Origin of the sequence: Pseudomonas folii, assembly GCF_014357575.1 — a bacterium.
GTDB classification, from domain to species: Bacteria; Pseudomonadota; Gammaproteobacteria; order Pseudomonadales; family Pseudomonadaceae; genus Aquipseudomonas; species Aquipseudomonas folii.
This window is the reverse complement of record NZ_JACONW010000019.1, coordinates 1-54,504: the sequence shown is the minus strand read 5'-3', so window position 1 is coordinate 54,504 and position 54,504 is coordinate 1. Positions and strand designations below refer to the sequence as shown.

The 54,504-nt window shown below is 57.9% G+C and carries 53 protein-coding genes and 1 other RNA gene; 43 read left to right on the top strand and 11 right to left on the bottom strand.

Annotated elements, in window-relative coordinates; translation table 11 throughout:
• Nucleotides 1–17 precede the first annotated feature (17 nt).
• Together H8S59_RS06770 and H8S59_RS06765 are read right to left on the bottom strand one after the other, a co-directional pair.
• Nucleotides 18–938, bottom strand: a complete 921-nt coding sequence (locus H8S59_RS06770; protein WP_176469898.1) for a GlxA family transcriptional regulator — start codon at nt 936–938, stop codon at nt 18–20.
• A gap of 334 nt (nt 939–1,272) precedes the next feature.
• Entirely contained in the window at nt 1,273–2,310 is a 1,038-nt protein-coding gene (locus H8S59_RS06765) for an NADP(H)-dependent aldo-keto reductase (RefSeq protein ID WP_095096390.1), read from the bottom strand.
• Between the two features lie 255 nt (nt 2,311–2,565).
• On the opposite strand from H8S59_RS06765, the gene rplM reads away from it, so the two are divergent.
• The 7 genes from rplM (at nt 2,566) to H8S59_RS06730 (ending at nt 7,513) form a co-directional block, all read left to right on the top strand.
• Nucleotides 2,566–2,994: a 50S ribosomal protein L13 gene (gene rplM, locus H8S59_RS06760; protein ID WP_027900224.1), complete on the top strand. Its 429-nt coding sequence runs from the start codon at nt 2,566–2,568 to the stop codon at nt 2,992–2,994.
• A gap of 14 nt (nt 2,995–3,008) precedes the next feature.
• Entirely contained in the window at nt 3,009–3,401 is a 393-nt protein-coding gene (gene rpsI, locus H8S59_RS06755) for a 30S ribosomal protein S9 (RefSeq protein WP_002555064.1), read from the top strand.
• A gap of 251 nt (nt 3,402–3,652) precedes the next feature.
• Nucleotides 3,653–4,246 carry a ubiquinol-cytochrome c reductase iron-sulfur subunit gene (petA, locus tag H8S59_RS06750; protein ID WP_095096387.1) on the top strand — a complete coding sequence of 198 codons (594 nt, stop codon included), beginning with the start codon at nt 3,653–3,655 and terminating at the stop codon, nt 4,244–4,246.
• Nucleotides 4,246–5,457, top strand: a complete 1,212-nt coding sequence (locus tag H8S59_RS06745) for a cytochrome b (RefSeq protein ID WP_187520902.1) — start codon at nt 4,246–4,248, stop codon at nt 5,455–5,457. The genes petA and H8S59_RS06745 overlap by 1 nt, the downstream gene beginning before the upstream one ends.
• Nucleotides 5,457–6,239 carry a cytochrome c1 gene (locus H8S59_RS06740; protein WP_187520901.1) on the top strand — a complete coding sequence of 261 codons (783 nt, stop codon included), beginning with the start codon at nt 5,457–5,459 and terminating at the stop codon, nt 6,237–6,239. Before H8S59_RS06745 ends, H8S59_RS06740 begins: the two co-directional genes overlap by 1 nt.
• Before the next feature lie 225 nt (nt 6,240–6,464).
• Nucleotides 6,465–7,082 carry a glutathione S-transferase N-terminal domain-containing protein gene (locus H8S59_RS06735; protein WP_095096378.1) on the top strand — a complete coding sequence of 206 codons (618 nt, stop codon included), beginning with the start codon at nt 6,465–6,467 and terminating at the stop codon, nt 7,080–7,082.
• Between the two features lie 17 nt (nt 7,083–7,099).
• Complete coding sequence (locus H8S59_RS06730) at nt 7,100–7,513, top strand: ClpXP protease specificity-enhancing factor (protein WP_095096375.1); 414 nt, start codon at nt 7,100–7,102, stop codon at nt 7,511–7,513.
• Nucleotides 7,514–7,580: 67 nt separating this feature from the next.
• Here H8S59_RS06730 and H8S59_RS06725 read toward each other — a convergent pair whose 3' ends face one another.
• The 4 genes from H8S59_RS06725 to H8S59_RS06710 all read right to left on the bottom strand — a co-directional run bounded on the left by H8S59_RS06725 (nt 7,581) and on the right by H8S59_RS06710 (nt 11,113).
• Nucleotides 7,581–8,159 (bottom strand): BON domain-containing protein, encoded by a 579-nt coding sequence (locus H8S59_RS06725; protein WP_087264859.1) that lies wholly within the window; start codon nt 8,157–8,159, stop codon nt 7,581–7,583.
• A complete protein-coding gene (locus tag H8S59_RS06720) occupies nt 8,156–8,749 on the bottom strand; it encodes a phosphoheptose isomerase (RefSeq protein ID WP_027900231.1) in 594 nt (197 codons plus the stop codon). The genes H8S59_RS06725 and H8S59_RS06720 overlap by 4 nt, the downstream gene beginning before the upstream one ends.
• A gap of 177 nt (nt 8,750–8,926) precedes the next feature.
• Nucleotides 8,927–9,298: a YraN family protein gene (locus H8S59_RS06715; protein WP_187520900.1), complete on the bottom strand. Its 372-nt coding sequence runs from the start codon at nt 9,296–9,298 to the stop codon at nt 8,927–8,929.
• Nucleotides 9,299–11,113, bottom strand: a complete 1,815-nt coding sequence (locus tag H8S59_RS06710) for a penicillin-binding protein activator (RefSeq protein ID WP_187520899.1) — start codon at nt 11,111–11,113, stop codon at nt 9,299–9,301.
• 283 nt (nt 11,114–11,396) lie between these two features.
• Between H8S59_RS06710 and rsmI the strand changes: the two genes are divergently transcribed.
• The 19 genes from rsmI (at nt 11,397) to H8S59_RS06615 (ending at nt 32,097) form a co-directional block, all read left to right on the top strand.
• Nucleotides 11,397–12,269, top strand: a complete 873-nt coding sequence (rsmI, locus tag H8S59_RS06705; RefSeq protein WP_187520898.1) for a 16S rRNA (cytidine(1402)-2'-O)-methyltransferase — start codon at nt 11,397–11,399, stop codon at nt 12,267–12,269.
• Between the two features lie 72 nt (nt 12,270–12,341).
• Nucleotides 12,342–12,700: RNase P RNA component class A (rnpB, locus tag H8S59_RS06700), an RNA gene on the top strand.
• Nucleotides 12,701–13,005: 305 nt separating this feature from the next.
• Entirely contained in the window at nt 13,006–13,461 is a 456-nt protein-coding gene (gene mraZ / locus H8S59_RS06695; RefSeq protein ID WP_004881513.1) for a division/cell wall cluster transcriptional repressor MraZ, read from the top strand.
• A gap of 2 nt (nt 13,462–13,463) precedes the next feature.
• Nucleotides 13,464–14,405: a 16S rRNA (cytosine(1402)-N(4))-methyltransferase RsmH gene (gene rsmH / locus H8S59_RS06690; RefSeq protein ID WP_095096364.1), complete on the top strand. Its 942-nt coding sequence runs from the start codon at nt 13,464–13,466 to the stop codon at nt 14,403–14,405.
• Complete coding sequence (ftsL, locus tag H8S59_RS06685; RefSeq protein ID WP_087264853.1) at nt 14,402–14,695, top strand: cell division protein FtsL; 294 nt, start codon at nt 14,402–14,404, stop codon at nt 14,693–14,695. Before rsmH ends, ftsL begins: the two co-directional genes overlap by 4 nt.
• Nucleotides 14,692–16,428, top strand: coding sequence for a peptidoglycan D,D-transpeptidase FtsI family protein (locus H8S59_RS06680; RefSeq protein ID WP_095096361.1), 1,737 nt, complete (start codon nt 14,692–14,694; stop codon nt 16,426–16,428). The genes ftsL and H8S59_RS06680 overlap by 4 nt, the downstream gene beginning before the upstream one ends.
• The gene (locus H8S59_RS06675; RefSeq protein ID WP_187520897.1) at nt 16,428–17,891 is read left to right on the top strand and encodes a UDP-N-acetylmuramoyl-L-alanyl-D-glutamate--2,6-diaminopimelate ligase; all 1,464 of its coding nucleotides are present in this window, start codon (nt 16,428–16,430) and stop codon (nt 17,889–17,891) included. Before H8S59_RS06680 ends, H8S59_RS06675 begins: the two co-directional genes overlap by 1 nt.
• A complete protein-coding gene (locus H8S59_RS06670; protein WP_187520896.1) occupies nt 17,884–19,254 on the top strand; it encodes a UDP-N-acetylmuramoyl-tripeptide--D-alanyl-D-alanine ligase in 1,371 nt (456 codons plus the stop codon). Before H8S59_RS06675 ends, H8S59_RS06670 begins: the two co-directional genes overlap by 8 nt.
• The gene (mraY, locus tag H8S59_RS06665; RefSeq protein WP_027900240.1) at nt 19,254–20,336 is read left to right on the top strand and encodes a phospho-N-acetylmuramoyl-pentapeptide-transferase; all 1,083 of its coding nucleotides are present in this window, start codon (nt 19,254–19,256) and stop codon (nt 20,334–20,336) included. The genes H8S59_RS06670 and mraY overlap by 1 nt, the downstream gene beginning before the upstream one ends.
• Before the next feature lie 5 nt (nt 20,337–20,341).
• Nucleotides 20,342–21,688 (top strand): UDP-N-acetylmuramoyl-L-alanine--D-glutamate ligase, encoded by a 1,347-nt coding sequence (gene murD / locus H8S59_RS06660; RefSeq protein WP_187520895.1) that lies wholly within the window; start codon nt 20,342–20,344, stop codon nt 21,686–21,688.
• Nucleotides 21,685–22,899, top strand: a complete 1,215-nt coding sequence (gene ftsW, locus H8S59_RS06655) for a putative lipid II flippase FtsW (protein ID WP_214658225.1) — start codon at nt 21,685–21,687, stop codon at nt 22,897–22,899. The genes murD and ftsW overlap by 4 nt, the downstream gene beginning before the upstream one ends.
• Nucleotides 22,889–23,959, top strand: coding sequence for an undecaprenyldiphospho-muramoylpentapeptide beta-N-acetylglucosaminyltransferase (gene murG / locus H8S59_RS06650; protein WP_095096346.1), 1,071 nt, complete (start codon nt 22,889–22,891; stop codon nt 23,957–23,959). Before ftsW ends, murG begins: the two co-directional genes overlap by 11 nt.
• The gene (murC, locus tag H8S59_RS06645) at nt 23,952–25,412 is read left to right on the top strand and encodes a UDP-N-acetylmuramate--L-alanine ligase (protein ID WP_027900244.1); all 1,461 of its coding nucleotides are present in this window, start codon (nt 23,952–23,954) and stop codon (nt 25,410–25,412) included. The genes murG and murC overlap by 8 nt, the downstream gene beginning before the upstream one ends.
• Entirely contained in the window at nt 25,409–26,368 is a 960-nt protein-coding gene (locus H8S59_RS06640; RefSeq protein ID WP_187520894.1) for a D-alanine--D-alanine ligase, read from the top strand. The genes murC and H8S59_RS06640 overlap by 4 nt, the downstream gene beginning before the upstream one ends.
• A 3-nt stretch (nt 26,369–26,371) precedes the next feature.
• Nucleotides 26,372–27,238 (top strand): cell division protein FtsQ/DivIB, encoded by an 867-nt coding sequence (locus tag H8S59_RS06635; RefSeq protein WP_027900246.1) that lies wholly within the window; start codon nt 26,372–26,374, stop codon nt 27,236–27,238.
• A gap of 14 nt (nt 27,239–27,252) precedes the next feature.
• On the top strand, nt 27,253–28,512 hold the full coding sequence (gene ftsA, locus H8S59_RS06630) for a cell division protein FtsA (RefSeq protein WP_027900247.1): 1,260 nt from the start codon (nt 27,253–27,255) through the stop codon (nt 28,510–28,512).
• Between the two features lie 67 nt (nt 28,513–28,579).
• Nucleotides 28,580–29,767, top strand: coding sequence for a cell division protein FtsZ (gene ftsZ / locus H8S59_RS06625; RefSeq protein WP_095096340.1), 1,188 nt, complete (start codon nt 28,580–28,582; stop codon nt 29,765–29,767).
• A gap of 112 nt (nt 29,768–29,879) precedes the next feature.
• On the top strand, nt 29,880–30,791 hold the full coding sequence (gene lpxC / locus H8S59_RS06620) for a UDP-3-O-acyl-N-acetylglucosamine deacetylase (RefSeq protein ID WP_027900249.1): 912 nt from the start codon (nt 29,880–29,882) through the stop codon (nt 30,789–30,791).
• 349 nt (nt 30,792–31,140) lie between these two features.
• Nucleotides 31,141–32,097 carry an alpha/beta fold hydrolase gene (locus H8S59_RS06615; protein ID WP_187520893.1) on the top strand — a complete coding sequence of 319 codons (957 nt, stop codon included), beginning with the start codon at nt 31,141–31,143 and terminating at the stop codon, nt 32,095–32,097.
• A 35-nt stretch (nt 32,098–32,132) separates the two neighbouring features.
• On the opposite strand, the gene tatC is transcribed toward H8S59_RS06615, so the two are convergent.
• The 3 genes from tatC to tatA are packed head-to-tail and all read right to left on the bottom strand — an operon-like array spanning nt 32,133 to nt 33,396.
• Nucleotides 32,133–32,900 (bottom strand): twin-arginine translocase subunit TatC, encoded by a 768-nt coding sequence (gene tatC, locus H8S59_RS06610; protein ID WP_187520892.1) that lies wholly within the window; start codon nt 32,898–32,900, stop codon nt 32,133–32,135.
• A complete protein-coding gene (tatB, locus tag H8S59_RS06605) occupies nt 32,897–33,187 on the bottom strand; it encodes a Sec-independent protein translocase protein TatB (RefSeq protein WP_187520891.1) in 291 nt (96 codons plus the stop codon). The genes tatC and tatB overlap by 4 nt, the downstream gene beginning before the upstream one ends.
• Nucleotides 33,187–33,396: a twin-arginine translocase TatA/TatE family subunit gene (gene tatA / locus H8S59_RS27145; protein WP_187520890.1), complete on the bottom strand. Its 210-nt coding sequence runs from the start codon at nt 33,394–33,396 to the stop codon at nt 33,187–33,189. The genes tatB and tatA overlap by 1 nt, the downstream gene beginning before the upstream one ends.
• A gap of 160 nt (nt 33,397–33,556) precedes the next feature.
• On the opposite strand from tatA, the gene gspK reads away from it, so the two are divergent.
• Nucleotides 33,557–34,519, top strand: coding sequence for a type II secretion system minor pseudopilin GspK (gspK, locus tag H8S59_RS06595; protein WP_187520889.1), 963 nt, complete (start codon nt 33,557–33,559; stop codon nt 34,517–34,519).
• A gap of 51 nt (nt 34,520–34,570) precedes the next feature.
• On the opposite strand, the gene H8S59_RS06590 is transcribed toward gspK, so the two are convergent.
• Nucleotides 34,571–36,601 (bottom strand): PhoX family protein, encoded by a 2,031-nt coding sequence (locus H8S59_RS06590; RefSeq protein ID WP_187520888.1) that lies wholly within the window; start codon nt 36,599–36,601, stop codon nt 34,571–34,573.
• A 232-nt stretch (nt 36,602–36,833) separates the two neighbouring features.
• Here H8S59_RS06590 and H8S59_RS06585 point away from each other — a divergent pair, with 232 nt between their 5' ends.
• Genes H8S59_RS06585 through gspN form a run of 12 tightly spaced genes read left to right on the top strand, consistent with a single transcriptional unit; the run spans nt 36,834 to nt 47,615 of the window.
• Entirely contained in the window at nt 36,834–38,486 is a 1,653-nt protein-coding gene (locus H8S59_RS06585; RefSeq protein WP_187520887.1) for a bifunctional UDP-sugar hydrolase/5'-nucleotidase, read from the top strand.
• A complete protein-coding gene (locus H8S59_RS06580; protein WP_343073040.1) occupies nt 38,483–38,911 on the top strand; it encodes a pilus assembly protein PilZ in 429 nt (142 codons plus the stop codon). The genes H8S59_RS06585 and H8S59_RS06580 overlap by 4 nt, the downstream gene beginning before the upstream one ends.
• Nucleotides 38,912–38,958: 47 nt before the next feature.
• Nucleotides 38,959–40,860, top strand: coding sequence for a type II secretion system secretin GspD (gene gspD, locus H8S59_RS06575; RefSeq protein WP_187520903.1), 1,902 nt, complete (start codon nt 38,959–38,961; stop codon nt 40,858–40,860).
• Complete coding sequence (locus H8S59_RS06570; RefSeq protein WP_187520886.1) at nt 40,854–42,314, top strand: GspE/PulE family protein; 1,461 nt, start codon at nt 40,854–40,856, stop codon at nt 42,312–42,314. Before gspD ends, H8S59_RS06570 begins: the two co-directional genes overlap by 7 nt.
• Before the next feature lie 3 nt (nt 42,315–42,317).
• Nucleotides 42,318–43,520, top strand: a complete 1,203-nt coding sequence (gene gspF / locus H8S59_RS06565) for a type II secretion system inner membrane protein GspF (protein ID WP_187520885.1) — start codon at nt 42,318–42,320, stop codon at nt 43,518–43,520.
• 18 nt (nt 43,521–43,538) lie between these two features.
• Nucleotides 43,539–43,976, top strand: coding sequence for a type II secretion system major pseudopilin GspG (gene gspG / locus H8S59_RS06560; protein WP_187520884.1), 438 nt, complete (start codon nt 43,539–43,541; stop codon nt 43,974–43,976).
• Nucleotides 43,977–43,978: 2 nt separating this feature from the next.
• Nucleotides 43,979–44,428: a type II secretion system minor pseudopilin GspH gene (gspH, locus tag H8S59_RS06555; RefSeq protein WP_187520883.1), complete on the top strand. Its 450-nt coding sequence runs from the start codon at nt 43,979–43,981 to the stop codon at nt 44,426–44,428.
• Nucleotides 44,425–44,790: a type II secretion system protein gene (locus H8S59_RS06550; RefSeq protein ID WP_187520882.1), complete on the top strand. Its 366-nt coding sequence runs from the start codon at nt 44,425–44,427 to the stop codon at nt 44,788–44,790. The genes gspH and H8S59_RS06550 overlap by 4 nt, the downstream gene beginning before the upstream one ends.
• Nucleotides 44,787–45,377: a prepilin-type N-terminal cleavage/methylation domain-containing protein gene (locus H8S59_RS06545; protein ID WP_187520881.1), complete on the top strand. Its 591-nt coding sequence runs from the start codon at nt 44,787–44,789 to the stop codon at nt 45,375–45,377. The genes H8S59_RS06550 and H8S59_RS06545 overlap by 4 nt, the downstream gene beginning before the upstream one ends.
• Nucleotides 45,374–46,510 carry a type II secretion system protein GspL gene (locus tag H8S59_RS06540; protein WP_187520880.1) on the top strand — a complete coding sequence of 379 codons (1,137 nt, stop codon included), beginning with the start codon at nt 45,374–45,376 and terminating at the stop codon, nt 46,508–46,510. The genes H8S59_RS06545 and H8S59_RS06540 overlap by 4 nt, the downstream gene beginning before the upstream one ends.
• Nucleotides 46,507–46,944: a type II secretion system protein GspM gene (gspM, locus tag H8S59_RS06535; RefSeq protein ID WP_187520879.1), complete on the top strand. Its 438-nt coding sequence runs from the start codon at nt 46,507–46,509 to the stop codon at nt 46,942–46,944. Before H8S59_RS06540 ends, gspM begins: the two co-directional genes overlap by 4 nt.
• Nucleotides 46,941–47,615, top strand: a complete 675-nt coding sequence (gene gspN, locus H8S59_RS06530; protein WP_187520878.1) for a type II secretion system protein N — start codon at nt 46,941–46,943, stop codon at nt 47,613–47,615. The genes gspM and gspN overlap by 4 nt, the downstream gene beginning before the upstream one ends.
• Before the next feature lie 218 nt (nt 47,616–47,833).
• On the opposite strand, the gene H8S59_RS06525 is transcribed toward gspN, so the two are convergent.
• A complete protein-coding gene (locus tag H8S59_RS06525; RefSeq protein ID WP_187520877.1) occupies nt 47,834–48,292 on the bottom strand; it encodes a DUF721 domain-containing protein in 459 nt (152 codons plus the stop codon).
• A 307-nt stretch (nt 48,293–48,599) separates the two neighbouring features.
• Between H8S59_RS06525 and secA the strand changes: the two genes are divergently transcribed.
• The 4 genes from secA (at nt 48,600) to H8S59_RS06505 (ending at nt 54,482) form a co-directional block, all read left to right on the top strand.
• Nucleotides 48,600–51,332, top strand: coding sequence for a preprotein translocase subunit SecA (gene secA / locus H8S59_RS06520; protein WP_187520876.1), 2,733 nt, complete (start codon nt 48,600–48,602; stop codon nt 51,330–51,332).
• A 131-nt stretch (nt 51,333–51,463) separates the two neighbouring features.
• Nucleotides 51,464–52,681 carry a bifunctional glutamate N-acetyltransferase/amino-acid acetyltransferase ArgJ gene (gene argJ / locus H8S59_RS06515; RefSeq protein ID WP_187520875.1) on the top strand — a complete coding sequence of 406 codons (1,218 nt, stop codon included), beginning with the start codon at nt 51,464–51,466 and terminating at the stop codon, nt 52,679–52,681.
• A 227-nt stretch (nt 52,682–52,908) separates the two neighbouring features.
• Nucleotides 52,909–53,541: a glutathione S-transferase family protein gene (locus H8S59_RS06510; RefSeq protein ID WP_187520874.1), complete on the top strand. Its 633-nt coding sequence runs from the start codon at nt 52,909–52,911 to the stop codon at nt 53,539–53,541.
• The gene (locus H8S59_RS06505; protein ID WP_187520873.1) at nt 53,538–54,482 is read left to right on the top strand and encodes a Nudix family hydrolase; all 945 of its coding nucleotides are present in this window, start codon (nt 53,538–53,540) and stop codon (nt 54,480–54,482) included. The genes H8S59_RS06510 and H8S59_RS06505 overlap by 4 nt, the downstream gene beginning before the upstream one ends.
• Nucleotides 54,483–54,504 lie beyond the last annotated feature (22 nt).

Genomic DNA, 54,504 nt, shown 5'->3' with positions numbered 1-54,504 from the left:
CCTACAGGTGATGCCCGTTAAGCAGCTTGCTGAAACTGCTGCCGATACTGATTCGGCGACAGCTCCGTATGTTGGCGAAACAGTCGGGCGAAGAAGCTGGCGTCGTCGTAGCCCACTTCGTAGCTGATGGTCTTGATGCTTTTGCGCGTGCCGGACAACAGGCCTTTGGCGGTTTCGATGCGTAGCCGTTGCAGGTAGTGCAGCGGCTTGTCGCCGGTGGCGGTCTGGAAGCGGCGCATGAAGTTGCGGATGCTCATGCCATGATTGCGGGCGACATCTTCAAAGCGGAATTTGTCGGCGAAATGCTCTTCCAGCCAGTGCTGGATTTGCAGGATCACGACATCCTGATGCAGTTTCTGCCCGCCAAAACCCATGCGACCCGGTGCATAGTTGCGTTGTACTTCGTACAAAATGTCCCGGGCAACGGCTTGCGCAACGTTGGCGCCGCAGAAGCGCTCAATCAAATAGATGTACAAGTCACAGGCTGACGTCGTGCCACCTGCGCAGTACAGATTGTCGGCGTCTGTCAGATGTTTCTCCTGATTCAACAGAACTTTCGGAAATCGCTCACCGAAGTCGTTGAAAAATCGCCAGTAGGTCGTCGCTTCCTTGCCGTCCAGCAGGCCGGATTCTGCCAGCCAGAATACGCCACTGGCTTCACCGCACAGCACCGCGCCGCTGGCATGTTGTTCGCGCAGCCATGGAATGACTTGGGGATAGCGCAGGCGCAGGGCGTCGAAGTCATCCCAGAATGCCGGGATCACGATGACATCGCTCTGGCCGAGGTCGCCATCGACGGGCAGTACCACGTCGCTGAAACTGCGCACGGGCTTGCCGTCCGGGCTGACCATGCGTGTCTCGAAGGCGGGGACTCTGCCCAGGCCCAGCTGTTTGCTGTAGCGCAGTGCAGCGAGGTGAAAGAAATCCTTGGCTTGCATCAATGTGGAAGCGAACACCCCGTCAATAGCCAGGATGCTGACGCGCCGCAGGGGCGCGGAGGCGTGAGTCGACATATTCTTTTATTCTTATATGGGGAAGTGGTCAGTTTACGGCTGGATCGTCTTATTTTTTGGCGAGTGTGTCCAGTTCTGGAATGTTGAGCAGGCTACTGGAGATTTTCATCCGGGTTTACTCGGTTTTTGTGGGAGCGGTGCATGCCCGCGATAAGGCTGGACGCGATTTACTTTAGATCGCGTCCAGCCTTACCGTCGGAATGCCGCCAAGACCAAGCACCGCTCCCCAGAGCCGCATTTCAATTTTGAGATGGGCAAGTCAAGGCGCAGGATTCGGATGATCCTTGTGAATCGCCTCAATACCCGCCAATACCTCGTCGGACAACTCCAGCCCGAAACTGGCAATGTTGCTGTCCAGTTGTTCGAGGGTGGTCGCGCCAATGATATTGCTGGTCACGAACGGTTGGCGAGTCACGAAGGCCAGTGCCATTTGTGTCGGCTCCAGGCCGTGCTCGCGGGCAAGTGCCACATAGCGGCTGCAAGCTGCTTCCGATTGCGGATTGAAGTAGCGGGTGAAGCGACTGTAGAGGCTCAGGCGACCTTTGGCCGGGCGAGCGCCTCCTTCGTATTTGCCTGAAAGCATGCCGAACGCCAGAGGTGAGTAAGCCAGCAGCCCACATTGTTCGCGAATGGCGACTTCGGCCAGACCCACTTCAAAGCTTCGGTTGAGTAGGTTGTAAGGGTTCTGGATTGACACCGCCCGCGGCCAGCCACGGCTTTCGGCCAGTTGCAGGAATTTCATGGTGCCCCACGGCGTCTCGTTGGACAGGCCAATGTGGCGAATCTTGCCCGCCTTGACCTGCTCGTCCAGTGCTTCGAGGGTCTCTTCCAGCGGGGTGAAGTCTTCTTCTTTGTGGGTGTAACCCAATTTGCCGAAGAAGTTGGTACTGCGCTCGGGCCAATGCAATTGATAAAGATCGAGGTAGTCGGTCTGCAGGCGCGCCAGGCTGGCATCGAGTGCCGCCACGATGTGTTCGCGGTTGTGCTTGAGGCTGCCGCCGCGAATATGATCAATGGCATTGCCTGGGCCCGCGATCTTGCTGGCCAGGATCCAGTCGGCGCGGTCACCTTGCTGCTTGAACCAGTTGCCGATGATTGTCTCGGTGGCGGTGTAGGTTTCTGCTTTTGGCGGAACCGGGTACATCTCGGCGGTATCAAGGAAATTGATACCGGCTTCTTTGGCGCGCTCGATCTGGGCAAAGGCTTCAGACTGGCTGTTTTGCTCGCCCCAAGTCATGGTGCCGAGGCAGATTGCGCTGACTTTCAGGTCGGTCCGGCCAAGTTGGCGGTAGTCCATTTGCTTCTCCTCAAGTAAAGAACCATAAAAGCAGGTTGATATTTATTTCGCAATCCGCATAATCCCGCGGCTCTTTGCAGTGGAAGTGATGCGCCATTTGCCAGAGAGACATGTTTGCCGTACCACAGATGCGCCGACCCGAGCCCTCGGCAGCGTCTGTATAACGGCTGCCTTTGACATGCTGCTTGTCAAAGTACGATCTATTCAGTAAGATCAGCCGTCTCAATTTATCAGGGCGGCCCCTGAGGCTAAATAATGAAAACTTATACTGCTAAACCGGAAACAGTTAAGCGCGAATGGTTCGTAGTCGATGCTGCTGGTCAGACCCTCGGTCGTCTGGCTACAGAAATCGCTAGCCGTCTGCGTGGCAAGCACAAAGCGGAATACACCCCGCACGTTGACACTGGTGACTACATCGTTGTTATCAACGCTGAGCAAATCCGTGTTACCGGTGCTAAAACCACCGACAAAATCTACTACTCTCACTCCGGTTTTCCGGGCGGGATCAAGTCGATCAACTTTGAAAAGCTGATCGCCAAAGCTCCTGAGCGTGTGCTCGAGACCGCGGTTAAAGGCATGCTGCCTAAGAACCCGCTGGGTCGCGACATGTACCGTAAGCTGAAAGTCTATGCGGGCACTGCACACCCTCATACTGCTCAGCAGCCCCAAGAACTGAAGTTTTAACGGAATAGTTGATTATGTCGGCGACTCAAAATTACGGCACTGGCCGTCGCAAGACCGCTACCGCTCGCGTTTTCCTGCGTCCAGGTACCGGTAACATCTCCATCAACAACCGTTCGCTGGATAATTTCTTCGGTCGTGAAACTGCCCGCATGGTAGTTCGTCAGCCGCTGGAATTGACTGAGACTGTCGAGAAGTTCGACATCTACGTCACCGTGATTGGCGGTGGTGTAAGTGGTCAAGCTGGCGCAATCCGCCACGGTATCACTCGCGCTCTGATGCAGTATGACGAAACCCTGCGCGGCGCTCTGCGCAAAGCTGGCTTCGTTACCCGCGACGCCCGTGAAGTTGAACGTAAGAAAGTTGGTCTGCGTAAAGCGCGTAAGCGTCCGCAGTACTCGAAGCGTTAATTCGCACTTCGTTCAAGAAGAACGCCCAGCCTCCTCACGGAGCTGGGCGTTTTTTTATGCGTGCCTTATACGTGTGACAACATGACTCATTTGACGCAGGCCCCGTATTACAAGGCTTTCGGCTTTTAGTGAAAAGTAATTCCCTTGTGGTTTGAAGGGTTTTTATCTACCATCCGGCAAAATTTAGATACATGGATTTTTAAATTAGACGCCTGATCGAACAGGCCATATAGCTGATGGGAGAGGACGGAATGAGCAATGACGGCGTGAATGCAGGCCGGCGTCGCTTCCTCGTGGCGGCCACATCTGTGGTTGGTGCAGCAGGAGCGGTGGGGGCGGCGGTCCCGTTCGTAGGGTCATGGTTTCCTAGTGCCAAGGCGAAAGCCGCAGGCGCACCGGTAAAGGTGAACATCAGCAAGATCGAAGCAGGGCAGCAGATGATCGCCGAGTGGCGCGGTCAGCCGGTTTTCATTGTCCGTAGAACCGATGAGATATTGGGCAACCTCGGCAAAATCACTGGCCAGTTGTCAGACCCGGAATCCAGGAGCTCAGTCCAGCCTGCTTACGTTGACCCTGTTGTACGATCCATCAAACCTGAAATCCTGCTGTTGATTGGTATCTGCACCCACTTGGGTTGCTCCCCGACTTACCGTCCTGAAGTAGCGCCAGTCGATCTGGGCAAGGATTGGGTCGGTGGTTACTTCTGCCCTTGTCACGGCTCACATTACGACCTCGCTGGCCGCGTCTATAAATCTCAACCTGCACCTTTGAATCTGCCAGTGCCGCCGCATTTCTATGAGTCGGACAACATTATCGTCATTGGCGTCGATCAGGAGAGCGTGTAATGAGCAAGTTCATGGATTGGATTGATGCTCGCTTCCCCGCTACCAAGATGTGGGAAGACCACCTCAGCAAGTATTACGCGCCCAAAAACTTCAACTTCTTTTACTTCTTCGGCTCTCTGGCCTTGTTGGTGCTGGTCAATCAGATCCTGACCGGGGTCTGGCTCACAATGAGCTACACGCCGACGGCTGAGGAGGCGTTTGCGTCCGTTGAAGGCATCATGCGTGATGTGCCTTACGGCTCGATCTTGCGTTTGCTGCACTCCACCGGTGCTTCGGCATTCTTCATCGTCGTGTACATGCACATGTTCCGCGGCCTATTGTACGGCTCATATCAAAAGCCTCGTGAACTGGTGTGGATCTTCGGCATGCTGATTTATCTGGCGCTGATGGCTGAGGCGTTCATGGGGTATTTGCTGCCCTGGGGGCAGATGTCTTACTGGGGTGCGCAGGTGATCATCTCGTTGTTCGGCGCCATTCCGGTTATCGGTGATGACCTGACGCAATGGATTCGCGGTGACTACCTGATCTCAGGAATCACACTCAACCGTTTTTTTGCGCTCCATGTGGTTGCGCTGCCGATCGTGGTCCTGGGCTTGGTCGTCCTGCATATTCTGGCGTTGCATGAAGTGGGATCGAACAACCCCGATGGCGTCGATATCAAAAAGCACAAAGACGAAAACGGCATTCCTCTGGATGGAATTCCCTTCCACCCGTATTACACCGTGAAAGATATCGTCGGGGTTGTCGTCTTCCTGTTTGTGTTCTGTTTTATCGTGTTTTTCTTCCCAGAAATGGGTGGCTACTTCCTCGAAAAGCCTAATTTCGAGATGGCAAACCCGTTCAAGACACCCGAACATATTGCACCTGTCTGGTACTTCACACCGTTCTACGCAATTCTGCGTGCCGTTCCAGACAAGCTGATGGGAGTCATGGCGATGGGCGCCGCCATCGCGGTCCTCTTCGTGTTGCCATGGCTGGATCGCAGTCCAGTCAAATCAATGCGCTACAAAGGCTGGTTGAGCAAAATCTGGCTGCTGGTGTTCTGTGTGTCCTTCGTGATCCTCGGTGTGTTGGGTGTCATGGCTCCAACGCCAGAACGCACGTTGCTGTCGCAGGTCTGCACTTTCCTGTACTTCGCCTACTTCATTCTGATGCCGTTCTATACCCGGCTCGAGAAGACCAAACCGGTTCCAGAAAGGGTGACTGGCTGATGAAAAAGCTATTTGCTGTATTGATGCTTGCGGCTCTGCCAATGCTGTCGTTCGCAGTCGAGCACGGCGGTCCTGAGCTGGAAAGTATCGACATCGATGTGTCGGACAAGGCCGCGATGCAGGATGGGGCGCGGACGTTCGTCAACTACTGCATGGGCTGTCATAGCGCTAAATTCCAGCGTTACGAGCGTGTTGCGGATGATTTGGGCATTCCTCATGAGCTCATGCTGGAGAAGCTGGTGTTTACCGGCGCCAAGATCGGCGATCACATGAACATCGGCATGCAATCAGCTGACGCGAAGGCCTGGTTCGGCGCTGCTCCGCCGGATCTGACGCTGGTGGCACGGGTGCGCGGTACAGACTGGCTGTATGGCTACCTGCGCTCGTTCTATGAGGATCCGGCACGTCCATGGGGTGTGAACAACACCGTCTTCCCGAATGTCGGGATGCCCAACGTGCTGGCCGGTTTGCAAGGTCGTCAGATCATGGGCTGCAAGCAGATTCAGGTGGTCGAGGAGGGCAAGAAACAGTATGACCCGTTGACGGGCGCACCACTGACGCACGAAGCATGCGATCAACTGACGATTGTCCCCAATACGGGCAGCCTGAACCCGGAACAATTCGATGAAAAGATCAAGAATCTGGTGACCTTCCTCGCTTATTCGGCGAACCCGACGAAGCTCCAGCATCAGCGGATCGGGACGTATGTGTTGCTGTACCTGGCCTTCTTCTTTGTCTTTGCTTATCTGCTCAAGCGTGAATACTGGAAGGACATTCGCTGATTGTTTGTAACGCTGAAGTAACACTTGCGCCCTCGGGCGTCTCTTTTAGGCAATAAAAGCAGGGCAAATGTGGTTGTGACGACAAGATTGCAGAATTTGCTGCGCGTAAATGAGCTATCTTGTCGCCCGCGATGACCACTGCCTCAATGCGGTTGTTGTCGGAGGCGTCCGAGGGCGCGTCCGTTTTTGTGTATTCGATAAATTCAACAAGCGAGGAGGATCGCCATGGGCGTGACCAACCGGTTGGCCTGTTACTCCGACCCCGCCGACCACTATTCCCACCGCGTGCGCATCGTGCTCGCCGAGAAAGGTGTCAGCGCCGAGATCATTGATGTTGTGACGGGTACCCACCCGCCCAAGTTGATCGAGGTGAATCCATACGGCAGCGTACCCACCCTGGTCGATCGTGATCTGGCGTTGTACGAGTCGACTGTGGTGATGGAATATCTGGATGAGCGTTATCCGCACCCGCCGTTGCTGCCGGTGTATCCGGTCGCACGCGCCAATAGCCGCCTGCTGATCCACCGGATTCAGCGCGACTGGTGCGCTCAGGTGGACCTGATTCTGGATCCGCGCAGCAAGGAATCTGCTCGTGCGGTAGCTCGCAAGGAGCTGCGTGAAAGTCTGACCGGCGTTTCGCCATTGTTTGCCGAGAAAGCTTTTTTCCTCAGTGACGAGCAAAGTCTGGTTGACTGCTGTCTATTGCCCATACTCTGGCGTTTGCCTGTTTTGGGTATCGAATTGCCGCGGCCTGCCAAGCCGTTGCTTGATTATATGGAGCGCCAGTTTGCGCGTGAGGCATTCCAGGCAAGTCTGTCTGCTGCCGAACGTGACATGCGCTAAGGCCTAAGGAGCCGTTGATGAACTCCAGTCGCCCTTATCTGATTCGTGCTCTCTATGAGTGGATCGTCGATAACGATTGCACCCCGCATATGCTGGTCAATGCGGAATATCCGTCGGTGCAGGTCCCGCAAGGGTTTGCCAACGATGGGCAGATTGTCCTGAACGTTTCTCCGTCTGCTGTGCGTCATTTGCACATGGACAACGATGCAGTCAGTTTTGAAGGCCGCTTTGGCGGTGTCCCGCATACCCTGTACGTCCCTGTAGGGGCGATTCTGGGCATTTATGCCCGGGAGAATGGCCAGGGTATGGTTTTCGATCTGGAGCCTCCTTTCGAGGATGATGACACCATCGATGGGGATGATGATCTTCCACCACCGGATACCGAGCCACCGCGTCCGAGCGGTCGGCCGAGTCTTAAAGTGGTCAAGTAATAAGCTTCACACGCGTAACAAAAAAGGCGACCTCAGGGTCGCCTTTTTCATGTGCATGAAGTGGAAGTCAGTCGATGTACTCGAACAGCTTCACGATCTTCTGCACGCCGGAAACGCTCTGTACCAGATTGGTTGCACGCGTAGCTTCCTGCTGCGTCACCAGGCCTAGCAGAAAAACGATGCCGTTCTCGGTCACGACTTTGATGCGCGAGCCGGGGATTGCACTGTCGGTCAGCATCTGGCTTTTGATCTTGGTGGTCAGCCAGGCGTCATTGTTGCGGGCCAGCAAAGAGGAAGGCGCCATAACCTGTAGCTCGTTGTTGACCTTCTTCACCCGTTGTACGCCGCTGGCTTCTTTTTCGGCCAGGGCTTTGAGGTCTGCACGGGGAGTCTGGCCAGCCAGCAGCACAATGCCGTTGTAGCTGGTGACAACGATGTGCGAGTTCTGATCCAGATCAGGGCTCGCCTTGGCGATGTTCACGGCTGCCTTGGTTTCAATCAGCGAGTCATCGATTTTGCTGCCGAAGGTCCGCGTCCCGCGATCGTCTTCAATCGGGTTGTCGCGGGTAGCAGTCAGCACCGAGCTGCATCCGCTGATGCTTACGCACAGGGTCAGGGCCAGCAGGCTGAGACGATTAACGGTCATTCTTCACTCCCGAACAGTTGGCTGTCGATCAAATCGCACAAGCAATGAATCGCCAGCAGGTGGACTTCTTGAATTCGTGCGGTGACTTTCGCCGGTACGCGGATTTCCACGTCTTCAGGCAGGAGCAGCGAGGCCATGCCGCCGCCGTCACGTCCGGTCAATGCTACGACAATCATTTCGCGGTCATGTGCGGCCTGGATCGCTTGAATTATGTTCGCCGAGTTGCCGCTGGTGGATATGGCCAGCAGCACATCGCCCGGCTGGCCCAGTGCGCGGATCTGCTTGGAGAAGATCTCGTTGTAACTGTAGTCGTTGGCAATCGAGGTGATCGTCGAGCTGTCGGTTGTCAGCGCAATGGCCGGCAGGCTAGGGCGCTCACGTTCGAAGCGGTTGAGCAGCTCCGATGAAAAGTGCTGAGCATCGCCAGCCGAACCGCCGTTGCCACACGCGAGCATTTTGCCCTCGTTGAGCAGCGCATTGACCATGACCTGGCTGGCTTGCTCGATGTGGGGGGCAAGGACTTCCATTGCTTGCTGCTTGGTGTCGATGCTGGCCTGAAAAAGCTGGCGAATTCGGGATTGCATGTCCATCTGGGGTGACCTTAATTAGAACGTATCGCGGCTGATCGGCTGACACGGAGGGGGAAGCCCTCGGCGCAACGCGGTACAGCCCGCAGAGCGAAAAGCGAAATCTGTGTTGGGTGGCGTATTGCGTGAGTCGACGTTTCGGTTCCGGGTTCTGCCCGCATGGCCTGCATACCCGTGATATCAGCTCTCGAATGCATGCTTTATCCAGTTCAAAGGCGGGCCGCCACGGGGATCACCCTCAATGGCTATCACATCGAAACGGCATGCAGCATCTGCCCATCGTGTGTCGCTCTGCAGGAACAATTGTGCTGCCAGAACGAGCTTTTGCTGCTTGCGAAAATCAACGCTTTCCAGCGCTCCGCCCCATCCTGAATGGCGTCGGTAGCGAACTTCGACGAATACTACTGTATCCCCGTCGAGCATGACCAGATCAAGCTCGCCGCGTTTGCATAACCAGTTTTGTGCAATGAGCTGCAAACCTTGCTGCTGTAAATGCTGCAGGGCGCGGGTTTCAGCCTCGCGCCCTGCAGTCTGGCGGGTGTTGCCGGGCATTTACTGAGCGGTATCCGGCAGGCGCTGAATCTTGCCGTCAACGAATTCGGCCCATGGCAATTGACGTTCCACGCGGCGAGCCGGGTTGATGCTCAAGCTGCCGGACAGGCCGTCGATACGGCTTTCAGGCATGGTTTTGAGCTGGCCCAGACGCGGAGCGAGGCGATAGGCATCAACGCCCATTGCGTAGAGGCGGCCCAGGCTGCCAGACGCTTGTGGCCACTGGGTAACGACCTGCTGACGCAGCGGGTCATTGGCATTGAGCAACCACGGGGTTTCGCAGAAGCGTACGCCGTTGAGGTCCATGTATTGCGCGTGATCGTTGCTGTTTGTGAACAGGTGCGACGTGGCATAGACCGGAACATCACCTGCGTACTGGAAAACCATGGTTGGCTTGATCTGCTGCGCCTGTTGCGGCGTCGCGGCCAGGAACATGAAGTCAATGTCCTGACGACGTGTCGGTTGGGCAGCCACTTGAGTTCCTACGGTGCTCTGCAGGCGTTGCGCGCGGCCTTCGCTGTTGCGCAACTGGAACAGATCGGCAACCTGTTGCGCCAGTGCAACGGGTTGGTCAACGTGTTCAGCCGCGATCAACGTACCGCCTTTGGCTTGCCAGCTTTGACGGAAAGCGTCGAGAACGCGGTCGCCCCATTCACCTTTAGGCACCATCGCAACAGCGCTGCGCTTGCCGTCGGCCCAGGCACGGCGTGCTACTTCGCGGGCTTCGTCTTCAGCGGATAGACCGAACTGGAACAGTTGCTGCGGGCCTGCCGGGCCTGCGTCACTGTAGTTCAGCGCCAATGTAGTGATAGGCAGTTGCGGGCGGGTGCTCAGCTGTTTGACCAGTGGTTTTTCCAGTGGGCCGACAACCAGTTGCACGCCTGCGGCTTGAGCTTCGCGGTAAAACTCGTCCATCGAGGTCAGGCGCGAGCTATCGAATACCTGAATGGCTGGAGGATTCTGACCGGCCTGTTGCGCCTGATAGTGCGCGGCCATGAAGCCTTCACGCAGTGCCTTGGCGACCGCAGCGAGCGGACCTTCCTGTGGCAGCAGCAGTGCGATTTTGGTCAGCGGTTCGCTGGTCAGTGCACGCAGTTGGGCCAGTGTCGTGGGCAGTTGGATAGCGGCGGGGTGCTTTGGATTCTGTGCTTTCCAGGTGTCGATAGCTGCTTGCTGCTGTTCCAGTGTGCCAGCGCCTTTGATGCTGCGCGCGAGGCTTAGCCAGCCGCCCAGATCATCTGTCGCGTTGCTTTGCAGTTGCTCCGGAGGCAGTGCCGCAACGAGTTTCCAGATAGCTTCGTTGTTGGCGCTCAGGTCATTGCCTTGCAGCAATGGACCCACGAAGACTCGCTCGCTGATTGCAGGGAGGATCTGGCCATCAGCTTCGAGTGCGCGAGCACGAACGGTGTGGGTCCGAATCTGTTGTTCAACGGACAGCTCGCTCAGGCGTTGCAGGCTTGGATGGCTCAGTGCCGTCAGGGCTGCTTTTGGCTGATTGCGGCCCATCGCCAGTTCAGCGTCGAGGGTGGCTGCAAACACCTGCTGACCAGGCTTGAGCAATTCAATCTGCACTTGCGTGAGGATTTGCGCAGCGCGGCCGGGATTGTTCTGCCGATTGGCCAGGTCCGCGGCGCTGAGTCGGAGCAGGGAGGCCTGTTCCGGGGTTTTCGCGGCGACTGCCTGATCGAGTAACTGCTCGATGCTGGCGTCAGGGGTGCGTGGAAGTTCGCCAAGGCTGGACGAAGGCGAGCTGGCGCAAGCCGCCAACAGGGCAGCAAGGCAGAGGGCAGAGAACAGCCGCAGGCAAGCGATCATGTTTATGTTCCTGATACTCGAGCAAATTAGCGGGGAATTGTACCCAAGCACTGGCATGGGTGCGACGTCGTTAACATTTAAAGCAGTGATATAAGTCGCATTGCCTGATTACGCGGGGTAATACGGCGGTTACGAGGTGTTGCGCTGGCAGGTATCGGGCGCCAATCATGACTTTTCCTCCCTTTTTCAGGTCTTCCTTGAGTCTGCGAGTCATTGGTCGCGGTCGTAGTCTGTACAATGATGACCTTCACCCTTAAGGGTAACAAATCATGAGGTCTGCGCTTTGACTGCTCCAGTTGCTTTGAATTCCGCCGCGGGCTCGCTTTATGTAGTGGCCACGCCAATCGGCAATCTGGATGACATGAGCGTGCGTGCATTGAAGGTTTTGCGTGAGGTGGCGCTGATCGCCGCCGAGGATACTCGTCACTCGTCACGATTGATGCAGCATTTCGGCATCCCTACGCCTCTGGCTGCGTGTCACGAGCATAACGAGCGCGAAGAAGGCAGTCGGTTTATCACTCGTTTGCTGGCGGGCGATGACGTTGCGCTGATCTCCGATGCGGGCACGCCACTGATCTCTGATCCGGGATATCACTTGGTGCGTCAGGCTCGCGCGGCGGGTATTGCGGTGGTTCCGGTGCCAGGCGCATGCGCATTGATCGCTGCGCTTTCAGCAGCCGGTTTGCCATCTGACCGCTTTATCTTTGAGGGCTTCTTGCCGGCCAAGGCTGTAGGTCGTCGCGCTCGCCTGGAGTTGCTCAAGGAAGAACCACGGACACTGATCTTCTATGAAGCGCCGCATCGTATTCTCGAATGTCTGCAGGATCTGGAACTGGTCTTCGGTGCCCAGCGGCCTGCGCTGCTTGCCCGTGAGCTGACTAAAACCTTCGAAACCCTCAAAGGGTTGCCGCTCGCTGAGCTGCGTGAGTTCGTCGAAAGCGACAGCAACCAGCAGCGCGGCGAGTGTGTGGTGTTGGTGGCGGGCTGGACCGAGCCTGAAGATGAAGACGTTATTGGTAGCGAAGCACGACGGATTCTGGATTTGCTGCTTGGAGAAATGCCGCTCAAGCGCGCCGCAGCCCTGGCGGCAGAGATTACCGGCGTGCGTAAAAATCTGCTTTATCAAGTGGCTCTGGACAAGCAAAAGGGCGAATAAATCCCTGAGCTGAGAGTCTGCGGCGTATTAAAGCTTGTTCTGAGGGGGCTGTGCCGCTAACCTTGTCGGCGGAGAGTCGATTGGACAGTCGCTGCCTCTTATTGTTCGCAATTAAGGGGGGGAGGAAAGTCCGGGCTCCATAGGGCGGAGTGCCAGGTAACGCCTGGGAGGCGTGAGCCTACGGAAAGTGCCACAGAAAATAACCGCCTAAGCGCTTCGGCGCCGGTAAGGGTGAAAAGGTGCGGTAAGAGCGCACCGCGCGTCTGGCAACAGTTCGTGGTCAAGGTAAACCCCACTCGGAGCAAGACCAAATAGGGTTCCTAGGCGTGGCCCGCGCTGGAACCGGGTAGGTTGCTAAAGACGTCCAGTGATGGCCGTCGTAGAGGAATGACTGTCCTCGACAGAACCCGGCTTACAGATCGACTCTCCACCTTTTTTCCCCTCTCGTTTCAACAGCATTGCCCCCTCCGTAATATCAAAAAAATCTTAAACCTCACAAATCACTTTAAGTTCGCGCTGCAGCGTTTTGAGCTGTGTCGGAATTTTCCGTAAGACCCCTCCTGAAATTCGCGCTAACCGTCCGATATCGCTCCTAAATCCCAGTTATGTAAGGGTTTTCCTTAAGACCGTGCCTTGACTGTGTGGTGGGCGGGTTCCTATAGTGTGCGCAAGTGGCAGAAAGTGGCGCGAAGTGGGTTTTTTTAACGCAAAAAGTTAGAATTCGGAGAAAGCGCCTGTGTTTCGTGGTGCAAACGCTATCAATCTCGACGCAAAGGGCCGTCTCGCTATGCCGAGCCGGTACCGTGACGAGTTGGATTCGCGTAGCGCCGGGCAATTGATCGTGACCATTGACGCCGTTGACCCTTGCTTATGCCTTTATCCGCTCTCCGAATGGGAGCTGATTGAGGCGAAATTGCGTGAGCTTGCAACCTTCCGTGAAGAAAACCGCCGCCTGCAGCGTTTGCTGATCGGTAATGCGGTTGATCTGGAGCTGGATGGCAGCGGGCGTTTTCTGGTTCCGCCGCGCCTCCGTGAATATGCCAAGTTGGACAAGCGCGTGATGTTAGTGGGCCAGCTCAACAAGTTTCAACTGTGGGACGAGGACGCCTGGAACGCTCTTGCTGATGCGGATCTGGCGGCCATTCAACAACCGGGCGCGATGCCTGATGAATTACGTGATCTGATCCTGTGACTATGAATAGCGGCTTTACCCACATCACCGTACTGCTCGACGAAGCCGTAGAGGCTCTCGCGGTGCGTGCTGATGGCTGCTATATGGATGGCACATTCGGGCGCGGTGGGCATAGCCGACTCGTACTGCAGAAGCTCGGCCCTGATGGCCGATTGCTGGGATTCGACAAAGATCCTCAAGCAATTGCCACCGGGCAAGCGCTAGCGGCCGAAGACGGCCGCTTTGTCATTGTGCAGCGCAGCTTCGCTGAATTGGGCTCGGAGGCTCAAGCACGCGGCATTGCGGGCAAGGTCAGCGGAATTCTGCTGGACCTTGGCGTCTCCTCGCCGCAGCTTGATGACCCGGAGCGCGGCTTCAGCTTCATGAATGATGGTCCGCTGGACATGCGTATGGACCCGACCCGTGGCGTCAGTGCTGCGGAGTTCATCGCCACCGCACCCGTCGAAGAAATTGCCCGCGTGTTCAAGGAATACGGCGAAGAGCGTTTCGCCAAGCGTATGGCCGGTGCCGTGGTTGCCCGCCGTGAAGTGCAGCCTTTCGAGCGCACGGCAGATCTGGCCGAGGTGCTCAAGGTCGCCAATCCTGCCTGGGAAAAAGGCAAGAACCCCGCCACTCGTGCTTTCCAGGGCTTGCGCATTCACGTCAATAACGAGTTGGGCGATCTGGAAGCGGGTCTTGACGCTGCGCTTGACGCGCTGGAAGTAGGCGGGCGTCTGGTTGTCATCAGCTTCCATTCCCTTGAAGACCGCATCGTCAAGCTGTTCATGCGCAAACTCGTCAAGGGTGAAGCGGATAACATGCCGCGCAACCTGCCGATCCAGTACAAGGCCTTCGAGCCGAAGATCAAACTCATCGGCAAAGCTCAATTCGCCTCGGACGAAGAAACCAAAGCCAACCCACGCTCGCGCAGCGCTGTCATGCGTGTCGCGGAGAAGCTCAGGTGAGCCGTCTGTTCCTCAAGCCTTTGCCAGGCGGCAGCTTCTTCATGCTGCTGCTGTTCCTTGCCGTCCTCGTTTCGGCCATCGGTGTTTCCTACAGTGCTCACTGGAACCGTCAGTTGCTCAACTCGCTTTACTCCGAGCTGAGTATTCGTGACAAGGCGCAGGCTGAATGGGGTCGTCTGATTCTCGAGCAGAGCACCTGGACAGCCCATAGCCGCATCGAAACCCTCGCCACTGAACAACTGAAGATGCGCATCCCGAGCGCTGCTGAAGTGCGGATGGTGGCGCCATGATGAAGCTCGACGGCGCACTTTATCCATGGCGCTTTCGCGTCGTTGTCGGCCTGTTGCTGGCACTGGTCGCGGCTATCTGCTGGCGCATCATCGACCTGCAAGTGGTTGATCACACGTTCCTCAAGGAGCAGGGTGACGCGCGCAGTCTTCGGCATATTCCTATTCCGGCACACCGTGGCTTGATCACCGATCGTAATGGCGAGCCTTTGGCTGTCAGTACACCGGTAACGACCTTGTGGGCCAACCCGAAAGAAATGCAGCTGGACAAGAGCAAGTGGGCTGTTCTGGCGACTGCATTGGGGCAGGATCCCAAGGCGCTGACCGAGCGCCTCGACGCCCAGGCCGGTAAAGAATTCATCTACCTGGTTCGCGGCCTGACGCCTGAGCATGGTCAGGCTGTGCTTGATCTGAAAGTGCCAGGCGTTTACGGCATTGAAGAGTTCCGCCGCTTTTACCCGGCAGGCGACGTGACCGCCCACATGGTTGGCTTTACTGACCTTGACGACCACGGTCGCGAAGGCGTTGAGTTGGCCTACGACGACTGGCTCGCTGGTGTGCCCGGCAAACGGCAGGTCATCAAGGACAGGCGCGGACGACTCATCAAAGACGTTCAGGTCACCAAAAACGCCAAGGCTGGAAAGACCGTGGCGTTGTCTATTGATCTGCGTCTGCAATACCTCGCCACTCGCGAGCTGCGTAACGCAATTGTCGAGAACGAAGCCAAGGCAGGCAGCATGGTGATCATGGACGTGAAGACCGGCGAAGTGTTGGCCATGGTCAACTCCCCGACTTACAACCCGAACAACCGTCGCACCATGGTTCCGGCAGCCATGCGTAACCGGGCGATCATTGACGTGTTCGAGCCTGGTTCGACCATGAAACCGATCTCCATGACCGCCGCGCTGGACAGTGGTCGCTGGAAACCTACTGACAAGGTTGAGGTTTATCCAGGCACGTTGCAGATCGGCAAATACACGATCCGCGACGTGACCAAAACCGAAGGCCCGGTTCTCGACTTGACCGGCATTCTGATCAACTCCAGTAACGTCGGCATGAGCAAGGTCGCGTTCGATGTGGGTGGCGAAGCGATCTTCCAGGCCATGCAGCGCGTCGGTCTGGGGCAGTACACCGGTCTGGGCTTCCCGGGTGAACGTGTCGGTAACTTGCCGAATTATCGTGAGTGGCGCAAGGCGGAAACTGCAACGCTATCTTACGGCTACGGTTTGTCCGTGACGGCGCTGCAACTGGTGCACGCCTATGCGGCCATCGCTAACAACGGCCGCATCGTGCCGTTGACCATTCTGAAAAGCGACAAACCGCCGGTGGCAACTCAGGCAATTCCGGAGCAGACCGCCAAGACCCTGCAAACCATGCTGCAGGCCGTGATTGAAGATTCTCGTGGTGTTTATCGCGCACGCGTTCCTTCGTATCACGTGGCAGGCAAGAGTGGTACGGCACGTAAAACATCGGTTGGCACCAAGGGCTACGCAGAAAACTCCTATCGCTCGCTGTTCGCGGGCTTCGGTCCGATGAGCAACCCACGCTACGCCGTGGTTGTGGTCATTGATGAGCCAAGCAAGGGCGGCTACTACGGCGGTCTGGTATCGGCACCTGTGTTCAGCAAGGTCATGTCCGGCACCCTGCGTCTGATGAACGTGACACCTGACAACCTCGCTCCGATTCCCGCCGAGCAGGTCAATGCAGCTCCAGTCGTTAAAGGAGGGCGTGGTTGATGTCGTCCAGCCTGAACAAGATTTTCGCCCATGCCTCCAGCGATCTGATGATTCGCGAGTTGACGCTGGACAGCCGTAACGTCCGCGGTGGCGACCTGTTTCTTGCGGTTCCCGGTGGCAACTTCGATGGTCGCGATCACATCGCCGATGCATTGAAGCGTGGCGCTGCGGCCGTAGCTTATGAAGTTGAAGGCGCGAAAGTGCTGCCGATCACCGATGTACCGCTGATCCCGGTCAAAGGCCTGGCTGCGCAGTTGTCGGATATCGCCGGGCGTTTTTATGGTGATCCGAGTCGCAGCCTGAATCTGGTTGGCGTAACCGGCACCAACGGTAAAACCAGCGTCACCCAATTGGTCGCGCAAGCAATGGACCTGCTGGGTCAGCATTGCGGCATCGTCGGCACTTTGGGCACTGGTTTTTACGGTTCATTGCAGAGCGGCCGGCACACCACGCCAGACCCTATCGCGGTGCAGGCAACGCTTTCGGATCTGAGAAAAGCCGGCGCGCGTGCAGTGGCAATGGAAGTGTCTTCCCACGGTCTGGATCAAGGCCGCGCAACCGCGTTGGCCTTTGATGTTGCAGTGCTCACCAATTTGTCCCGTGACCATCTGGACTACCACGGCACCATGGAAGCTTACGGCGCGGCCAAAGCCAAGCTGTTCGCCTGGTCCGATCTGCGTTGCCGCGTGATTAATATCGACGATGACTTCGGTCGTACGCTGGCGGCTGAAAAGCGCGAGTCCCGGCTCATTACTTATAGCCTGGAAGACTCCAGGGCTTATTTGTATTGCCGCGATGCAAAATTCGATGATGAAGGTGTTCGCGCCACACTGGTCACGCCGCAGGGTCAACACCTGTTGCGCAGCAGTCTGCTGGGCCGTTTCAACCTGAGCAACGTACTTGGCGCAGTGGGCGCATTGCTGGGGCTGGATTACGCCCTGGACGAAATTCTCAAGGTCCTGCCAAAGCTGGAAGGCCCGGTAGGGCGCATGCAGCGTCTGGGTGGCGGTGAGAAGCCGCTGGTGGTGGTCGATTATGCCCACACCCCGGATGCTCTGGAAAAAGTGCTGACCGCTTTGCGTCCGCACGCCAAAGGCCGCTTGCTGTGCCTGTTCGGCTGCGGTGGTGATCGTGATCGCGGCAAGCGTCCGCTGATGGCTGAAGTCGTTGAGCGTCTGGCTGATGGTGTCCTTGTCACTGATGACAACCCTCGCACTGAAGCGCCAGCGCAGATATTCGACGACATTCGTCAAGGTTTCAGCGCCGCGCAAAACGTTCGTTTCGTTGAAGGTCGTGGTCAGGCAATTGCCGAAATGATCGCCAGCGCCGCGGCCACTGATGTGATTGTGCTCGCAGGTAAAGGCCACGAGGACTATCAGGAAATCAACGGTCAGCGCCAGCCATTCTCCGACCTGGAAGAAGCGGCCAAGGCGTTGGACGCGTGGGAGGTGACGAATGCTTAAGCCGCTATCTCTCAGTGAATTGACCACGGTGCTTGATGCGCGTCTTGTGGGCGATGACCGTACATTCGATGGCGTGAGCATCGACAGCCGCGCTATTAGTCCAGGTCAGCTGTTCGTAGCGCTGACCGGCCCGCGTTTTGACGGTCATGACTACCTCGATCAAGTTGCAGCCAAAGGCGCGGTAGGTGCATTGGTCGAGCACGAAATCCCGGGCGCCGTATTGCCGCAACTGGTGGTGCTCGATTCCCGCAAGGCGCTCGCCCAGTTGGGTGCGCTCAATCGCAATGCGTTTGTCGACAGGCCAGTTGCAGCCATTACCGGTTCCAGCGGCAAAACCACTGTTAAAGAAATGCTCGCCAGCGTCATGCGCACACGCGGTCCGGTTCTGGCCACCCGTGGCAACCTGAACAACGAGCTGGGCGTTCCGCTGACCCTCCTTGAACTGGCGCCTGAGTACTCGGCTGCCGTCATCGAAATGGGCGCGTCTCGTGTGGGTGAAATCGCTTTCACGGTCAGCCTGACCAAGCCTCACGTAGCGCTGATTACCAATGCGGGTACTGCCCACGTCGGCGAGTTTGGCGGACCTGAAAAAATAGTCGAAGCCAAAGGCGAAATCCTTGAAGGCCTCGATAGCTTTGGCGTCGCCGTTCTTAATAAAGAAGACAAGGCTTTCCCGATCTGGGCAGCCCGTGCAGGTGATCGCCGGATCGTGAGCTTCGCGATTGCCGATCAAAGCGCCGATTTTCATGCGCAGGAACTGAGCCTTGATGCTCGGGGTTGCCCTGGCTTCCTGCTGAACAGCCCACTGGGCTCGGCGCCGGTGCAGCTCAATCTGCTGGGTACGCATAATGTGGCCAATGCGTTGGCTGCGGCCGCTGCGGGTCATGCGATGGGTGTCGATCTGAACGGCATCGTTGCCGGGCTCAATGCTGTGCAGCCGGTCAAAGGCCGCACTGTTGCGCAAATCGGGCTCAATGGCGTGCGCGTCATCGATGACACCTACAACGCGAATCCGAGCTCCATCAATGCTGCCGTAGACATTCTCACCGGTTTCTCCGGCCGTACCGTGCTGGTCCTCGGTGACATCGGCGAGTTGGGCGATTGGGCCGAACAAGGTCATCGCGACGTCGGTGCCTATGCCTCTGGCAAGGTCTCGGCGCTGTACGCCGTTGGTCCATTGATGGCCCACGCTGTCAGTGCCTTCGGCGAGCATGCGCGGCATTTTGCCAATCAGACTGACCTGATCGCTGCGCTGGGCGCCGAACAGGATCCTCAAACCACTATTTTGATTAAGGGCTCGCGGAGCGCTGCGATGGAAAACGTCGTTGCTGCTCTCTGCGGTTCTAGCCTGGAGACACATTAATGCTGCTGCTGCTGGCCGAGTTTCTGCAACAGTTCCACAAAGGCTTCGCGGTCTTCCAATACCTGACCCTGCGCGGGATTCTCGGCGTGCTCACCGCATTGTCGCTCTCGCTGTGCCTGGGCCCATGGATGATCCGTGCATTGCAGATGCGCCAGATCGGTCAATCCGTTCGTAATGACGGGCCACAGTCTCACCTGTCCAAATCCGGTACGCCGACCATGGGCGGCGCGTTGATTCTTTCTTCCATCGGCATCAGCACCTTGCTCTGGGCTGACCTGAGCAATCGCTATGTCTGGGTGGTGCTGCTGGTGACCTTGTTGTTCGGCGGCATTGGCTGGGTGGACGATTACCGCAAAGTTATCGAAAAGAACTCGAAAGGCCTGCCGAGCCGCTGGAAGTATTTCTGGCAGTCGGTGTTTGGCTTGTGCGCGGCGATCTTCCTCTATGTAACAGCGCCTTCAGCGGTAGAAACCACGCTGATCATTCCGATGTTCAAAGACGCCAGTATTGCGCTGGGCATCGGTTTTATCGTGCTGACCTATTTCGTGATCGTGGGCTCCAGCAACGCGGTCAACCTGACCGACGGCCTGGACGGTCTGGCGATTCTGCCAACCGTGCTCGTCGGCGGCGCGCTGGGCATCTTCTGCTACCTGTCGGGTAACGTGAAGTTCGCCGAGTACCTGCTGATTCCTTATGTACCGGGCGCAGGCGAGTTGATTGTGTTCTGCGGGGCATTGATCGGTGCCGGGCTTGGTTTTCTCTGGTTCAACACTTACCCGGCCCAGGTTTTCATGGGCGATGTAGGCGCGCTGGCACTCGGTGCAGCGCTGGGCACTATTGCCGTCATCGTTCGTCAGGAAATCGTCCTGTTCATCATGGGCGGCGTGTTCGTGATGGAAACCCTGTCAGTCGTCATTCAGGTTGCATCCTTTAAATTGACCGGCCGCCGGGTTTTCCGCATGGCACCGATCCACCACCACTTTGAACTCAAGGGCTGGCCCGAGCCGCGTGTGATCGTCCGTTTCTGGATCATTACCGTGATTCTCGTGTTGATCGGCCTCGCCACGCTGAAACTGAGGTAGAACGAGTGTCTCTTATCGCTTCAGACCATTTCCGCATCATTGTCGGCCTCGGCAAGAGCGGCATGTCCCTGGTTCGCTTTCTGGCGAGCCGGGGCGTGTCGTTTGCCGTGGCCGATACGCGGGAAAATCCACCGGAGCTGGCGACCTTGCGTCGTGACTATCCGCAGGTGGATGTGCGTTGTGGCGAACTGGACGTTGAATTCCTGTGCCGTGCCAACGAGCTTTACGTGAGCCCGGGTCTCGCACTGGCGACACCGGCGTTGCAGCAAGCAGCTGCGCGTGGCGTGAAGCTGTCCGGCGACATCGAGCTGTTTGCCCGTAACGCCAAGGCCCCGATCATTGCGATCACTGGCTCCAACGCCAAAAGCACTGTTACCACGCTGGTTGGCGAGATGGCTGCAGCGGCGGGCAAGCGCGTTGCGGTCGGCGGCAATCTGGGTACGCCCGCGCTGGATTTGCTCAGCGACGATGTCGAACTCTATGTGATGGAGCTTTCCAGCTTTCAACTGGAAACCACTGATCAACTCGGCGCAGAAGTGGCGACCGTGTTGAACATCAGTGAAGACCACATGGACCGCTACAGCGGTTTGCCTGCTTACCACCTGGCCAAGCACCGGGTATTCCGTGGTGCTCGTCAGGTAGTGGTCAACCGTCAGGACGTTCTGACCCGGCCGTTGATTGGTGAAGGTCTGCCGTGCTGGACCTTTGGCCTGAACAAACCCGATTTCCATGGCTTTGGTTTGCGCGAAGAAGACGGCGAAAAATATCTCGCCTTCCAATTCGACAACCTGATGCCTGTACGCGAATTGAAAATCCGTGGCGCTCATAATCAGGCCAACGCTCTGGCTGCGCTTGCGCTGGGCCACGCTGTCGGTTTGCCGATGGACGCGATGCTTTCCAGTCTGCGCACGTTTGGCGGCCTTGAGCATCGCTGCCAATGGCTGCGTGAGCGCAATGGCGTGAGCTATTACGACGACTCCAAGGCCACCAACGTTGGCGCCGCACTGGCCGCCATCGAAGGCCTGGGCGCAGACATCGAAGGCAAACTGGTGTTGATCGCCGGTGGTGATGGCAAGGGTGCCGACTTCAGTGGTCTGCGTGCTCCGGTTGCTGCCAACTGCCGCGCTGTGGTGCTGATCGGCCGCGACGCCGAACTGATCGCTCAGGCGTTGGGCGATGGCGTGGAACTGGTCCGGGTTGCGACGCTTGAAGAGGCTGTGTTGCGTTGCGCCGAGATCGCGCAGGCGGGTGACGCCGTGTTGTTGTCCCCGGCATGCGCGAGTTTTGACATGTTCAAGAACTACGAAGAGCGCGGTCGTCTGTTCGCGCAAGCCGTGGGGGAATTGTCATGATCTTCGGCGTAATCAAGCCGTTCCCGTCCCCGATAATCAGCGGTCGTGGCGTTGATGTCGACTTCCCCATGCTGGCCGGCTGCCTGGCCCTGCTGGGCCTGGGGCTGGTGATGATCACCTCTGCTTCCTCGGAAGTGGCGGCCGTGAACTCCGGCAACACCCTCTACATGATGACTCGCCATTTGATCTACATGATCATCGGCATCTTCGCCTGCGGCTTGACCATGATGATTCCGGTTGCCACCTGGCAGCGTTTGGGCTGGATGATGCTGTTGGGCGCATTCGGTCTGCTGGTCATGGTGCTGGTTCCAGGGGTTGGCCGTGAGGTAAACGGCTCGATGCGCTGGATCGGCTTCGGCATGTTCAACGTTCAGCCGTCGGAGATTGCCAAAGTCTTCGTGGTGATTTTCCTTGCCGGTTATCTGATTCGTCGCCAGCAGGAAGTTCGCGAGAGCTGGATGGGCTTCTTCAAGCCATTTATCGTCCTGCTGCCAATGGCCGGTCTGTTGCTCATGGAGCCCGACTTCGGTGCCACCGTCGTGATGATGGGCGCCGCGGCCGCCATGTTGTTCCTCGGTGGCGTAGGGCTGTTCCGTTTCAGTCTGATGGTGGCTTTGGCGGTCGGCGCGGTGTTCGTGCTGGTTCAGGCGCAACCGTATCGGATGGCACGTCTGATTACCTTTACCGACCCGTGGTCCGATCAATTCGGTTCCGGCTACCAGTTGACTCAGGCATTGATCGCGTTTGGGCGCGGAGAGTGGCTGGGCGTTGGTCTGGGTAACAGCGTACAGAAGCAGTTCTATCTGCCAGAGGCCCACACTGACTTCGTGTTCTCGGTACTCGCCGAAGAGCTGGGCGTTGTGGGTTCACTGTTGACCGTCGCGCTGTTCGTGTTCGTCAGTATCCGCGCCATGTACATCGGCATGTGGGCCGAGCGCGCCAAGCAGTTCTTCGGCGCTTACGTGGCTTACGGTCTGGCCTTCCTGTGGATCGGCCAGTTCCTGATCAACATCGGTGTGAACGTCGGCCTGTTGCCAACCAAAGGTCTGACCCTGCCGTTCCTCAGCTACGGCGGCAGCTCGTTGGTGATCTGCTGCGCAAGCCTGGGCCTGCTGCTGCGGATCGAGTGGGAATCGCGCAACAACATGGGCAGCGAAGAAGCGGAATTCAATGAAAGTGACTTCGCCGAGGAGCCTAACCATGGACGCTAACGTGCTGATCATGGCAGGTGGCACCGGCGGCCACGTATTCCCGGCGCTGGCATGCGCGCGCGAGTTTCAGGCCCGTGGTTACAAGGTTCACTGGCTGGGGACGCCCCGCGGAATTGAGAACGAACTGGTGCCACAGGCCGGGTTTGCCCTGCACCTGATCAACGTCACCGGTTTGCGTGGCAAGGGCCGGTTGTCCTTGCTAAAGGCGCCGCTGATGCTGCTCAAGGCATTGATGCAGGCCCGCAAAGTCGTGCGTGAGCTCAAGCCGGTTTGCGTGGTGGGCTTTGGTGGTTACGTCACCGGCCCGGGCGGCCTTGCCGCGAAGCTGGGCAAAGTCCCTCTGATCATTCATGAGCAGAACGCGGTTGCGGGTACTGCCAATCGCAGTCTGGCCTCGTTCGCCAGCCGTGTATGTGAGGCGTTCCCGAATACCTTCGCGGCTTCCGAAAAACGCCGCACCACGGGTAACCCGGTGCGTGTCGAGCTGTTTCTGGAAACCCCGCGTCAGGCACTGGCCGGGCGCAAAGCACGCTTGCTGGTACTGGGCGGTAGCCTGGGTGCCGAGCCGCTGAACAAATTATTGCCGGAGGCGCTTTCGCTGGTGCCTGTCGAGCTGCGGCCTGAAGTGTTTCATCAGGCTGGCAAGAATCACGACGAAATCACCTCAGAGCGTTATCGCACTGCCGGTGTCGAGGCGCAGGTCGCCCCGTTCATCAAAGACATGGCCCAAGCCTATGGCTGGGCCGACCTGGTGGTCTGTCGCGCAGGCGCGCTGACCATCAGTGAATTGGCGGCGGCCGGACTGCCCTCGCTGTTGGTGCCGTTGCCCCATGCGATCGACGACCACCAGTCCCGTAACGCCGACTATCTGGCCCACGAAGGCGCAGCCTTCGTCATGCCACAAGCGACAACTGGTGCAGCCGATATGGCGGCGCGCCTGAAAGAGGTTTTGATGCAACCCGAACAACTCACCACCATGGCGCGTACCGCCCGCCGGCTGGCCAAGCCTGATGCGACCAATACCGTTGTAGATATCTGTCTGGAGGTGGCTCATGGTTGAGAATCAACGCGCGATGCCACAGCCGGAAATGCGCCGTATTCGTCGCATCCACTTCGTCGGTATCGGCGGCGTTGGCATGTGCGGGATTGCCGAGGTTTTGCTGAACCTGGGCTATGAAGTCTCCGGTTCCGATCTGAAGGCCTCTCCGGTGACCGAGCGTCTGGAGTCCTTTGGTGCTCACATCTTCATCGGCCACCGCGCAGAGAACACCGTAGGCGCTGATGTGCTGGTGGTTTCCAGTGCCGTGAACACCTCCAACCCGGAAGTGGCGACCGCCCTTGAGCGTCGTATTCCGGTGGTGCCGCGTGCCGAGATGCTGGCCGAGCTGATGCGTTATCGCCACGGTATTGCCGTTGCCGGGACGCATGGCAAAACCACCACCACCAGCCTGATCGCTTCGGTGTTCGCGGCCGGTGGTCTGGACCCGACGTTTGTGATTGGCGGTCGTCTCAACGCTGCCGGTACCAACGCGCAATTGGGCACCAGCCGCTACCTGATTGCCGAAGCCGATGAAAGCGATGCCAGCTTCCTGCACCTGCAGCCGCTGGTTGCCGTCGTCACCAACATCGACGCCGATCACATGGCGACCTACGAAGGCGACTTCAACAAGCTGAAGAAAACCTTCGTCGAGTTCCTGCACAACCTGCCTTTCTATGGTTTGGCGGTGGTGTGTATCGATGATCCGGTCGTGCGTGAAATCCTGCCACAGGTCAAGCGTCCGACCGTGACCTACGGCTTCAGCGAAACGGCCGACGTGCGCGCCATCAATGTGCGCCAGGAAGGCATGCTGACGTTCTTCACCGTATTACGTCGCGACCGCGAGCCGCTGGACGTATCGGTGAACATGCCGGGCAATCACAACGTACTCAACTCGCTGGCAACCATCGCCATCGCGACGGATGAAGGCGTCAGCGACGAAGCCATTGTCCAGGGGCTGTCGGGTTTCCAGGGTGTCGGTCGACGCTTCCAGGTTTATGGCGAGCTACCGGTCGAAGGTGGCAATGTCATGCTGGTCGATGACTACGGTCACCACCCTCGCGAAGTCGCTGCGGTGATCAACGCTGTGCGTGGCGGCTGGCCGGATCGCCGTCTGGTCATGGTTTATCAGCCCCACCGTTTTAGCCGGACCCGTGATCTGTACGACGATTTCGTGCAAGTGCTGGCTGAGGCCAACGTGCTGTTGCTGATGGAAGTCTACCCGGCAGGTGAAGAGCCGATTCCAGGTGCGGACAGCCGCAACCTGTGCCACAGCATTCGTCAGCGTGGTCAGTTGGACCCTATCTACATTGATCGCGGTGTCGAGCTGGCGCCGTTGGTCAAGCCTCTGCTGCGTGCGGGTGACATCCTGCTGTGCCAGGGCGCTGGTGATATCGGCGGGCTGGCTCCGCAACTGCTGAGAAGCCCCTTGTTCGCGGGTGCTGTCATCGCGCCTACCGAAGGGAAGCTGAAATGACTGCGCAACTGCAATCGTCCCTGCTCTCGACGCCGGAGCCGAAATCGTTCGGCCGCGTTGCCGTGCTGTTCGGTGGCAAGAGTGCTGAGCGGCCGGTTTCCTTGAAGTCCGGGCAAGCGGTGTTGCAAGCGTTGCAGAGCGCGGGTGTCGATGCATTCGGCATCGATGTTGGCGACGACTTCCTGCAGCGTCTGGTCAGTGAAAAGATTGATCGTGCGTTCATTGTCCTGCACGGGCGCGGTGGCGAAGACGGCACCATGCAAGGCTTGTTGGAGTGTCTGGAAATTCCTTACACCGGCAGCGGCGTACTGGCTTCAGCGCTGGCCATGGACAAGCTGCGGACCAAGCAGGTCTGGCAGAGTCTTGGCCTGCCAACGCCTTTGCACGCAGTGCTTGGCAGTCAATCGGATTGTATTTCTGCAGCTGCGGAACTGGGCCTGCCTTTGATCGTCAAACCGGCTCATGAAGGTTCCAGTATCGGTATGGCGAAGGTGACCAGCGTCGAGGAATTGATCGTCGCGTGGAAAGCCGCCAGTACCTACGATTCGCAAGTTTTGGTTGAGCAATGGATTCAAGGTCCGGAGTTCACCATCGCATCGCTGCGTGGCCAGGTATTGCCTCCCATCGGCCTGGGCACTCCCCACAGTTTTTACGACTACGACGCCAAGTACGTGGCTGACGATACCCAGTATCGGATTCCGTGCGGCCTCGATGACACCAAGGAACAGGAACTCAAGCAACTGACCGCTCGTGCATGCGAAGCCGTTGGCGTTACCGGCTGGGCGCGTACTGATGTCATGCAGGACGCAAACGGCAAGTTCTGGCTGCTGGAAGTGAACACCGTACCCGGGATGACCGATCACAGTCTGGTGCCGATGGCAGCCGGTGCTGCAGGTCTGGATTTTCAGCAACTGGTGTTGGCGATTCTGGCCGACAGCGTCCAGGCGCGAGGTTAAGTCATGAACGCGACGGCGCGTCATCAGCCTCCAGCATCCGGCCGCAAGCCGGTGCCGCGTGGTGCCAGTCGCACGGTGACCAGAGAGCCGCTTTCGGCACGTGTGCCGAAAGCCAAAGTGGGCGGGTTCTTCAAGAAACTGGGTTGGTTGATATTGATGGTTGCGCTGGGTTACGGCGTTTACGAGGGCGCGCAACGGTTGCTGCCTTACGCCGACCGGCCGATCACCAAGATCAACGTTCAGGGCGACCTGAGCTATATCAGCCAGCAGGCGGTGCAGCAGCGGATCGCGCCTTATGTCGCGGCGAGCTTCTTCACCATCGACCTCGCTGCCATGCGCAGCGAGCTGGAAAAGATGCCATGGATTGCTCACGCAGAAGTACGACGTGTATGGCCGGATCAAGTAGTGATCCGTCTGGAAGAACAACTGCCAGTGGCGCGCTGGGGTGATGAAGCTTTGCTCAACAACCAGGGCGAAGCGTTTACACCACGTGAACTGGCCAATTACGAACATCTGCCGCAATTGTTTGGCCCGCAGCGGGCTCAGCAGCAGGTGATGCAGCAGTATCAGGTGTTGAGTCAGATGTTGCGCCCAATGGGGTTCTCCATCGCTCGGCTGGAATTACGTGAGCGTGGTAGCTGGTTTTTGACCACGGGTGCGGGCAGTGCGGGACCCGGTATCGAGTTGTTGCTGGGACGCGATCACCTTGTAGAAAAAATGCGCCGTTTTATCGCCATTTACGACAAAACGCTTAAAGAACAGATCACGAATATTGCGCGCGTCGATCTGCGTTACTCCAACGGCCTTGCCGTCGGATGGCGCGAGCAGGCAGCGCCTCCGACGGACAAACCCGCCGTCGCGAAGAATTGACAAGAGGCAGGACCATGGCAAACGTGCAAAGCGGCAAAATGATCGTTGGCTTGGATATCGGCACCTCCAAGGTGGTGGCGCTGGTAGGCGAAGTCGCGGCCGATGGCACGCTGGAAATCGTCGGTATCGGTACCCATCCATCCCGCGGCCTGAAGAAGGGCGTGGTGGTGAATATCGAGTCCACCGTTCAGTCGATCCAGCGCGCAGTGGAGGAAGCTCAGCTGATGGCGGGCTGCCGTATTCACTCGGCGTTCGTCGGCGTAGCGGGCAACCACATTCGCAGCCTGAACTCCCACGGCATCGTCGCGATCCGTGATCGTGAAGTCAGCTCGGCGGACCTGGAGCGCGTACTTGATGCTGCCCAGGCGGTTGCGATTCCGGCTGACCAGCGCGTGCTGCACACCTTGCCGCAGGATTACGTGATCGATAACCAGGAAGGCGTTCGCGAGCCACTGGGCATGTCGGGCGTACGTCTTGAAGCCAAAGTGCATGTGGTGACGTGTGCTGTGAACGCTGCGCAGAACATCGAGAAGTGCGTACGTCGCTGTGGTCTGGAAATCGACGACATCATTCTGGAACAGCTCGCTTCGGCTTACTCGGTGCTGACCGACGACGAAAAAGAGCTGGGCGTGTGCCTTGTGGATATCGGTGGCGGTACCACCGACATCGCAATCTTCACCGAGGGCGCGATTCGCCACACGGCGGTGATCCCGATTGCCGGTGATCAAGTCACCAACGACATCGCCATGGCCTTGCGTACACCGACGCAATATGCCGAAGAAATCAAGATCCGTTACGCCTGCGCCCTGGCCAAACTGGCCGGTGCCGGTGAAACCATCAAAGTGCCAAGCGTTGGCGACCGTCCACCCCGCGAACTGTCGCGTCAGGCCTTGGCCGAAGTGGTCGAGCCGCGCTACGACGAGCTGTTCACCCTGATCCAGGCGGAACTGCGTCGCAGTGGCTACGAAGATCTTATCCCGGCCGGCATCGTGCTGACCGGCGGTACCTCGAAAATGGAAGGCGCGGTCGAGCTGGCCGAGGAAATCTTCCATATGCCGGTGCGCCTGGGTGTGCCGCATAGCGTCAAAGGGCTCGCAGATGTCGTGCGTAACCCGATTTATTCCACCGGTGTCGGCTTGTTGCTGTACGGCCTGCAAAAGCAGTCTGACGGTTTCTCTTTGTCTGGCATCAGTAGTAGCAGTAGCGGCTATGGAGATGAGCCTAAAGCTCCAGTGCTTGAACGCTTCAAGCGCTGGGTGCAAGGCAACTTCTAAGCCTCAAGGCAGTAATGGCAGCAGTGGGCACCAGGCAAAAAAACTAGAGAATGAAAGGAGAGGGAAAATGTTCGAACTCGTAGACAACGTCCCGCAAAGCCCGGTAATCAAAGTTATCGGTGTGGGTGGTGGTGGCGGCAACGCCGTTAATCACATGGTCAAGAGCAACATCGAAGGCGTGGAATTCATCTGCGCCAACACCGATGCTCAAGCGCTGAAAAACATTGGCGCGCGGACCATCCTGCAACTGGGTACCGGCGTCACCAAAGGTCTTGGCGCTGGCGCCAACCCTGAAGTAGGTCGTCAGGCTGCTCTGGAAGATCGTGAGCGCATTGCAGAAGTTCTGCAGGGCACCAACATGGTTTTCATCACCACTGGCATGGGCGGCGGTACCGGTACCGGTGCAGCTCCGATCATTGCTGAAGTGGCCAAGGAAATGGGCATCCTCACCGTAGCGGTGGTGACTCGTCCGTTCCCGTTCGAAGGTCGCAAGCGTATGCAGATCGCCGATGAAGGCATCCGCATGCTGTCTGAAAGCGTCGACTCGTTGATCACCATTCCTAACGAGAAGCTGCTGACCATCCTCGGTAAAGACGCCAGCCTGCTGTCGGCTTTCGCCAAGGCAGACGATGTACTGGCCGGTGCCGTTCGCGGTATCTCCGACATCATCAAGCGTCCGGGCATGATCAACGTCGACTTCGCCGACGTACGTACCGTGATGAGCGAGATGGGTATGGCGATGATGGGCACTGGCTGCGCCAGCGGTCCGAACCGTGCACGTGAAGCGACTGAGGCAGCCATTCGTAACCCGCTGCTCGAAGACGTTAACCTGCAGGGCGCTCGCGGCATCCTGGTCAACATCACTGCCGGTCCTGACCTGTCTCTGGGTGAGTACTCGGACGTGGGTAGCATCATCGAAGCGTTCGCCTCCGAGCACGCAATGGTCAAGGTCGGTACCGTTATCGATCCGGACATGCGCGACGAGCTGCACGTGACTGTGGTTGCCACAGGCCTGGGCGCGAAAATCGAGAAGCCTATGAAGGTTATCGACAACACCCTGCAAACTGCCCAGCCGTCTCAGGCTCAGCCTGCTGCAGCTCGTCAGGAAGCCCCTTCGGTGAACTACCGCGACCTGGATCGTCCTACCGTGATGCGCAATCAGGCTCACGCAGGCGCTACAGCCGCAAAAATGAGCCCGAATGACGATCTGGATTACCTGGACATCCCGGCTTTCCTGCGTCGTCAGGCTGATTGATGAAATGTATCAGGGGTATTAGGGTGATTGGTGTTCAGCAAAGGCCGGGTCTGCTATTATCGCCAGCCTTTGTTGATACCAGTTCGCAACTTGCGCTGAAGCGGCCAATGCCATGATTAAACAACGCACCCTGAAAAATATTATCCGTGCCACAGGTGTCGGTCTGCACTCCGGGGAGAAGGTTTACCTGACCCTCAAGCCTGCACCTGTGGATACCGGTATCGTGTTCGTACGTGCTGACCTCGACCCCGTCGTGCACATTGCTGCCCGTGCGGAAAACGTCGGTGACACCACTCTGTCGACCACGCTGGTCAGCGGTGATGTCAAAGTCGACACCGTAGAACATTTGCTCTCGGCCATGGCTGGCCTGGGCATCGATAACGCTTACGTTGAACTCTCTGCCTCCGAAGTTCCAATCATGGATGGCAGCGCGGGGCCCTTCGTATTCCTGATTCAGTCGGCTGGCCTGGAAGAACAGGACGCGCCGAAAAAATTCATCCGGATCCTGCGGGAAGTCACACTGGAAGAGGGCGGTAAACGCGCTACTTTCGTGCCTTTCGAAGGATTCAAAGTCAGTTTCGAGATCGATTTCGATCATCCGGTCTTCCGCGATCGCACACAGAGTGCAAGCGTGGACTTTTCCAGCACTTCCTTCGTGAAGGAAGTCAGCCGTGCCCGAACCTTCGGGTTCATGAGTGACATCGAGTACCTGCGCAAGCACAACCTCGCACTCGGCGGCAGTGTGGAAAATGCCATCGTGGTGGATAAGGATGGCGTACTGAACGAAGACGGCCTGCGTTACGAGGACGAATTCGTCAAACACAAGATTCTTGATGCAATTGGTGACCTTTACCTGCTGGGCAACAGCCTGATAGGTGAGTTCATTGGCTTCAAGTCGGGGCATGCACTGAACAACCGTCTTCTGCGTAAATTGATCGCAGAGACAGACGCTTGGGAAGTTGTGACCTTCGAAGATGCCAGTACTGCACCGATTTCTTACATGCGCCCTGTAGCGGCCGTGTAAGGACAGCTTTACTCTCCTTCCTTTTTGTTGTTTTTAAAGGCTGCCCTCGGGCGGCCTTTTTTTATTGTCAGTTTGATGCTCCAGGATTCTCATAAGCCAGATGCTTGAAGTCTGAGCGTCAAACTTCGCAGATGTACCTGCCCCGGTCTTCTTTCAGTCGGCCAATATTTCCTCTATGGGTCCAGCTCAAGCTCCCCTTGAGCTATTCTTTAGGAGTTGTCCTACGTGCAGGGAGGCTGTTTCTCACATTAATTCCTGAGGTCTTCGTCCAAAGTCGCTCGTTGGGTATTAGCAGCTGTGCTGCTTTTCGATACTCCTTTGAGTTGCTTATCCTGACGGAGACTGAATCATGGAATTTCCACCCCCCAAAGGGAGTTCATTGCTTTCCACTCTTTCGCTATCTCTGAGCATCGGCTTGCTGTCGGGCTCGCTGCCGATTGGTGAGTCTGCGGCGAATGCCGCTTCGATGCTGGCGACCTGCGAGAGCTGCAATTTTCGAGACGGTTACGCCATTGTTAATCAGGATAAAGTGCGGTTGCATTACGTCGCGGGTGGCAAAGGACCTGCGCTTTTGCTGATTCCTGGCTGGCCCCAGACCGCATATACCTGGCACAAGATCATGCCGGATCTGGCCCGGAAATTCACCGTCATAGCCGTTGATCCGCGAGGTTTGGGCGATTCGAACAGACCTGTGGCCGGATACGATACGGACAACGTAGGGCGCGATTTGCATGAGCTGATGCAACAGCTCGGGCACTCGACTTATCAGGTTGTCGGGCATGATGTGGGGATGTGGATAGGTTACTCGATGGCGGCTAACTATCCCGATGCTATTACGCGCATTGTGCTTTCTGAAGCGGGCATCCCCGGCCTTGATCCATTACGCTCCTGGCACTTTGCTTTCATTCAACTTGTGGATCTGCCAGAAGCGCTGATTGAGGGTAAGGAACGTATCTACCTGGAATGGCTGTTCAATAGCTTTGCTTACAGGCCGAGCGATCTGGCAACCGAAGAGTATGTCCGTGCTTATTCCAAACCCGGAGCAATGCGGGCTGGTTTCGCTTATTACCGGGCTATCCCGGAAACAATCGAACAGAATAAAAAGCATGCTGCTGTGCCGCTGACAATGCCCGTGCTGACGGTGGGCGGCGAGTTCGCAAGAGGCAGTGGACTTAAAGCAATGCTGGACCCGGTTGCGGCCAACGTGACAGCCCGTGTTATCAGCGGTGCGGGGCATTATCCTCAGGAGGAAGCTCCGCAAGAGATGTTGAAAGTCCTGATGGAGTTTCTTGACGCACAACAGTAGTCGCTTGTACTTACAGGAATGTCAGCCGACTGCTTCTATAACGCCTGCGTTCCCTCCGAAATATCCGGTTGCTGCTTTGGCCGTGAAACCGTCCTGCTGGCCAGTAGACCCAACTCGAACAGCATCCACATGGGCACAGCCAGCAGGGTTTGCGAGAACACATCAGGCGGCGTGAGCAGCATGCCGACGACAAAGCAGCCGACAATCACGTAAGGCCGACTTTTACTCAAGCTTTGAACGTCGGTAAGGCCCGCCCATATGACTAGAAAGGTCGCCACCGGAATCTGAAAAGCCAGGCCGAAGGCTAGAAACAGCGCGAGGATGAAGTCCAGATAAAGGCCGATATCCGTCATCATTTCCACGCCGGCGGGCGTCACGCTCGCGAAGAACCCGAACATCATTGGAAATACCACATAGAACGCGAAAGCCATGCCGCCGTAAAACAGCGAAACGCTGGCGATCATCAGGCATATCGCGGTGCGTCGTTCTTCGCGATAGACCGCCGGAGCGATGACACCCCATACCTGATGAAGGATCATCGGCATGGCCAGGAACAGGGCAACCATCATGGTCAGCTTGAACGGCGCCATCAGCGGCGAAGTCACGCTGGTGGCGATCATGCTAGCGCCTTCGGGCAGGAATACTCTGAGCGGTGCAGATATGAACGTGTAGAGTTTTTGCGCGAACGGAAACAGCCCGACGAACAGCAAAGCGATGACCAGCATGGATCGCAAAAGCAACGTTCTGAGCTTGCGCAAGTGTCCGGTAATGCTCAGTGCTTCGCGAAATTCGAAGCCGCTCATAACGGTTGTTGTCCGGATTTGGTAGCGCAGTGGGCTGGTGGGTCCAGGCGCACCCCCTCGCGCAACTCCTGCTCAAGCTGCCGTAATGGCTGATGATCAAGTTCCTTGCGCAATTGTTCGGCATCCAGCTCGCGTTCCATTTGCAGTTTGATGCCGTTGAGCCCGCGCTTGAACTGTCCCAGCCAGCGCCCCGCAGTGCTCGCCGCCTTGGGCAGGCGTTCCGGGCCAAGTACCAGCAAAGCAACCGTCCCCACCAATAGCATCTCGGTAAAACCAATCTCGAACATCAGTGTTTATGTTCCGTTTGGGTCGACGTTTGAATGCTGTCGTTCAGGCAGCTTTTTTCAGGTTTAGGTTCGTCAGTGCCCATGGATTTGCGAAAGCCTTTGATTGCATCGCCAACGTCCGCTCCGAGTCCTTTCAAACGCTTGGTGCCAAACAACATCATCACGATAAGCAGCACGATCACCAGTTGCCAGATTCCGATTCCGCCCACAAGTACGCTCCAGGTTATTGATTTCTAGAAATAAACCAGCATCTTGGCGGCAGATTGTGACGAGCCGGTTAAGGTTTTGAGTTGTTTTGGAGTGCTTGCCACCTGCTTGCAACATTGTCGGTGTTGACTGGCGCCTGGCGTTGAAAATACAGGCAGCAAAATGCACAGCAACAAACAGCAAGGCGCGGCATTACTGATGGCGTTGCTCGTACTGGCAATGCTTGCCGCTGGATTGACATGGATGGTCGAGCAAGGCCGTCGGGAGGTCGACAGCGTGCGTTTACTGCAACAGCGCGTACAAGCCCGGTCAGTTGAAAGCGCGGCGCTGGCTTTCACCGGGCAGGCGTTAAAAGATCCGGCCTGGCGTGCCAGTCCGTTGTTCTGGCAAGCCTTGCGTGGTCAGCCGCTGAGCTACGATTTCAAGGGAGGCAAGGCAAGTATTCGTATAGTGGATCTGCATCGCTGCTTCAACGTCAACAGCCTCATAGGGCCAGAAGCTGAGCGTGCACAAAGGCAATTGAACTACCTGTTGGGCGACGATATGGCTGCCGAACTGCTTACCCGGAGACTTGCCGACTGGCTGGATGCTGACCATCAAAGTCGCTCACAAGGTGCCGAAGACGGTGAGTACCTGCGGCTGTCACCGCCACGGCTGGCAGCGAATCAAATCATGGTTGATACCAGTGAGTTGAACTTACTGTTGCCTGCTGACAAAGGTCGGGAGCAGCGCTATCGCGACCTGTGTGCGCTGCCGGACACGTCCGGTTGGCGTCTGAATGCCAATGCGTTGAGTCTCGATGAACTGCCGTTGCTGGAGGCTATGTATGAGGGTGAAATCAGCCGCGCGCAGCTGACTCGCCTGATCAGCGCCAGGCCTGCGGGCGGTTATAGCGATGCCATTGGGTTGCGTGAAGCCATGGGAGCAATGGATGACGAGGCATTCGCAAGACTGAGCGAAGGCTTGCAGCTCAACAGCGATCAGTTTCTGTTGCAACTGGAGGTGCGACTGGACGACCAGATATTTCGCAGTCAATACCGAATCGAGGCGTTGGGCGTGGTGAAGTGGCACAGTCGAGTGCCGGCGCAGGCGATTGTGATCCGCGAGCGACAGGTGGGCAGGTAGCCGACCGAAAAGGCTGCGCGCCGGGACGATCCCGGCGTGCAGCCTGCAACGTCAGACTGCCAGCTCGCCACCGTCGGTGCGCTGAATAACCACTGTGGATGCTCGCGGACGGACTGTGCCAACCGTGACGTCAGTGGCGACATCCGTGGATGGCCAGTTGGCTGGGTGCTGGATGTTGACGAACATAGTCTTGTTGTCAGGCGTGAACGTGATGCCCGTCACTTCACTGCCATTGGGTCCGACGAAGAAACGACGCAGTTCTGTCTGATTCTGGGCGTTGACCGGAATCTGCTTGCCTTGGGCGTCGACAAGATTTGTCGGAATAACCGCAAGCATCTGATCGTTGGTGTAGCTGGTAAGGGTGGACTCGCCGTTGTCCGTCTGGATCCACATGATTCCCCGGCTGTCGAACGTCATGCCATCGGGACTGGCGAACTGATTCAGTTCGGTCAAGCCAGAGCGGTTGATGTCCGCTGTTCCTGATGCGTTGGCACCGAAGACAAAAATGTCCCAGGTGAACGACACCTGGCTGTCTGCGTCATGCCAGCGGATGATATGACCATGTCGGTTGTTGATACGCGGGTTGGCGGCGTTTGCGGTGGTGCGACTGGTGTTGTTGGTCAAGGTCAGATAAACATCGCCGTTCACCGGGTTTACGGCTGTCCATTCCGGACGATCCATCGGGGTCGCGCCCACTGCATCTGCTGCGCCACGAGTGTTCAGAATGATGCCCGGCAAATCAGTGAATTTGGCGCCCAGTGTGCTGCCATCGGTGGTCGGGGTGATCACATCCAGTAATAGCCAAGTACCGCTACCGTCTGCGTTGAAACGTGAAACATAGAGTTTGCCGCTGTCCATGTACTTGGCGCCGGTGGCCAGACGATTGCTCGGCGTGGCATCTGCCGCTTCCCAAAGGGCCGTGGAGACGAATTTGTAGAGGTATTCGTTCTGGGAATCGTCGCCCATGTAGAACACCACTGGCTTGCCGACGGTGGTAAGGCCTGGCCAGCAGCCTTCGTGCCGGAAGCGCCCGAGCGCGGTACGTTTGACCGGGAGCGATGTGCCGTCGTACGGGTCGATTTCAACTATGTAGCCAAAGGTGCTGGCTTCATTACGGTAATCGTCGACATTTGTCGCACCACTTGGCGTGATGTTGAAACGCCCAAACTCATCGTTGACCTCCGAGGCGTCACCGGCTGCAGTCTCCCAACGGTAGTTGCCAGCGGTGGTGGCGACGCCGATCCGGACCTGATCCGCCGGGCGAGTGCCCTTGTTGACGAAGATGCCTGGCCAGTTTTCTTCGCAGGTCAGGTAGGTGCCCCAGGGTGTATACCCGTTGCCACAGTTATTGTTCGTGCCTCTTGTCTGACTGCCATCAGTCGAGAACCTGGTTTTGACGTGGTCGGTGCCTTTCATAGGGCCGGAAAGGTTCATGACCGAAGCGGTGGTAAAGCGACGGTTCAGCGGGTCGTTTTCCACAACTTGCCAGCGGTTGCCGGTTTTGCGAACACGTATTACGCCTGCGCCATGGGCGTTGATTTCCTTGCGTACTTCTTCGACCGGACGAACGCCGTTGACCAGCGTCGCGCCTGCAGGGTGCAGCGCATCCTGATCGATGTATTCGAAGTTGATGGCGATCAAACCTTCAGTGGAACTGCCATTGATCGGGAAGAAATGCATGCCGTCATGGTGCATGCCGACGGAGTTGGCCTGGTCAGTGGAAGTGTTGGTTCCATCACTTTTCCATGGGGCGGCAGTGCTGTTAAGCGGAGTACCCCAAGGCGCCAATACGTATGCGGTGTAACCAGCCGCGATAGTGACTGCGTCAGTGCGTGAGCCCGGGATGGAAGTGAAACCCAAGGCCAGCTTTTTGACTGGATCCGGTGTAGGCGACGAGTTGTCGTCGTTGTCGTCGCTACTGTCAAAGCAACCCGTCAAGCCAGTCCCCGCAATCATTGCAATGGCAGCACCCAGACCTCCCCGCATGACACTTCGACGACTCAAGTAAGTGTCGAGCACAGACGACATTGGTTCATTGGTGCTCAGATTGCGGTTCTGGTTATCGCCGGTATCACGACTCATTCATCAGGTCCTTTTTATGAGAGATGGTTTTGAAAAGGAACCGGGACTGTAGAAGTCGAGTGTGATGATTCGGCGGCAGTTTTATTAAAAAATCATCTAAAAAACGCTCAAGTTATTTCGAATTGTAACGGTCGATAAATGATGCGCCCGTTCAAGAAATTGCCTTCAAACTGTCATTTTTGATCGCCAATATGCCGCCCCTGTGAAGAGTTACCCTCAGGGTGAGAGAACAATGGCATCAATGGCACGGCGCGATGTGTTGGGATGGATGACGGTGGGAGCCCTGGCTCCGCTGCTGTCGGCATGCTCAAGCCTTCAGGGATCAGGCGCTGTCGCTGAAAGCAGTAGTGTGGATCTACTGTATGTGGCTGACACGCTTGATGCTCGCCAGCCGGGTCAACCGGTGGTTCCCGCTACTCGCTTGGGGCCCGCAACGCGTATTGGGCAGGCGCCATGGATCAGCGGAGCGAACGCTCGCGTTCAGGGGGATGACCAACATGCCCTCAATAGCCTGCTTGATGCAGGCCTTGGTCAGACGTTGGAAACCGGCGGCTACCCTGTATTGGCTGCGCTGTTGCAACGTTTGCGCAGTGAAGCGGGAGAAGGCAAAAGCCTCACTCTGGAAAACGGCCAATGCTGGAATGGCAGCGGCCTGGCTTATCTCACCCAAGGTCTTTCGGGCGCTCAAGGTAGCGCATTGCTCGGTACGGAGGTCCGGGTCAGCAGCGATGAGCGTCTGCTCTGGCCACAACGCTGCAGCGGTCTCTACCACCAGTTTGGTCATCCGGTATTAGGAGCCGGTCTGGCCGCCGATATCAGTCAACGGCTAGGCACTGAAGCAGTTGTCTTTTTTCGCCGAGGGGAAATCCGTATCGCCGTGGTCGGCATCACCGATCCCTATGCACGGGACCAGAAAGCCTCACTCAAACAATGGCACGATAGCTTGCAGCCCGCGCTTGATCGCGCCCAGGCCGATGCCGATCTGGTCATTGCCTTGGCGGATGTGGGCACAGGTCCGGGATTCTGGCTGGCGGAACGTCTGGCGCAGGTGGACTTGGTGCTATGCGCTCGTGGTCAGGATTTCTGGCCATCACCGGTGGACATCTTGCAAGCCTCGGGTAAACGAGTGCCGGTGGTTTTTGCCGGGACTCGGGCCAGCGGCGCGTTCCGTATTCGTTGCCAGCAAGTCGCCGGGCAATGGCAGTTTGCGGCCCGCTTTTATCCCGCTGTAGCCACCAGTTTGAGTGCTGGCGACCAGGTTAACGTCCAACGCATTCGACAGATTACGCAACAGCAGCGCGCCGCTCACGCCAATTGGCTCGACCAGCCACTGGCAAGCGCTCCGGAAAATCTGTGGCGGCGTGATGTGCGCGGCGGCAGTTGGGATCGACTGCTGCATGACGCGTTGGCAGAGCGTCCGGACAGTTCAGTATTGCTACCCGGTTTGCGCTACGACAGTCCCCTGACTCAAGGGCAGATGATTACCCGCGAACACTTGATCAGCCTGACCGCCAGCTACCCCGCGCCGGTGGTGAGCGTTTCTGCCAAACAAATCCCGCAGGTGTTGGAAAACGCCGCTGAGCAATTGTTCGGTGAGCCATTGTTGCTCGACAACAGCCAGGACTTGCCGCGTTGGCAAGGCCAGCCATGGCAGGTCACTTACAGCGCCAGCGGCAAACGGGTCACTGGCCTGGGTGAACCTGCAGGCCAGTGCCGCACGTTTGGCCTGGGCTTTGATCCTCAGGCGGGTCAACCACTTTGGCAGCATGTTGAAGCCTGGCTGCGTGAGCAGCCGACCGGTTGGCAGATCAGCCGCTTACAGTTGCCGCAGATGCGCTATGTGCAAGGTCATCCCGGTTGGCACCCTCGCGAGTCGGCCATTTGAGTCGCCTGAGCGGGGCTAGCCACATCGTGCTTGTGATTTTGCTTGGCTGGCTGGCGGCCCAGTGCGTGCTTCAAGTCTGGCATGGACTGGCGCAACCGGTGCCGGTCAGCAGCACCAGTGCTCCGGTTGCGCAAATGTTGAGCCAGCACTGGAAAGCCGGTCCCGTCCTGAGCAATGAGCTGCCGCTGACCACGCTCGACATCAAATATCTAGGCGGTTTCAAGGCCAGCCCGCTGAGCGCGACGGTTGTGGTGCTCAGTTTTGAGAAACGCCAACGCAGCCTCGCCCGTGGTCAGAAGCTGGCCCCGGGGATCGTCCTGCATGACATCGACGAGTTGGGGCTTGTGCTTGATAACCACGGCAAGCGCGAACGTCTGGCCTGGCCTCCTCAACGTCCGTCTTTCGGCTTCAAGCCACAGGGATAAGCATGACTATTGATTGCCTCAAGCAACCGCTGCGTCTGGCTCTTTTGATGTGCGCCCTGGCCATGACCGGGGCCCGCGCCGAAGAAGAACCACTGTACGAAGTCAACTTCGTTGATACCGAGCTCAGCGAGTTCATCGACAGCGTTTCACGGATCACCCACACCACGTTCATCATCGACCCTCGGGTGCAAGGCAAAGTCACAGTGCGCAGCAATGAGATGCTGGGCGGTGATGAGATCTACGATATTTTTCTCGCGCAGTTGCGTGCTCAGGGTTTTGCAGCTGTTGATTTGCCCAACGGTAGCGTCAAGATCGTCCCTGATCAGGCGGCACGTCTGGAGCCGGTACCGGTGGAGTCAAAGCCTGATGCCGGGCGGGGAAATGACGGCATGGCGACTCGGGTATTCAGCGTACGCAATGCGGCCAGTGAACAGATGCTCAACATCCTCAGGCCGTTGATCGATCCGCGCGTTGGAGTGATCACACCGTATCCGTCGGCCAATCTGCTGGTGATCACAGATTGGCGCAGCAACCTCAACCGTATCGACAGCCTGCTGGTACAGCTCGATCAAGTGAGCCAGGAGCCGCTGGAAGTTCTGCCGTTAAAGAACGCCAACGCCAATGACACGGCACAACTGGTCACCCGTTTGCTGGCGCGTGAGCAAGGGGCTGACAGTGCGCAAGTGGTGGCCGACCCCCGCAGCAACGCGTTGCTGGTGCGTGGCAGTGTCGACAGTCGCGAACGCGTGCGAGCGCTGCTCAAACAGTTGGACAAACCTCAGGACCCGCTGCACAACGCCAACACCGTGGTGATGTATCTGCGCCATGCCAACGCCTCGGAAGTGGTCAAGGTGTTACGCGGTCTCAGCCAGGAGGCGGCCGCCCCGACAGCGGGCGGGCAGGAGAGCGAAAAAGCGACGCCGGTCAGTACCTCCGGGATTCGCATTGAATATGAAGAAGGCACCAACGCGGTGGTGATGGTCGGCCCCGACAGCGATTTGACTGCTTATCGCAGCATCGTCGAGCAACTGGACATTCGTCGCGCCCAAGTGGTGGTTGAAGCAATCATCGCCGAGGTCTCCGACACGCGTGCTCAGGAGCTGGGTGTGCAATGGCTGTTTCAAGGCGACAACTTCGGTGGCGGTGCCGTTAATTTCAGCGGCGGTAATGCCGCGAGCGTCACCGCCGTCGGGGCGCTGGCGCAGGCCAACGACACCGCTGGGCTAGGGCAGTTGTTGTCCGGGGTGCAGGGTGTCACGGCAGGGGTTGGCAACTTGAGTGGTGGCGGGCTTAACTTCCTTGCGTTGCTTAACGCGCTGAAAAGCCAGAGCGGTTTCAACCTGTTATCGACCCCGACCTTGCTTACCCTCGACAACGCCGAAGCCTCGATATTGGTTGGTCAGGAAGTGCCTTTCGTAACCGGCTCGGTGACCCAGAACAACGCCAACCCGTACCAGACCATCGAGCGCAAGGAAGTCGGTGTGAAGCTGCGCATCAAGCCGCAGATCAACGTCGACAACACTGTGCGCCTGGACATCGTGCAAGAGGTCTCGTCGATAGCCGAAAGCACTTCCGCCAGCGATGTCATCACCAACAAGCGCGAGATCAAAACCAAGGTCATGGTCGAAGACAATGGCCTGGTGGTGCTCGGCGGTCTTATCGGGGATGAGTCCACCACCAGTGATCAGAGCGTGCCTTTGCTGGGTGATATCCCGGTGTTAGGCCGCTTGTTTCGCTCTGACTCGACGAAGCGGGTCAAACAGAACCTGATGGTGTTTATCCGCCCGCGCATCGTGCGTGACGGTCAGACCCTGGCGCAGCTCAGCAGCGAGAAATATCGCAACCTCAAAGCCAACACCTCGTTGGCGTTGCCCGCCTTGGCTGATGGCGACAACTTGCTGCAGTTGTATCCGGCCAGCCGGGATCGCCTGGAACAAGGCTCATGGTGAGTGCGTTACTGCCTTATCGAGTTGCCCGGCAGACCGGCGTCGCGAAAGTCCCTGCGCAGCATGGCTGGGGATTGCTGCTGAGAACCGGCGGCGACACCGATATGTTGCAGGAGGTTATTCGCGTCCACGGCGTGCCGAACCTCGTCGAACATTTGTCGGCGCCGGACTATGAGGCCCGTCTCGGCGCGCTTTACCAGTCAGGTGAATCGGCCACCGCAGCCCTGATTGAGGGCATCGGTGAACACGTCGATCTGGACAGCCTGATGAGTGAACTACCGAAGATCGAGGACTTGCTGGAAAACGACAATGATGCCCCGGTAATTCGATTGATCAACGGCCTGTTTGGTGAAGCCTTGCGATTGCGTGCCTCGGACATCCACGTAGAGACATTCGAGGCCACGTTGGTCATTCGTCTGCGGGTGGATGGTCATTTGCGCGAAGTGCTGCGACCGCCCCGTGCACTGTCGACGATGCTGGTCTCGCGCATAAAAGTCATGGCCCGTCTGGATATCGCTGAAAAGCGTCAACCTCAGGATGGGCGAATTACGCTGCGCTCCGGCGGGCGGGAAGTGGACATACGGGTCTCGACGTTGCCGGGGATTCACGGCGAACGGGTGGTGATGCGCGTGCTCGACAAACAGGCTAGCCTGCTCGACCTGACCAACCTCGGCATGCCGCCTGAAGTGGAGCGTGGCCTGCGCGCCTGCCTGCTGCGGCCCAACGGTATCGTGCTCAGCACCGGGCCGACCGGCTCGGGCAAAACCACCACGCTGTATGCCAGCCTCAACAGCCTGAATGATGGCTCCTGCAACATCCTCACCGTGGAAGATCCGGTGGAATACGCCATCACCGGCATTGGTCAAACCGCGATTAATCCGCGCGCCGGGATGACGTTTGCCAATGGGCTACGGGCCATTCTGCGTCAGGATCCGGACGTCATCATGCTCGGTGAGATCCGGGATCGGGAGACGGCGCAAATTGCGGTGCAGGCCAGCCTGACCGGCCACTTGGTATTGTCCACGCTGCACACCAACAGTGCGGTCGGCGCCGTGACCCGGTTGCGCGATATGGGCATTGAGCCTTTTCTGATCGCCTCGACCCTCAAGGGAGTGCTGGCGCAACGGTTGGTACGCCGCTTGTGTCATTGCGCTACCGCACATCCGCTGCAGCAAGCTGAGCGCAGTTTGTGGCCAGAATTGTCTGGTTTGACCGAAAGCTTTCATCCACAAGGCTGCGAAGACTGTCAGGGCAGCGGCTATGACGGGCGAATGGGGCTTTACGAATTCATTGAGCTGGATGCAGGCCTGATCGCCTTGCTTTACGACGGGGCCAGCGAAGTCGCCATGCACGATTATCTGGCTGACAAGCGTCAGAGCCTTGCCGCCATGGCCAGTGAATGCCTGCGACGCGGCGAGACCAGCCTCGCCGAAGTGCTGCGCGCGGTTCGGGGCTAATCCATGCCGACGTATCGCTATCAGGCCCTTGACCCCGCAGGACGTACGCGCAAGGCCAGCATTCAGGCGGAAAACGAACGCCATGCCCGGCAATTGTTGCGTGAGCAGGGGCTGTTTGCGCGTGAGCTGCAGATTCAGAATGCGACGTCTCGCAGCCCTCGCGGGCAGCGCCTCAATCACAGCCAGTTGTGCGAACTGACGCGTCAATTGGCGACGCTTTTAAGTGCCGGTATTCCGTTGGTTGATGCTTTGGCCACGCTTGAGCGCCAGCTCGCCGAGCCTGCCATTCGCAACCTGCTCGTGGCGGTGCGTGGTGCTCTCGGCGAAGGTCACAGCCTGGCGCAAAGCCTGCGTCGCCAAGGCGGTTTGTTCAACGGCCTGTATTGCGCCCTGGTGGAAGCGGGTGAGCGTTCCGGCAAGTTGGCGCCGGTACTTGATCGCCTTGCCGAACATCTTGAACAGGTCCAGCGCCAACGACACAAGGCACGGACCGCAATGATCTACCCGTCGGTTTTGATGCTGGTGTCGCTGTTGGTGGTGGTTGGCCTGATGACATTCGTAGTGCCCAAACTCACCGAGCAGTTCAGTCATACCGGGCAAGCTCTACCACTGGTCACCCAACTGCTGATCGGCATCAGCCGCGGGCTGGTCACCGTCGGGCCCTGGCTACTGGTGCTGACGGTCCTCGCCGCGCTGTGTGCCGGATACCTGCTGCGCAAGCCGCACTGGCGTTTGCGTCTGGATCGAAGCTTGCTGCAGCTGCCAAAAGTCGGGGCCTTGCTGACGGTGCTGGAGAGTGCGCGGCTCGCGCGTAGCCTGGCGATTCTGGTGGGGAGTGGCGTGCCGTTGTTGGAGGCATTGCAGGTTGCGACAGCGACGGTCAGCAATCGTGAAATACATCGCACGCTGACCCTCGTTCGTGAACAAGTGGAAGGTGGTGTCAGCCTGCATCGCGCCCTGAATGCCGCCGGGCATTTCCCGCCACTGCTACTCAACATGGTTGCCAGTGGCGAGGCCAGCGGGACTTTGCCGGACATGCTCGAACGAGTCGCGGACAACCAGGAACGCGGATTCACCCGGCACGTAGACATGCTAATGGCCTTGTTCGAGCCACTGATGATTCTGGTGATGGGCGGTGTGGTGCTGTTCATTGTCCTGGCCGTGCTGTTACCGATCATGCAGCTCAATCAAGGGCTCGCTTTTTAATCCATGGAGAGTTTTGTCATGCCCCCTCTGAATCAAAAGCGCCAGCGCGGCTTCACGTTGATGGAAATCATGGTGGTGATCTTCATAATTGGTTTGCTGATAGCAGTCGTTGCACCCAGCGTGCTCGGCAATCAGGACAAGGCCATGCGCCAGAAAGTCCTCGCTGATCTGTCCACGCTGGAACAGGCGCTGGATATGTATCGTCTGGATAACTTGCGTTACCCCAGTACCGAACAGGGACTGAACGCCTTGGTCAGCGCACCCAAGGTCGAACCACTGCCACGCTCGTGGCGTGCTGATGGTTACATCCGGCGTCTGCCAGATGATCCTTGGGGCAACCCCTACCACTACCGTGCTCCCGGCGAGCATGGACGCATTGATATCTATTCCCTGGGGGCTGACGGCGCGTCGGAAGGCGAAGGGACAGACGCTGACATCGGTAACTGGAATCTCTGATCGTGAAGTTTTCGCAAGGCTTCTCGCTGCTGGAGATGCTGGTGGTGTTGCTGATCATCGGCTTGTTCAGTGCCATGAGTGTCGCGTGGCTGGACTCAGGTCAGGCTCCGATGCAGCAAGCCTTGCAGCAACTGGCCGCCGAGGCGCGAATCCGGGCCGCGCAGGCCCGACACAGCGGTCAGGTATTGGGCATGCGCTGGAATGGTCGGCAACCCGAATTCGTGGAATTGCAGCAGGACCGGGGCCTGGCGCGTTGGGTGGTTGAACCGACTCGACTCAAGCCTTGGCCAGCCGAGTTGGCGGCAGACTGGTCAGTGTCCACTGAGCCACAGGTGGTGTTCACGCCTGCCGGGGTGGCCAGACCGGTGACGTTGAACTGGCAATGGCCTGAAGGGCAGCAACGCTGGGAGTGGAGTACTGACAACAGCCTCACCCAGGTGCGGCTGCCATGAAGCGCGAGGCCGGTTTTACATTGCTTGAAGTGATGGTTGCCTTGGGCATCGCGGCGATAATGGCGGTGATGGTCAGTCAAATGTTGCGCCAGCGCATCGCGGTTCATCAGGCGGTTCAACAGCATCGACTCGGCAGTCTTTGTGCGCGTGAGTTGGAAGCACGATTCGGGGTCGAGCGTTATTGGCCGAAGATCAATCAGGTGCGCGGCGAGTTGCGTCAGGGTGAGATGACCTGCTACTGGCGTCTGGATCTGGGCATGACTCGCGTGCAGAACTTGAGGCGGGGCGAACTGGCACTGTTTGCAGCTCGCGATGAGCGCGAGCCGCTCGGACATTTCACTCTGTTTCTGGTGCGGCCATGAGGCGACCGGAACAAGGCCTGACCCTGGTCGAATTGCTGGTGGCAATGGCGTTGACAGCTGTGCTTGGCGTGATGCTTGCCGCGTTGGTCAATGGTTGGTTGAGCGTTCGTGAGCGTCTTGCCGAACCAGGAAACGAGCCGCTGGTGCTGGAGTTCTGTCTGGCGCTGGAGCGAAGGCTGGACGGCATGGTCCTGCGCCGTTTGTACGAACAGCGCCTGCCACTGCCGGTGAGCTGGCTGGACTGGAAGCCTGCAGCCCGGCAGCTCGACTGGGTGGCACTGACCGCTTGGCCCGACGTTGACGGACAGTCGCGGTTGCAAAGGCAGCGGCTAGAGTTCCGCCCGCGTGAGCGCAGTCTGGAGGTCTCCACCTCGGGCGATCTATATGCAGCCAGTGTCGCCCGATGGCAGCGCCGGGAGCGGCTGGATGGCGTCGATAAGGTCCAGTTCAGTTTTTATCAGGGAACCCGCTGGCTGGCGTTTCCTTCGTCGGTCGCCCAGCAGCCCAGTCGGGGTGTGCGACTCGAATTCGAGCGTCATGGAGCGCCTTATGTCTGCACCTTCAATTTGCCGGATAGCTCATTATGATCCGGTCTGCTGCCATGCTTGACCGTTGGCGCGCTGACCGATCCGCTGCGCGACAGTGGTTGCTGGTGCGTCCTGCCCTCGATGCTTCGGCACCCTTGCAATGGCGCCGCTTGCCCGGAACTGAGTCAGGTAACTGGCCTGCGCCTGCACATTCTGCGCAAGAGTCCGTCGCGCTGATAATACCCGCTGAGCATTGCAGCCATTTCCAGGTGTCTGCGCCGCCAGGACTCAAACCCCACGAATGGCCGCAGCTATTAGAGGAATCCTTGCAACAGCCTGCCGATCAGTTGCAGGTTAGCTGCCTTTCCCGGGTGGACGGGCATCTTGAATTACTCGTAGTGGAACGAGTGCTCGTCGAGCGCTGGTTGGCAGAGTGCGACGCATTGGGTCTTTCGCCCAGCCATCTATGGGCGGAAATGCAGCTATTGCCAGCGCCGGAGCCTGATCAGTCGTTGCGTTGGGCTCGCGCAGATGACAGTTGCCTCAAGCGTACCGATGCCAATGGTGTGCAGCGCTGGCTGCGCTGGCCTGATGTGCTGGGCGAGCTGCCCGAGGGATGGAAGCCTGTTGACCATGAAATATCCGGATCATGGCCGTCACAGTGGGCATCACTGGATCGTCTGCCCAACCTGCTGAGCGGTGTTGGCCGTCGCAAGATGAACGCGACGCGGCGAACGCTGCCTTTCAGTCAAACCCAGCGTCTTTTGATGGCGGCCTGCGTGTTGTTGTCGCTATGTTGGGGGACTTTGGCGGTAGGGCAGTTGTGGCAGCAGGTGCCTGTCTGGAAAGCGCAGGTCGAGGCAGTCACCGGTCCGGTGGCTAACGCTCGCCAGGCTGAGCGATTGCTGGCCCGGATGCATGCCGATCAGCTTGACTGGCGAACCCGTCAACAGCAAATGGTGGAGTTGGAAAAAGCAGTAGGGCGCTGGCTCGACACTCAGCAGGGTTGGGGCGTATCCGGTAGCTACTTCGACGGGCAAAACTGGCGGGTGGTGCTCCACGGCAGTAAAACGGGGTCGGCGACGGATCACTGGCAAGCGATCGCCCAGACTGCGGGTGCGAAGGTGAGAGTCGAGCCGGACGCAAAGACCTCATTGCTGACCCTTCACTTCAATCTGGACGGACAGCCATGAAGGCTTTTATTGATCGGGCTTTCATGGCCTTCAGCGCCTTACCCGCCATTCGCCGTTATACGTTGTTGGCAGGATGGGTGGTGGTGCTGACTTTACTGCTGGTACTGATCGGTCGCCCGCTGCTTGCGTTGAGCAAGGAGTTGCGGCAGTGGCCAATGCTCGCGCAGCAGGCCCGGGCGCTAACGCCCGGTATCACCTTCACCAGCGAGTACTGGCAAGCCTTGGCCAGTGCACGTGGACTGGTGTTGACGCGGGTCGAGACGCGGGGGGATGTCTGGCAATTGCAGGGTGAGCTGACGCGTGCAGAAGGCCTGGCGCAACTGTTGAGCAGCATCCAGGCACAAGGCGGTCGCCCTCTGCGCTGGAGCCTTGAACAGGGACATCAAAGCCTGGTGTTCAGTCTGGACGTCGGGCGCACAGGCGGCCAGCCATGAGTCGCAGATTATGGGTACTGGGTGCAGTGGTTTTTATCGCGACGCTGATGCTGAACACGCCTGCTGCATTTTTGACCAGATTTGTACCGTGGAATCCCGCCTGGCAGCCAGTGGCAGTCAGCGGCACGCTGTGGAACGGTCGCATGGACAGGCTCGGCGTACTGGGACCGTTGGTCTGGCGTGTTCAACCCTGGCTCGGGCAAGCCAGTTTGAGTGCTGGTTTCCAGCAACGCATATGGGAGTTGAAGGTCAGCGGCTGGCCGTGGGCCTGGCAGGCGCAGTTTGAGCCCGTCGCCAGTCAATTGACCGCGGCAACAGGTTATCTGCTTGATGGTCATTGGCGAGGCCGGTTACAACTGAACGGTCGAGGTACCAAGTGTCTGTCCAGTACGGGCGATCTTCAGGGGCAGGACGTGGCCCTGCTTTCACCGTGGACAGTGGTCCTTGGCAGCGCGCATCTAAGATTCGAATGCAGCGATGGCGTAAGGCTTTTGGTCGATGTGCAGCGCGAGGGCGAGCATCGCTTCGAGGCTCGACTGGAACCGGGTGCGCGTCGGGTAAAGCTCAACGGTTGGGTCGAGCCGGAAGCTGTGGTCACGCCGTTGTTGGTGCAGGCGGGTATGCTCAAGGCAGGGGCTTCTCAATTCGAAACGGTGTTGGGCAAGCGTTGAGTGCGCTGAATTTCGGCGCTTGCAGGAGTACGCGGTGCTATGGCGCTCGTGTCAAAAAATATAAGTCACTGAATAGATTCGATTTTTGTTGGAGAATCTACAGTTTGCTTTCAATCCCGTTGGACCGGCTTTAGCCGGGAGGAGAGTATTTCTGCCGAAGCAGATCTAGCGGATGCCCAGACGTCCTCCCGGCTAAAGCCGGTCCTACGGGTTCTGGGTTAAACCTTGCGATCCTTCGCATGCGCCGCCAGGCGCTCCAGCGCGGCGCGCAGTTTCGGATCAGTGATCCCGTCAGCCGTCGCCTGAATGCTCTCGGCGGCTACGGTTGACAAGTCCATCGTGTGACCTTTAGCCCCCTGAGCGGGCGTAGGGGGTTGGACCTTGAAGACAATCCGCGTGAGGCTGGCGAATTCGTCGAAGGCCGTCAGCTGTCGCTGCAGGCGCTTTTGTTGATAGCGCAGACGCGTCGCCCAGTGACCGTCGGTCACAATCAGCAGCAAGCTGCCTTCGCGCCATGAAGCAACATGACAATGTTCGCGCGCAGCAGGCTGCAACTGGCTTTCAAGCAGCCGTTGCAAGTGCCCCAAACGCTGGGCGTGGTGAAAAATACCTTTCAAAGGCTTCGCTTCACGCAGCAATACTGCGGGTGCCCGAGCGGGGAGTGGACGAAACGCCATGAGCTACAACCCTGGATGACAAGTTTGTCATGTTATCAGAAAGCGCCCGCAACCCCTTGTCCCATGCGGGTTTGCCTGTTTTACCCGTTAAATCAATGGCTAACTTCTGCGTTGGACGGGTTGAACTCTCAGGAAATGACCCTATCTACAAACAGCCCCGTCACAGCGCTGTGCCAGCATCGTGGAATAACGCCACTTTCCTCACCATCGTTTCCGGGTAGAATACTCGTTCGCATGCGGCCATGAGGGCTGCACGGGCGACTCACGGGGCCGCCCTCCATTCCTATGTCTGGAAGATCCTGTCGATATGTTTGCGCCTTTGTTAAAAAAACTTTTTGGAAGCAAGAACGAGCGTGAAGTGAAGCGCATGCTCAAGACGGTACAGATCGTCAATGCCTTCGAAGAGCAAATGGTGGCCCTTTCGGACGAGCAACTCCGTGCCAAGACCGAAGAGTTCAAGGCCCGCTTAGCCAAAGGTGAGACCCTCGATCAGCTGCTTCCTGAAGCTTTCGCGGTCGCACGTGAAGCTGGCAAGCGCGTCATGGGTATGCGCCACTTTGACGTTCAGTTGATTGGCGGCATGACTCTGCACGAAGGCATGATTGCCGAAATGCGTACCGGTGAAGGTAAAACCCTGGTGGGTACACTGGCGGTTTACCTCAATGCATTGTCCGGCAAGGGCGTGCACGTGGTAACGGTCAACGACTATCTGGCTCGTCGTGACGCCAACTGGATGCGTCCACTGTACGAATTCCTCGGTCTGAGCGTTGGCATTGTCACGCCATTCCAGCCGCCAGAAGAAAAACGTGCGGCTTACGCGTCGGACATCACCTACGGCACCAACAACGAATTCGGTTTCGACTACCTGCGCGACAACATGGCGTTCAGCATGGACGACAAGTTCCAGCGCGAACTCAACTTTGCCGTGATCGACGAAGTGGACTCCATCCTCATCGACGAAGCGCGTACGCCGCTGATCATCTCCGGTCAGGCTGAAGACAGCTCCAAGCTGTACACCGAGATCAACCGCCTGATCCCGCGTCTCGTGCAGCACATCGAGGAAGTGGAGGGCGTAGTCACCAAAGCCGGTCATTACACCGTTGACGAGAAGACCCGTCAGGTCGAGCTGAATGAAGCCGGTCACCAGTTCATCGAAGAAATGCTTACCGAAGTCGGCCTGCTGGCTGAAGGCGAAAGCCTGTACTCGGCACACAACCTGGGTCTGCTGACTCACGTTTATGCCGGTCTTCGTGCGCACACGCTGTTCCATCGCAATGTCGAGTACATCGTTCAGGACGGCCAGATTCTGCTGGTCGACGAGCACACCGGTCGTACCATGCCGGGTCGTCGTCTGTCTGAAGGCCTGCACCAGGCGATCGAAGCGAAGGAAAACCTGAATATTCAGGCCGAAAGCCAGACGCTGGCTTCGACCACGTTCCAGAACTACTTCCGTCTGTACAACAAACTGTCCGGCATGACCGGTACAGCCGACACCGAAGCGTTCGAGTTCCACCAGATCTACACCTTGTCGGTTATGGTCATTCCGCCTAACAAGCCGTTGGCGCGTAAAGACTTCAACGACCTCGTGTACCTGACGGCAGAAGAGAAGTACGCCGCCATCGTCACTGACATCAAGGCCTGTCTGGCCGAGAATCGTCCGGTACTGGTGGGTACTGCGACCATCGAAACTTCCGAGCACATGTCCAAGTTGCTCAATCAGGAAGGTATCGAACACAAGGTTCTGAACGCCAAGTTCCACGAAAAAGAAGCTGAAATCATCGCGCAGGCCGGTCGTCCAGGTGCCTTGACCATCGCCACCAACATGGCCGGTCGTGGTACCGACATTCTCTTGGGCGGTAACTGGGAAGTTGAAGTTGCTGCACTGGAAAACCCGAGCCCGGAGCAAATCGCACAGATCAAGGCCGACTGGCAGAAACGCCATCAGCAAGTGATCGAGGCGGGCGGCTTGCACGTTATTGCTTCCGAGCGCCACGAATCGCGTCGTATCGATAACCAGCTGCGCGGTCGTGCCGGCCGTCAGGGTGATACCGGTTCAAGCCGTTTCTACCTGTCGCTGGAAGACAGCCTGATGCGCATCTTCGCTTCTGATCGAGTGAAGAACTTCATGAAGGCACTGGGCATGCAGTCCGGTGAAGCGATCGAACACCGTATGGTGACCAACGCGATCGAGAAGGCGCAACGCAAGGTTGAAGGCCGCAACTTCGATATCCGTAAGCAATTGCTCGAGTTCGACGACGTGTCCAACGAGCAGCGTAAAGTGATTTACCACATGCGTAACAGCCTCCTGGCCGCTACCAACATTGGTGACACCATCGCCGAGTTCCGCGAAGACGTTCTCAACAGCCTGATCAGCCAACACATTCCGCCGCAGTCGATGCCGGAGCAGTGGGACGTTGCCGGTCTGGAAGCTGCACTGGAAAGTGATTTCGGTGTGAAGCTGCCAATTCAGCAATGGCTGGACGAAGACGATCACCTGCACGAAGACACACTGCGCGTGAAGCTCCTCGAAGAGCTGCTCGCCGCGTACAACGAGAAGGAAGAGCAGGCCAGCGCCGAAGCGTTGCGCACGTTCGAGAAGCAGATTCTGCTACGCGTTCTGGACGATCTCTGGAAGGACCACCTGTCCACCATGGATCACCTGCGTCACGGTATCCACCTGCGCGGCTACGCTCAGAAGAACCCGAAGCAGGAATACAAGCGCGAGTCCTTCACGTTGTTCCAGGAACTCCTGGATTCGATCAAACGCGACACCATCCGTGTGCTGTCTCACGTTCAGGTACGCCGCGAAGATCCGGAAGAAGAGGAAGCTCGTCTGCGTCGCGATGCCGAAGAGCTGGCGCAGCGCATGCAGTTTGAACATGCTGAAGCACCGGGCCTTGAACAACCAGAAGCGTTGGTTGAAGAGGGCGTCGATGTCGCGACCCTTCCGGTCCGTAACGACCAGAAGCAAGGTCGTAACGAATTGTGCTGGTGTGGTTCCGGTAAAAAGTACAAACATTGCCACGGTCAAATCGGCTGATCCTGATCTGATCCGGTAGTGGTTTTGAAGTAACAGCACTAACGCCGCGACCGGCTTACCCGTCGCGGCGTTTTTCAATCGACTGCCGTACCGAAGCGGGCGGCGCAGATATCTTTCAAGGAGCGCACCTCATGGCTGTTGGTCTTGGTCCTTTGCCGACATTGCACCCGGTTCCCGGTTTTGAACTGGGCATTTCTTCTGCCGGCATCAAACGTCCGGGTCGCAAGGACGTTGTGGTCATGCGCTGTGCCGAAGGCTCCAGTGTTGCGGGTGTTTTCACCCTTAACGCGTTCTGCGCAGCACCGGTCATTCTCGCCAAACAGCGCGTCAACGGCCCTGTTCGTTATCTGCTGACCAACACTGGTAATGCCAACGCCGGTACCGGCGAGCCGGGTCTGGCCAACGCTGCGCGCACATGCTCCAAGCTGGCTGAACTGACTGGCGTGGACGCCGATGCCGTGCTGCCATATTCCACCGGTGTCATCGGCGAGCCATTGCCTGTGGAAAAGATCGAAGGCGCGTTGCAGGCGGCCCTTGATGACCTGTCTGTGGATAACTGGGCTGCTGCGGCAACCGGCATCATGACCACTGACACGCTGCCAAAGGGCGCGAGCCGTCAGTTCCAGATTGATGGCGTAACCGTCACCGTGACCGGTATCAGCAAAGGCGCAGGCATGATTCGCCCGAACATGGCGACCATGCTGGGCTATATCGCCACTGACGCCAAGGTTTCGCAAAGCGTGCTGCAGGATCTGATCCGTGACGGCGCCAACAAGTCGTTCAACCGCATCACTATCGATGGCGACACGTCGACCAATGACTGCTGCATGCTGATCGCAACGGGCCAGGCTAATCTGCCGGAAGTGACCGAAGCCAAGGGTCCGCTGTTCGACGCGCTGAAAACAGCCGTATTCGAGGTATGCATGGAAGTGGCTCAGGCCATCGTCCGTGATGGCGAAGGCGCTACCAAGTTCGTGACGGTTGAAGTCAACGGCGGCGGCAATCACCAGGAGTGTCTGGACGTGGGTTACGCCGTGGCTCACTCGCCATTGATCAAGACCGCGCTGTTCGCGTCCGATCCTAACTGGGGCCGTATTCTGGCCGCTGTAGGTCGTGCCGGTGTGCCTGATCTTGATGTGAGCAAGATTGATGTGTTTCTGGGCTCCGTGTGCATCGCCAGCAAGGGCTGCCGCGCGACCACCTACACTGAAGAGCAAGGCTCGGCAGTAATGGCCGAAGCCGAAATCACCATTCGCATCGAACTCGGCCGTGGTGATTGCAGCGAGACCATCTGGACCACCGACTTGTCCCACGAGTACGTGAAGATCAATGCGGAATACCGCACTTGATCTGACGACAATCGGACCTGTGGGAGGGAATTCATTCCCGGAGACGTCAACGCGATTTACCTGATAAACCGCGCCAGCTTCTTCGCGGATGAATCCGTTCCTACCGACCACAGTTTTCTGTAGGAGTGAGCTTGCTCGCGATGGCGTCGATACAGGTGCCGATCAATTTGCAGGCAGTGTAAAGTCCACAGGAACATGATCAGCTCGTTCTATCTGGAGAACTCCTCATGACCCTGCACCTGATCATCGGCGACAAACGTTACTCTTCATGGTCTCTGCGACCGGCGCTGGCGCTTTACATGACGGGTGCGGCGTACACCGAACAGCTGATCCGCCTGGATCAGACAAACACCCGCCAGCAGATTCTCGAGCACTCGCCGTCCGGCAAGGTGCCCCTGCTGAAAACCCCGCATGGTTCGATTGCCGACTCGCTGGCGATCATCGAATACCTCGCAGAGCAATTCCCTGATGCAGGGCTGTGGCCCAGCGACACCGCTGCGCGTGCCCAGGCGCGTTCGGCATGTGCGCAAATGCACAGCGGTTTCATCGGGCTGCGCTCGAATCTGCCCATGGACTTGCACCGAGACGCAGCACTGGAAGTCATCTCTGTGGAAGCTCAGAACGACATCGAACGCATCGTCCAGCTATGGGCTGAGTGCCGGGCGGTTGCGGCTGAAAGCGGTCCGTTTCTGTTCGGCAAGGCCAGCGCAGCTGACGCGTTCTTTGCACCTGTGGCGGTACGCTTGCGCACGTACCGGATCGAACTGCCCGCCGAAGCGTTGGCGTACATCGAAACCCTCTACCAATGGCCGCTGTTCCAGCGTTGGCAGAAGGCTGCTTTAGAGGAAGTCGAAGGGTGAAACGTATTCATGTAGCAGCAGCGGTTATCCGCGGCGTTGACGGCAAGATCCTTATCGCGCGGCGTGCCGACACTCAGCACCAGGGCGGTTTGTGGGAATTTCCCGGCGGCAAGGTCGAACCGGGAGAGACTGTCGAGTCGGCACTTTCCCGTGAGCTTCAGGAAGAGTTGAACATCGTGGTCACCCAGGCACGGCCGCTGATCAAGATTCAGCATGACTATCCGGACAAGCAGGTGCTGCTGGATGTCTGGGAAGTGTCGGCATTTACCGGCGAACCGCATGGCGTCGAAGGGCAGCCACTGGCCTGGGTAACCCATCGTGAATTGGCAGATTATGAATTCCCAGCCGCCAATCAGCCCATTGTTGCTGCGGCGCGTTTGCCGGGTGAGTACCTGATCACCCCTGGCGAACTGGAAACCCCGCAATTGCTGCGTGGTATTCAGAAGGCTGTTGCGGGCGGTATCAAGCTGATCCAGTTGCGTGCGCCGAATGGGTATGACCCGCAATACCGCGATCTGGCGGTGGACGCCGTGGGGTTGTGTGCCGGTAAAGCGCAATTGATGCTCAAGGGGCCGCTGGAATGGTTGGGGGACTTTCCCGCTGCGGGTTGGCACCTGACGTCGGCACAGCTACGCAAACTGGCCCCGAACGGGCGTCCGTTTCCGAAGGATCGCTGGCTGGCGGCCTCTTGTCATAACGCTGAAGAATTGGCTCTGGCCGAACTGATGGACGTCGATTTCGTGACCTTGTCGCCGGTGCAGCCAACCCAGACTCACCCTGATGCTCAGCCGTTGGGCTGGGAGCAGGCGCGTGAGTTGATTGCCGGGTGCAGCAAACCGGTTTATCTGCTCGGTGGTGTTGGCCCTGCTGAACAGCAAAAAGCCTGGGAGAACGGCGCGCAAGGTGTGGCCGGGATCAGAGCGTTCTGGCCGGGGGAGTAGTTAGTCTCATGCGTAATGGTGA

Bases quoted from the DNA above. Each gene is read 5' to 3' on its own strand.
- ftsZ (WP_095096340.1), top strand. From the start codon at position 28,580: ATGTTCGAACTCGTAGACAACGTCCCGCAAAGCCCGGTAATCAAAGTT.
- H8S59_RS06675 (WP_187520897.1), top strand. From the start codon at position 16,428: ATGTCGTCCAGCCTGAACAAGATTTTCGCCCATGCCTCCAGCGATCTG.
- H8S59_RS06545 (WP_187520881.1), top strand. From the start codon at position 44,787: ATGAGGCGACCGGAACAAGGCCTGACCCTGGTCGAATTGCTGGTGGCA.
- gspK (WP_187520889.1), top strand. From the start codon at position 33,557: ATGCACAGCAACAAACAGCAAGGCGCGGCATTACTGATGGCGTTGCTC.
- secA (WP_187520876.1), top strand. From the start codon at position 48,600: ATGTTTGCGCCTTTGTTAAAAAAACTTTTTGGAAGCAAGAACGAGCGT.
- H8S59_RS06570 (WP_187520886.1), top strand. From the start codon at position 40,854: ATGGTGAGTGCGTTACTGCCTTATCGAGTTGCCCGGCAGACCGGCGTC.
- gspN (WP_187520878.1), top strand. From the start codon at position 46,941: ATGAGTCGCAGATTATGGGTACTGGGTGCAGTGGTTTTTATCGCGACG.
- H8S59_RS06615 (WP_187520893.1), top strand. From the start codon at position 31,141: ATGGAATTTCCACCCCCCAAAGGGAGTTCATTGCTTTCCACTCTTTCG.
- rplM (WP_027900224.1), top strand. From the start codon at position 2,566: ATGAAAACTTATACTGCTAAACCGGAAACAGTTAAGCGCGAATGGTTC.
- H8S59_RS06720 (WP_027900231.1), bottom strand. From the start codon at position 8,749: ATGGACATGCAATCCCGAATTCGCCAGCTTTTTCAGGCCAGCATCGAC.
- H8S59_RS06745 (WP_187520902.1), top strand. From the start codon at position 4,246: ATGAGCAAGTTCATGGATTGGATTGATGCTCGCTTCCCCGCTACCAAG.
- murC (WP_027900244.1), top strand. From the start codon at position 23,952: ATGGTTGAGAATCAACGCGCGATGCCACAGCCGGAAATGCGCCGTATT.
- mraY (WP_027900240.1), top strand. From the start codon at position 19,254: ATGCTGCTGCTGCTGGCCGAGTTTCTGCAACAGTTCCACAAAGGCTTC.
- H8S59_RS06735 (WP_095096378.1), top strand. From the start codon at position 6,465: ATGGGCGTGACCAACCGGTTGGCCTGTTACTCCGACCCCGCCGACCAC.
- ftsW (WP_214658225.1), top strand. From the start codon at position 21,685: ATGATCTTCGGCGTAATCAAGCCGTTCCCGTCCCCGATAATCAGCGGT.
- H8S59_RS06725 (WP_087264859.1), bottom strand. From the start codon at position 8,159: ATGACCGTTAATCGTCTCAGCCTGCTGGCCCTGACCCTGTGCGTAAGC.
- gspG (WP_187520884.1), top strand. From the start codon at position 43,539: ATGCCCCCTCTGAATCAAAAGCGCCAGCGCGGCTTCACGTTGATGGAA.
- gspD (WP_187520903.1), top strand. From the start codon at position 38,959: ATGTGCGCCCTGGCCATGACCGGGGCCCGCGCCGAAGAAGAACCACTG.
- H8S59_RS06740 (WP_187520901.1), top strand. From the start codon at position 5,457: ATGAAAAAGCTATTTGCTGTATTGATGCTTGCGGCTCTGCCAATGCTG.
- rpsI (WP_002555064.1), top strand. From the start codon at position 3,009: ATGTCGGCGACTCAAAATTACGGCACTGGCCGTCGCAAGACCGCTACC.
- H8S59_RS06525 (WP_187520877.1), bottom strand. From the start codon at position 48,292: ATGGCGTTTCGTCCACTCCCCGCTCGGGCACCCGCAGTATTGCTGCGT.
- murG (WP_095096346.1), top strand. From the start codon at position 22,889: ATGGACGCTAACGTGCTGATCATGGCAGGTGGCACCGGCGGCCACGTA.
- H8S59_RS06715 (WP_187520900.1), bottom strand. From the start codon at position 9,298: ATGCCCGGCAACACCCGCCAGACTGCAGGGCGCGAGGCTGAAACCCGC.
- lpxC (WP_027900249.1), top strand. From the start codon at position 29,880: ATGATTAAACAACGCACCCTGAAAAATATTATCCGTGCCACAGGTGTC.
- gspF (WP_187520885.1), top strand. From the start codon at position 42,318: ATGCCGACGTATCGCTATCAGGCCCTTGACCCCGCAGGACGTACGCGC.
- H8S59_RS06730 (WP_095096375.1), top strand. From the start codon at position 7,100: ATGAACTCCAGTCGCCCTTATCTGATTCGTGCTCTCTATGAGTGGATC.
- tatC (WP_187520892.1), bottom strand. From the start codon at position 32,900: ATGAGCGGCTTCGAATTTCGCGAAGCACTGAGCATTACCGGACACTTG.
- petA (WP_095096387.1), top strand. From the start codon at position 3,653: ATGAGCAATGACGGCGTGAATGCAGGCCGGCGTCGCTTCCTCGTGGCG.
- tatB (WP_187520891.1), bottom strand. From the start codon at position 33,187: ATGTTCGAGATTGGTTTTACCGAGATGCTATTGGTGGGGACGGTTGCT.
- H8S59_RS06680 (WP_095096361.1), top strand. From the start codon at position 14,692: ATGATGAAGCTCGACGGCGCACTTTATCCATGGCGCTTTCGCGTCGTT.
- gspM (WP_187520879.1), top strand. From the start codon at position 46,507: ATGAAGGCTTTTATTGATCGGGCTTTCATGGCCTTCAGCGCCTTACCC.
- ftsA (WP_027900247.1), top strand. From the start codon at position 27,253: ATGGCAAACGTGCAAAGCGGCAAAATGATCGTTGGCTTGGATATCGGC.
- H8S59_RS06765 (WP_095096390.1), bottom strand. From the start codon at position 2,310: ATGGACTACCGCCAACTTGGCCGGACCGACCTGAAAGTCAGCGCAATC.
- H8S59_RS06635 (WP_027900246.1), top strand. From the start codon at position 26,372: ATGAACGCGACGGCGCGTCATCAGCCTCCAGCATCCGGCCGCAAGCCG.
- H8S59_RS06540 (WP_187520880.1), top strand. From the start codon at position 45,374: ATGATCCGGTCTGCTGCCATGCTTGACCGTTGGCGCGCTGACCGATCC.
- H8S59_RS06640 (WP_187520894.1), top strand. From the start codon at position 25,409: ATGACTGCGCAACTGCAATCGTCCCTGCTCTCGACGCCGGAGCCGAAA.
- H8S59_RS06590 (WP_187520888.1), bottom strand. From the start codon at position 36,601: ATGAGTCGTGATACCGGCGATAACCAGAACCGCAATCTGAGCACCAAT.
- rsmH (WP_095096364.1), top strand. From the start codon at position 13,464: ATGAATAGCGGCTTTACCCACATCACCGTACTGCTCGACGAAGCCGTA.
- H8S59_RS06585 (WP_187520887.1), top strand. From the start codon at position 36,834: ATGGCATCAATGGCACGGCGCGATGTGTTGGGATGGATGACGGTGGGA.
- H8S59_RS06770 (WP_176469898.1), bottom strand. From the start codon at position 938: ATGCAAGCCAAGGATTTCTTTCACCTCGCTGCACTGCGCTACAGCAAA.
- H8S59_RS06710 (WP_187520899.1), bottom strand. From the start codon at position 11,113: ATGATCGCTTGCCTGCGGCTGTTCTCTGCCCTCTGCCTTGCTGCCCTG.
- argJ (WP_187520875.1), top strand. From the start codon at position 51,464: ATGGCTGTTGGTCTTGGTCCTTTGCCGACATTGCACCCGGTTCCCGGT.
- H8S59_RS06550 (WP_187520882.1), top strand. From the start codon at position 44,425: ATGAAGCGCGAGGCCGGTTTTACATTGCTTGAAGTGATGGTTGCCTTG.
- H8S59_RS06510 (WP_187520874.1), top strand. From the start codon at position 52,909: ATGACCCTGCACCTGATCATCGGCGACAAACGTTACTCTTCATGGTCT.
- H8S59_RS06670 (WP_187520896.1), top strand. From the start codon at position 17,884: ATGCTTAAGCCGCTATCTCTCAGTGAATTGACCACGGTGCTTGATGCG.